The organism is Paenibacillus vietnamensis (assembly GCF_020169515.1).
Classification (GTDB): Bacteria; Bacillota; Bacilli; order Paenibacillales; family Paenibacillaceae; genus Pristimantibacillus; species Pristimantibacillus vietnamensis.
Genome location: NZ_JAHMHW010000011.1, coordinates 1 through 57,671, shown reverse-complemented (window position 1 = coordinate 57,671; position 57,671 = coordinate 1). Strand labels below are relative to the sequence as shown.

49 protein-coding genes (1 of these 49 running past the window's edge) are annotated in these 57,671 nt (G+C 50.2%); 18 read left to right on the top strand and 31 right to left on the bottom strand.

Annotated features, from left to right (window positions below):
- On the bottom strand, positions 1 to 306 hold the start of the coding sequence (locus KP806_RS18925; RefSeq protein ID WP_224725400.1) for an S-layer homology domain-containing protein. The gene continues 3,057 nt to the left of window position 1, outside the view; only the first 306 of its 3,363 coding nucleotides appear in the window; the start codon lies at positions 304 to 306; the stop codon falls past the left edge of the window.
- 399 nt (positions 307 to 705) lie between these two features.
- On the opposite strand from KP806_RS18925, the gene KP806_RS18920 reads away from it, so the two are divergent.
- From KP806_RS18920 to KP806_RS18910, 3 genes are all read left to right on the top strand, one after another.
- Entirely contained in the window at positions 706 to 1,881 is a 1,176-nt protein-coding gene (locus KP806_RS18920; protein ID WP_224725305.1) for a DUF3895 domain-containing protein, read from the top strand.
- 343 nt (positions 1,882 to 2,224) lie between these two features.
- Positions 2,225 to 2,386 carry a hypothetical protein gene (locus KP806_RS18915; RefSeq protein ID WP_224725304.1) on the top strand — a complete coding sequence of 54 codons (162 nt, stop codon included), beginning with the start codon at positions 2,225 to 2,227 and terminating at the stop codon, positions 2,384 to 2,386.
- A gap of 89 nt (positions 2,387 to 2,475) precedes the next feature.
- Positions 2,476 to 2,637 carry a hypothetical protein gene (locus KP806_RS18910; RefSeq protein ID WP_224725303.1) on the top strand — a complete coding sequence of 54 codons (162 nt, stop codon included), beginning with the start codon at positions 2,476 to 2,478 and terminating at the stop codon, positions 2,635 to 2,637.
- 570 nt (positions 2,638 to 3,207) lie between these two features.
- Here KP806_RS18910 and KP806_RS18905 read toward each other — a convergent pair.
- From KP806_RS18905 to KP806_RS18885, 5 genes are all read right to left on the bottom strand, one after another.
- Positions 3,208 to 4,053, bottom strand: a complete 846-nt coding sequence (locus KP806_RS18905; protein ID WP_224725302.1) for a DUF72 domain-containing protein — start codon at positions 4,051 to 4,053, stop codon at positions 3,208 to 3,210.
- Between the two features lie 415 nt (positions 4,054 to 4,468).
- Positions 4,469 to 5,350: a carbohydrate ABC transporter permease gene (locus tag KP806_RS18900; protein WP_224725301.1), complete on the bottom strand. Its 882-nt coding sequence runs from the start codon at positions 5,348 to 5,350 to the stop codon at positions 4,469 to 4,471.
- A gap of 21 nt (positions 5,351 to 5,371) precedes the next feature.
- Positions 5,372 to 6,325, bottom strand: a complete 954-nt coding sequence (locus KP806_RS18895) for an ABC transporter permease (RefSeq protein ID WP_224725300.1) — start codon at positions 6,323 to 6,325, stop codon at positions 5,372 to 5,374.
- Between the two features lie 95 nt (positions 6,326 to 6,420).
- Complete coding sequence (locus KP806_RS18890; RefSeq protein ID WP_224725299.1) at positions 6,421 to 7,956, bottom strand: extracellular solute-binding protein; 1,536 nt, start codon at positions 7,954 to 7,956, stop codon at positions 6,421 to 6,423.
- A 230-nt stretch (positions 7,957 to 8,186) separates the two neighbouring features.
- Entirely contained in the window at positions 8,187 to 9,707 is a 1,521-nt protein-coding gene (locus tag KP806_RS18885) for an extracellular solute-binding protein (RefSeq protein WP_224725298.1), read from the bottom strand.
- Between the two features lie 125 nt (positions 9,708 to 9,832).
- Between KP806_RS18885 and KP806_RS18880 the strand changes: the two genes are divergently transcribed.
- Entirely contained in the window at positions 9,833 to 12,142 is a 2,310-nt protein-coding gene (locus tag KP806_RS18880) for an AraC family transcriptional regulator (protein WP_224725297.1), read from the top strand.
- 358 nt (positions 12,143 to 12,500) lie between these two features.
- On the opposite strand, the gene KP806_RS18875 is transcribed toward KP806_RS18880, so the two are convergent.
- From KP806_RS18875 to KP806_RS18855, 5 genes are all read right to left on the bottom strand, one after another.
- Positions 12,501 to 13,469 (bottom strand): BadF/BadG/BcrA/BcrD ATPase family protein, encoded by a 969-nt coding sequence (locus KP806_RS18875; RefSeq protein WP_224725296.1) that lies wholly within the window; start codon positions 13,467 to 13,469, stop codon positions 12,501 to 12,503.
- A 372-nt stretch (positions 13,470 to 13,841) separates the two neighbouring features.
- Positions 13,842 to 14,525 carry a TenA family transcriptional regulator gene (locus KP806_RS18870; protein WP_224725295.1) on the bottom strand — a complete coding sequence of 228 codons (684 nt, stop codon included), beginning with the start codon at positions 14,523 to 14,525 and terminating at the stop codon, positions 13,842 to 13,844.
- 34 nt (positions 14,526 to 14,559) lie between these two features.
- Positions 14,560 to 15,567, bottom strand: a complete 1,008-nt coding sequence (locus tag KP806_RS18865; RefSeq protein WP_224725294.1) for a hypothetical protein — start codon at positions 15,565 to 15,567, stop codon at positions 14,560 to 14,562.
- Positions 15,564 to 16,637 carry a DUF3419 family protein gene (locus tag KP806_RS18860; protein WP_224725293.1) on the bottom strand — a complete coding sequence of 358 codons (1,074 nt, stop codon included), beginning with the start codon at positions 16,635 to 16,637 and terminating at the stop codon, positions 15,564 to 15,566. The genes KP806_RS18865 and KP806_RS18860 overlap by 4 nt, the downstream gene beginning before the upstream one ends.
- Positions 16,630 to 17,415, bottom strand: a complete 786-nt coding sequence (locus tag KP806_RS18855; RefSeq protein WP_224725292.1) for a hypothetical protein — start codon at positions 17,413 to 17,415, stop codon at positions 16,630 to 16,632. The genes KP806_RS18860 and KP806_RS18855 overlap by 8 nt, the downstream gene beginning before the upstream one ends.
- A 377-nt stretch (positions 17,416 to 17,792) precedes the next feature.
- Here KP806_RS18855 and KP806_RS18850 point away from each other — a divergent pair, with 377 nt between their 5' ends.
- The 3 genes from KP806_RS18850 to KP806_RS18840 are packed head-to-tail and all read left to right on the top strand — an operon-like array spanning position 17,793 to position 20,432.
- Positions 17,793 to 18,791, top strand: coding sequence for an ABC transporter ATP-binding protein (locus tag KP806_RS18850; protein ID WP_224725291.1), 999 nt, complete (start codon positions 17,793 to 17,795; stop codon positions 18,789 to 18,791).
- Positions 18,788 to 19,594, top strand: coding sequence for an ABC transporter permease (locus tag KP806_RS18845; protein ID WP_224725290.1), 807 nt, complete (start codon positions 18,788 to 18,790; stop codon positions 19,592 to 19,594). Before KP806_RS18850 ends, KP806_RS18845 begins: the two co-directional genes overlap by 4 nt.
- The gene (locus KP806_RS18840) at positions 19,578 to 20,432 is read left to right on the top strand and encodes an ABC transporter permease (protein WP_224725289.1); all 855 of its coding nucleotides are present in this window, start codon (positions 19,578 to 19,580) and stop codon (positions 20,430 to 20,432) included. The genes KP806_RS18845 and KP806_RS18840 overlap by 17 nt, the downstream gene beginning before the upstream one ends.
- A gap of 87 nt (positions 20,433 to 20,519) precedes the next feature.
- Here the strand turns inward: KP806_RS18840 and KP806_RS18835 are convergent, their stop codons facing one another.
- Positions 20,520 to 20,945 (bottom strand): disulfide oxidoreductase, encoded by a 426-nt coding sequence (locus tag KP806_RS18835; RefSeq protein ID WP_224725288.1) that lies wholly within the window; start codon positions 20,943 to 20,945, stop codon positions 20,520 to 20,522.
- A 123-nt stretch (positions 20,946 to 21,068) separates the two neighbouring features.
- Positions 21,069 to 21,548: a hypothetical protein gene (locus KP806_RS18830; RefSeq protein ID WP_224725287.1), complete on the bottom strand. Its 480-nt coding sequence runs from the start codon at positions 21,546 to 21,548 to the stop codon at positions 21,069 to 21,071.
- Positions 21,549 to 21,819: 271 nt separating this feature from the next.
- Here KP806_RS18830 and KP806_RS18825 point away from each other — a divergent pair, with 271 nt between their 5' ends.
- Entirely contained in the window at positions 21,820 to 22,626 is an 807-nt protein-coding gene (locus KP806_RS18825; protein WP_224725286.1) for a hypothetical protein, read from the top strand.
- A 677-nt stretch (positions 22,627 to 23,303) separates the two neighbouring features.
- On the opposite strand, the gene KP806_RS18820 is transcribed toward KP806_RS18825, so the two are convergent.
- Positions 23,304 to 24,083: a hypothetical protein gene (locus KP806_RS18820; protein ID WP_224725285.1), complete on the bottom strand. Its 780-nt coding sequence runs from the start codon at positions 24,081 to 24,083 to the stop codon at positions 23,304 to 23,306.
- 163 nt (positions 24,084 to 24,246) lie between these two features.
- On the opposite strand from KP806_RS18820, the gene KP806_RS18815 reads away from it, so the two are divergent.
- Positions 24,247 to 24,999 (top strand): DUF6843 domain-containing protein, encoded by a 753-nt coding sequence (locus KP806_RS18815; RefSeq protein WP_224725284.1) that lies wholly within the window; start codon positions 24,247 to 24,249, stop codon positions 24,997 to 24,999.
- Between the two features lie 124 nt (positions 25,000 to 25,123).
- Here the strand turns inward: KP806_RS18815 and KP806_RS18810 are convergent, their stop codons facing one another.
- Together KP806_RS18810 and KP806_RS18805 are read right to left on the bottom strand one after the other, a co-directional pair.
- The gene (locus KP806_RS18810; RefSeq protein WP_224725283.1) at positions 25,124 to 25,333 is read right to left on the bottom strand and encodes a hypothetical protein; all 210 of its coding nucleotides are present in this window, start codon (positions 25,331 to 25,333) and stop codon (positions 25,124 to 25,126) included.
- A 157-nt stretch (positions 25,334 to 25,490) separates the two neighbouring features.
- Positions 25,491 to 25,907: a VOC family protein gene (locus tag KP806_RS18805; RefSeq protein WP_224725282.1), complete on the bottom strand. Its 417-nt coding sequence runs from the start codon at positions 25,905 to 25,907 to the stop codon at positions 25,491 to 25,493.
- Positions 25,908 to 26,028: 121 nt separating this feature from the next.
- On the opposite strand from KP806_RS18805, the gene KP806_RS18800 reads away from it, so the two are divergent.
- Positions 26,029 to 27,111: a GIY-YIG nuclease family protein gene (locus tag KP806_RS18800; RefSeq protein ID WP_224725281.1), complete on the top strand. Its 1,083-nt coding sequence runs from the start codon at positions 26,029 to 26,031 to the stop codon at positions 27,109 to 27,111.
- Between the two features lie 141 nt (positions 27,112 to 27,252).
- Here the strand turns inward: KP806_RS18800 and KP806_RS18795 are convergent, their stop codons facing one another.
- Entirely contained in the window at positions 27,253 to 27,567 is a 315-nt protein-coding gene (locus KP806_RS18795; protein WP_224725280.1) for a WCX domain-containing protein, read from the bottom strand.
- Positions 27,568 to 27,691: 124 nt separating this feature from the next.
- Here KP806_RS18795 and csaA point away from each other — a divergent pair, with 124 nt between their 5' ends.
- The gene (gene csaA / locus KP806_RS18790; RefSeq protein ID WP_224725279.1) at positions 27,692 to 28,021 is read left to right on the top strand and encodes a chaperone CsaA; all 330 of its coding nucleotides are present in this window, start codon (positions 27,692 to 27,694) and stop codon (positions 28,019 to 28,021) included.
- Between the two features lie 321 nt (positions 28,022 to 28,342).
- Here the strand turns inward: csaA and KP806_RS18785 are convergent, their stop codons facing one another.
- Positions 28,343 to 29,818, bottom strand: coding sequence for a protein adenylyltransferase SelO (locus KP806_RS18785; protein WP_224725278.1), 1,476 nt, complete (start codon positions 29,816 to 29,818; stop codon positions 28,343 to 28,345).
- Between the two features lie 152 nt (positions 29,819 to 29,970).
- The gene (locus KP806_RS18780; RefSeq protein ID WP_224725277.1) at positions 29,971 to 31,368 is read right to left on the bottom strand and encodes a family 4 glycosyl hydrolase; all 1,398 of its coding nucleotides are present in this window, start codon (positions 31,366 to 31,368) and stop codon (positions 29,971 to 29,973) included.
- A gap of 167 nt (positions 31,369 to 31,535) precedes the next feature.
- On the opposite strand from KP806_RS18780, the gene KP806_RS18775 reads away from it, so the two are divergent.
- Positions 31,536 to 32,369 carry an AraC family transcriptional regulator gene (locus KP806_RS18775; protein ID WP_224725276.1) on the top strand — a complete coding sequence of 278 codons (834 nt, stop codon included), beginning with the start codon at positions 31,536 to 31,538 and terminating at the stop codon, positions 32,367 to 32,369.
- Between the two features lie 283 nt (positions 32,370 to 32,652).
- Here the strand turns inward: KP806_RS18775 and KP806_RS18770 are convergent, their stop codons facing one another.
- The 4 genes from KP806_RS18770 to trpS form a co-directional block, all read right to left on the bottom strand.
- Positions 32,653 to 33,450 carry a lipid II flippase Amj family protein gene (locus KP806_RS18770; protein WP_224725275.1) on the bottom strand — a complete coding sequence of 266 codons (798 nt, stop codon included), beginning with the start codon at positions 33,448 to 33,450 and terminating at the stop codon, positions 32,653 to 32,655.
- Positions 33,451 to 33,675: 225 nt separating this feature from the next.
- Positions 33,676 to 34,473, bottom strand: coding sequence for a class I SAM-dependent methyltransferase (locus KP806_RS18765; protein WP_224725274.1), 798 nt, complete (start codon positions 34,471 to 34,473; stop codon positions 33,676 to 33,678).
- Positions 34,474 to 34,526: 53 nt separating this feature from the next.
- Positions 34,527 to 35,393 (bottom strand): hypothetical protein, encoded by an 867-nt coding sequence (locus tag KP806_RS18760; protein ID WP_224725273.1) that lies wholly within the window; start codon positions 35,391 to 35,393, stop codon positions 34,527 to 34,529.
- A 41-nt stretch (positions 35,394 to 35,434) separates the two neighbouring features.
- Positions 35,435 to 36,418 carry a tryptophan--tRNA ligase gene (gene trpS, locus KP806_RS18755; protein ID WP_224725271.1) on the bottom strand — a complete coding sequence of 328 codons (984 nt, stop codon included), beginning with the start codon at positions 36,416 to 36,418 and terminating at the stop codon, positions 35,435 to 35,437.
- A 477-nt stretch (positions 36,419 to 36,895) separates the two neighbouring features.
- On the opposite strand from trpS, the gene KP806_RS18750 reads away from it, so the two are divergent.
- Positions 36,896 to 37,846, top strand: a complete 951-nt coding sequence (locus tag KP806_RS18750) for a helix-turn-helix transcriptional regulator (protein WP_224725269.1) — start codon at positions 36,896 to 36,898, stop codon at positions 37,844 to 37,846.
- Here the strand turns inward: KP806_RS18750 and KP806_RS18745 are convergent.
- The gene (locus KP806_RS18745; RefSeq protein WP_224725267.1) at positions 37,843 to 39,330 is read right to left on the bottom strand and encodes a GMC oxidoreductase; all 1,488 of its coding nucleotides are present in this window, start codon (positions 39,328 to 39,330) and stop codon (positions 37,843 to 37,845) included. The two genes, KP806_RS18750 and KP806_RS18745, sit on opposite strands and share 4 nt — an antisense overlap.
- A gap of 382 nt (positions 39,331 to 39,712) precedes the next feature.
- Here KP806_RS18745 and KP806_RS18740 point away from each other — a divergent pair, with 382 nt between their 5' ends.
- Positions 39,713 to 41,191 carry an Lsa family ABC-F type ribosomal protection protein gene (locus KP806_RS18740; RefSeq protein WP_224725265.1) on the top strand — a complete coding sequence of 493 codons (1,479 nt, stop codon included), beginning with the start codon at positions 39,713 to 39,715 and terminating at the stop codon, positions 41,189 to 41,191.
- 52 nt (positions 41,192 to 41,243) lie between these two features.
- Here KP806_RS18740 and KP806_RS18735 read toward each other — a convergent pair whose 3' ends face one another.
- Both KP806_RS18735 and KP806_RS18730 read right to left on the bottom strand, forming a co-directional pair.
- On the bottom strand, positions 41,244 to 43,796 hold the full coding sequence (locus tag KP806_RS18735) for a LamG-like jellyroll fold domain-containing protein (protein WP_397376415.1): 2,553 nt from the start codon (positions 43,794 to 43,796) through the stop codon (positions 41,244 to 41,246).
- Between the two features lie 335 nt (positions 43,797 to 44,131).
- Positions 44,132 to 46,177, bottom strand: coding sequence for a peptidoglycan D,D-transpeptidase FtsI family protein (locus KP806_RS18730; protein WP_224725264.1), 2,046 nt, complete (start codon positions 46,175 to 46,177; stop codon positions 44,132 to 44,134).
- 233 nt (positions 46,178 to 46,410) lie between these two features.
- On the opposite strand from KP806_RS18730, the gene KP806_RS18725 reads away from it, so the two are divergent.
- Positions 46,411 to 46,791, top strand: a complete 381-nt coding sequence (locus tag KP806_RS18725; RefSeq protein WP_224725263.1) for a hypothetical protein — start codon at positions 46,411 to 46,413, stop codon at positions 46,789 to 46,791.
- Positions 46,792 to 46,928: 137 nt separating this feature from the next.
- On the opposite strand, the gene KP806_RS18720 is transcribed toward KP806_RS18725, so the two are convergent.
- The gene (locus tag KP806_RS18720) at positions 46,929 to 48,065 is read right to left on the bottom strand and encodes a DUF2264 domain-containing protein (RefSeq protein ID WP_224725262.1); all 1,137 of its coding nucleotides are present in this window, start codon (positions 48,063 to 48,065) and stop codon (positions 46,929 to 46,931) included.
- A gap of 119 nt (positions 48,066 to 48,184) precedes the next feature.
- Here KP806_RS18720 and KP806_RS18715 point away from each other — a divergent pair, with 119 nt between their 5' ends.
- Together KP806_RS18715 and KP806_RS18710 are read left to right on the top strand one after the other, a co-directional pair.
- Complete coding sequence (locus tag KP806_RS18715; RefSeq protein WP_224725260.1) at positions 48,185 to 48,967, top strand: AraC family transcriptional regulator; 783 nt, start codon at positions 48,185 to 48,187, stop codon at positions 48,965 to 48,967.
- Between the two features lie 125 nt (positions 48,968 to 49,092).
- Positions 49,093 to 50,175 (top strand): alpha/beta fold hydrolase, encoded by a 1,083-nt coding sequence (locus KP806_RS18710; RefSeq protein WP_224725259.1) that lies wholly within the window; start codon positions 49,093 to 49,095, stop codon positions 50,173 to 50,175.
- Between the two features lie 178 nt (positions 50,176 to 50,353).
- Here the strand turns inward: KP806_RS18710 and KP806_RS18705 are convergent, their stop codons facing one another.
- The 3 genes from KP806_RS18705 to KP806_RS18695 all read right to left on the bottom strand — a co-directional run bounded on the left by KP806_RS18705 (position 50,354) and on the right by KP806_RS18695 (position 54,874).
- Positions 50,354 to 51,163, bottom strand: a complete 810-nt coding sequence (locus KP806_RS18705; protein ID WP_224725258.1) for a hypothetical protein — start codon at positions 51,161 to 51,163, stop codon at positions 50,354 to 50,356.
- Positions 51,164 to 51,804: 641 nt separating this feature from the next.
- Positions 51,805 to 52,143, bottom strand: coding sequence for a hypothetical protein (locus tag KP806_RS18700; RefSeq protein WP_224725257.1), 339 nt, complete (start codon positions 52,141 to 52,143; stop codon positions 51,805 to 51,807).
- Between the two features lie 88 nt (positions 52,144 to 52,231).
- The gene (locus KP806_RS18695) at positions 52,232 to 54,874 is read right to left on the bottom strand and encodes an alpha-L-rhamnosidase (protein WP_224725256.1); all 2,643 of its coding nucleotides are present in this window, start codon (positions 54,872 to 54,874) and stop codon (positions 52,232 to 52,234) included.
- 189 nt (positions 54,875 to 55,063) lie between these two features.
- Here KP806_RS18695 and KP806_RS18690 point away from each other — a divergent pair, with 189 nt between their 5' ends.
- Positions 55,064 to 56,062 carry an AraC family transcriptional regulator gene (locus KP806_RS18690; RefSeq protein ID WP_224725255.1) on the top strand — a complete coding sequence of 333 codons (999 nt, stop codon included), beginning with the start codon at positions 55,064 to 55,066 and terminating at the stop codon, positions 56,060 to 56,062.
- Here KP806_RS18690 and KP806_RS18685 read toward each other — a convergent pair whose 3' ends face one another.
- Positions 56,063 to 56,977, bottom strand: coding sequence for a DMT family transporter (locus tag KP806_RS18685; protein ID WP_224725254.1), 915 nt, complete (start codon positions 56,975 to 56,977; stop codon positions 56,063 to 56,065).
- Positions 56,978 to 57,671 lie beyond the last annotated feature (694 nt).

The following is a 57,671-nucleotide window of genomic DNA, read 5'->3' as shown; positions in this document are numbered from 1 at the left end:
GCTGACGCTCGCCGCGCTGGTCGCCGTTACCAGCCCCCATGCCTTCCCTGTCGCCGGATCGTCCGCATAGGCCTGCTCGGTCAGCGAAGCGTACAAGCCCAGCTTGTCTCCGGCTTCCGCCGTTGCCGGTGTAGAATCCCCTGCGTTAACGAAGTACAAAATGTAATCGTTAGCCTTCAGCTCCTGCTCCGTAAAATCGGCCTCGGCCGCTCCGCCTTCCTCCGCCGCAGCGTAGACCGGTGCGGCAGCGGTCAGGACGGATGCCGCGAGTGTGCAGCTCAGTGCTGTCGACATCCATTTTTTCATATTCAACAATCGTTTTCCTCCTCCAACATCGGTGATCGCCCATTTATGAATGCGTTTCCAAGGATGCTTGCGGAACGTCATCACGAATGATAATGGAGGTGGGATTATGTGGCAACTGAACAATATGAACATCGGTGAACTGGCCCGGATTACCCGCTTCCGCCACGGTTTCGGATCATAAATGTTCACTGTAGTTAAATTTTTGCATAGGCCCGGCGGTCCCGGATAACGGTATTTCCCGGTTGATACGGAAGCGGCCTTCTTTCGAAAGGGCATAAATCTTTAATGGTATTGATAATGACTTATCCTTTTCGCAGCTCTATAATGTGGTATAACGAAACTATGCGGACAATGGCGGGACCGAGACGGACGAGAATGAGATGGAGGTGCGGGTGCGCTATGCGGTACGAATTGACAATAGAGCAGCGGGACGAAATCATGGGACGGCTGACGGAGGAGCAGCGCCGCTTCATTCACCATGAGCTGGTGAGAGGCAGGCGGACGCTGTTCGCCCGCCAGCTGGCGCGCAAAAAATGCCAGTTCATCCCCGAGGAAGCGGAATTTGAGGACATTGAAGCTTTTATCGAGGAATGGGACTATATCGGCTTTACGGACAGCGGCGAGGTATCGCCCCTGACGAAATGCGAATGCGGGCGCTCGCTTCGCTACCAGCATCAGGTGATGCATATCCCGACGAATACGATGCGTTACTTCGGCATAGAGCATTTGCAGCTGCATACGGGCATCGACGCGAAGGCGATTTCGGCGATCATGAAGGGCTTTGACGTACTGGACGGGGAAATGAACGAAATATTGTACAAATACCGCGAAGGCTGGCAGCTCGGCCAGCATGTTTTCCTGCCGCTTCCGGACGGGCTGGATATCCCTGCGGACATTCAGGCCCATATCGACGCCGGTCTTCCGCTGCTCGACAGGCAGCTGCTCCGGCTGCGCGGCAGATTGCGGGAGCTAGACCAAGCGGACCGGCGCAGGCGTATCGCCGCTGCGATGTCCTTGAATGAGAGGAGCTCGGGCGATGAGACCGCCTTGTCCGGCAATGCTGCAGGTGCGGCGGATACCCATGACGATGAAGGCCAAGGGGCTTTCCTATTCAACAACGACGCTGACGGACAAGGCGCATTTGTGTTTGGCGATGAGGACAACGGACAAGGGGCATTCGACTTCGGTGACATGTCCGCTGCGAAACCCGCAAAAAGCGCGAAGACCAAACCGGCAGACAAGGATAGCGTTCCGTTTGCGGAGCTCGCTCACGGCCTGGATGCAGGTCGCGCAGGAGCCTCCGCCATATATGCGCCGAGGAGCTCCAACCCGTTCCACCTTCCCTCTTCCGCGCAAAAAGTAGCCGATAACGCGTTGAAATATGGCCGCATCAGCGCACTCGCCGTTTCGGAGTTTCTGATCGAGCAGAAGCTTGTGCAGGACGTGCGGATGACCACCGGCAAGCCGGACATTTATATAGCCGTCGCGGCTTATTTGGACAAGCTGGCTTCGGAAGGCAAATGCGAGCTCGTGGCCGCTGACTCGGAGGACCGTGTTTATTCCCCGCTTACTTAACGGCATTGATCCTTGCGGTTAGGAGATTCTGCCCTATATCTGCCTGGGGTTGGAAGCATAGGACATCCTACCCCGGCATAACATTTGCTTCGGCATCCTTTCAAGGAAGGCGGGCCTTTGCTGAGACGGGCGCCTGCCGGATGGGAGCCGATCCTGCTATGAAAGAGGTGTAGAGCTCTTGACTGGCCTGCTTATTTGCCGCATTCGACAAAACTGGTGTCCGTTATTATTTTGTGGAACAGGATATAAGCCCGAATCCGCTTGAAAGCGTAAAAATAAGCCTCGATTATTTGCGGTCCGCCGGTTTGGCTTGATCTCGCTCCTGATCGCGGCATCCTCCCGAATGTCCCGCTTTCGACAAAACGTCAACCTGACCTTCACCGAACGAAACCCTTTTGAAACGTACCCGCAGGAGCAAATTGAGAACACAAAACCTATAAGCCCTCACCAAGGCTGCGTGCTGTTCGACATGACGGAGCAAGCCGGCGAGCTCGTGAAGGAATGAGGGCTTTTTCGGCCGTTTCTTTATGGTAATTTATGGAATGACCTAATACATCTAAGCTAGCATTCACTATTGTTTCTGATGTTGATGGCATGTCCCCCTTTTTGTTTGTCGAGCTGCCTTTCCGGGAGTTTTCCGAGCTGAACCGCGATGGACTCGTTTCTGGACAACTGTCGCACCTGCAGGCCCATTTCAGCGTACTTGCGCCGAATCCGATCCAAATGTATTTGTCGAATAACCACATTATTTCCTAGGAAATGTATATTGCCGAAACCGACGAGAAAAAAAACAGCATCTATGACGAAAGCTTATTGACCTAAAAAGACAAATACCCCAACTTCCAAGGAGCATTCATGCACTTATGACGATTAACTGCAAGTTTTATGCGGGTTAGCTTGTTTGGACAAGCAGCTCATTATCAAACTACGCGCACATCCCGCTGCCCTTCCTGACGCAGCATATGGAAGACATCCATGTCACCGGTATACGCAGCTTTAACAGCAGCATTTGACGATGGGTGCAGAAGTCGCTATGAAACTCACACACAAAATTGTCAGGTGGATAGTCTACTGTAGTTTGTGCAGCAGAAGAGCGGGAACCCGGTGCTGGTTACCGTTCTGATGCAGGTTATGCAGCAGAACGGCGGGAGCCCGATGCTTCTTGCCAATCTGATGCAGTTTATGCAGCGAAATGGAGCTAAATCGGCTTAATGTGCATTAAGAGACGGATTTCTACTGCAATCATGCAGCACAGCACATTCAACCGCCGTTTATGTTAGGCTTCTGATGTAGAATGTACAGCAGAATAGCTTACCTTACCTTCCGTCAAAACAAATCCAGCTGCCGAGGAGGCAAAGGTCTTGTTTCCTGCCCAAGCAGCTCCATCAGCCGCCGCGCATTCGCGGCCGCATCGCCGCCCGAATTGTTGTTGAAGATGACGCAAATGTGACGGCTCCCTTCCTCCAGCTCCAGGAGCATGTCCCTCCACTCCCGCAATTCCTCGTCACTGTACCGGTAAAGGTAACGCACCTCCCGCCAATTGGGCGCTCCACTAGACATCCAGCCGGATGTGTTTCTGCCGTGGAAACGGACGATCGTCACCTCGTCATGCGTCGGCACAAGCACTGTCGGCACCGATCCGGGATGCACCTGCGGCTCGTCGCAGACGCTATGAATCCAGCCTTCCCTGCTCATGAACGCCAGCGTTTTATCCCGCAGTTCTTCGCTGAACCAGCTTTGATGGCGGAACTCCAGCGCAAGCGGAAGGTCCTCCATTCTTTCCTTGGCGACGCGCAGCAAATTGACGTTCTCCCGGGTGCAATCGAACCACGGCGGATATTGGAACAAAACCGCTTTGCACTTGCCCGCCTCCACGACAGGCTGGATCGATGCCTTAAATGCGCCGAACATGCTCTCCATGTCCTCATCCGAATATTTTTCGCGCGTATGTCCGGTCATGCCCTGATAGGCTTTGATCACAAACGCGAAGCTCTCTCCCGTATCCGCCGCCCAGCGCTCGAACAGCTCCGGCTTATGAATGGCGTAATAGGAGCTGTCGACTTCGACAACCGAAAAATATTTGCTGTACTGCTTGAGTCTATTCTGGGCCGTAACGCCCGTACCGTAAATGAGATCATGGTCGCCCCAGCCGGCGAGTCCGATTGATATCATAATTTTTCACCGCTTTTCTCGTTTTGAAGCTGTATGCTACTATTTTACCCGTTCAATTCCGGAGATGAAAGCGTGTGAAACGGCCAGTCAATTTACAGATGTGAAACTTAAATTTGTATCATTAACAAAAAGACCAAACCACCCCGGATGACAAAAAAGGGATGGTTTGACCTCTTCTTCTTACGGCCTCGACCACCTTCTTACGGACATAAACGCCGCTTAGAGGGATAATAGAAGCAAGCGCAGGCATCCAGCGGACAGGAAAGCAGCTTAGATCGCTTTGAAGCATCGGTTTCTTTTCATGACCTGCTGTAAAATCCCTAGATGACCATTAGGACGGAAACCAAGCACAATTTGCTGTCTAAGCTTCTGTTTTGTCCATTAGCCCATCAGAATCCCATGCCGTCTCCCGGAATCAGCCCTTAATGGAGCCGATCAATGCGCCTTTGGCAAAATGCTTCTGCAAAAACGGATACACCAGCAAAATCGGAACGGTTGCCACCACGATGACGGCCATCTTGATCGTCTGCTCCGGCGGCATCACATAATCGCTGCCAAATTCCGACGTATCGCCCGCCAGGCCGCTGGCCAGCACGACGATTTGCCGCAAAATAACCTGCACCGGCCACTTGGCCGAGTCGTCGAGATACAAGATCGCCGGCAGGTACGTATTCCAATACGTCACGGCATAGAACAGCGAAATGGTTGCGATCGCCGGCATCGACAGCGGAATGACAATTTTCGTAAAAATGCCCCAGTAGCCCGCTCCGTCGATTTTAGCCGATTCCTCGAGACCGTCCGGCAGGTTCTGAAAGAAATTGCGCATAATGACCAGATTAAACGCATTGATCGCCGACGGCATAATTAGCGCCGCATAGGAATCAATCAAGCCCAGCTCCTTGACGACGAGAAAGCTCGGAATGAGGCCCCCGCTGAACAGCATCGTAAAGACGACGAGGAACATGAGCTGCTTTCTTCCGTACAGATGAGGCTTGGACAACCCGTACGCCATCAGCGCGGTCAGCAGCATGCTGATCAGCGTGCCGAACAGGGTGACCCCCACCGATACTGCCAGCGCCTTGAAAACGACATTCGTTGAGAAAATAAACCGATACGCCTCGAGCGACCATACGGTCGGGATCAAGACGAACTGTTTCTGAGCAAGCTCGCCGACGGTCGTGAAGGAGCCCGCAATGACATGAATGAACGGCAGCATGGTCACCGCCGCAATCACGAACAGCAATGAATAATTTAAGACGTCAAATACCCGGCTTCCCGTCGATTTATCCTGCAGCATGGCTTAAACGTCCCCCTCTCTTTAGTAAACGCCTTCTTCTCCGGCTTTTTTGGCCAGCTTGTTCGCACCCATGATGAGCAGCAAGCCGACAAGCGATTTGAAAAATCCGACAGCCGTGCTGAAGCTGTACTGCCCCTGCTTTAAGCCCGCCGTGTACACATACGTATCGAAAATTTCCGCCACCTCACGGTTCATCGCGTTAAGCAGCAGGAAAATATGCTCGAAGCCAAGCTCCAGTACGTCCCCGATTTTCAGGATGAGCAAAATGATGATGACGCTGCGGATCGACGGAAGCGTAATATGCCAGATTTGACGCATGCGGCCTGCCCCGTCCATGCGCGCCGCCTCGTACAGCTGCGGATCGATGGCAGCCATTGCCGCCAAATAAATGATGGTGCCCCAGCCGGCTTCGCGCCAAATGATCTGCAGCACGTACATCGGCCTGAACCATTCGTTGCTCATCAGAAAGTTGATTTTTTCAAAGCCCATCCAGCTGAGCAGCTCGTTAATCATGCCGCGGTCCATCGACAGCATGATGAACGAAATCGACACAATGATGACCCATGACATGAAGTGAGGAATGTAAACAATCGTCTGCACGAAACGTTTAAAGAACGAATGTCTCACCTCGTTAAGCATTAACGCCAGCAAAATCGGCACCGGGAAAAAGAACACCAGATTCATCACAAACAAAATCAGCGTATTGCCGAGAATCATAAAAAACTCGGGATCCTGAAACAATCGTTCGAAATGGGCAAATCCCACCCACTCGCTGCCCGTTATTCCCTCGTAAGGCTTGTAATCCTGGAAGGCGATCAATAAGCCGCCCATCGGCACGTATTTGAAAATCAGGAAAAACAGGAGCCCCGGCAAAATCATCAGGTAGAGCGTCCTATCCTTCCAAATTTGCCCGGCTCTGCTTTTGCTCTTCTTCAAGGCGAACGCCGGGGCGGTCTTGGCCGTTGCTTCCTTCATATCTCATCCATCCTTTCTCTGCCGGGCGGGAGGGAGCGGCTTGCTGCCGCCCCCGCTTGCGCCGGCGCCTCGAGTCCCGCTGCCCGGCTTCTTTTTTAGCCTGCCGCGTTGAATTCGTCGATAATTTTTTGGCCGCCGTCCTTCAGCCATTTGTCGACTGCCTTCTGGAAGCCCGCTTCGTCAATGTCGCCCATCATATACTGATAAGTTGCGTTTTTGATCTGCTCCTGGAGACGTACGCCTTGCTCGATGAAAGTAACCGATTCAAGCGATGTCGTCGGGTCGTTGATCAGAATGCTTTCGTTGTCCAGAATCATCTCCTCGGACTTCGCTTTCACCGGCAGCTGGAACTCAGGGTCAAGCAGCTCCGGAATCGTGCTCTGGCCGCCGACCTGCAGCGACTGGTAAGGCTTCACTTCACGGTTCGTCAGCTTCGTATCCTCGTTTGGCACGACTTTTCCGTTATTGATCGTATGATGCTCCCCTTCAATGCCCCAATAGATCAGATTGGCGAGCTCCGGCGTCATCAGCTTGTCGAAGAAAGCAAGAATCTGCTTCAGCTCCTCCTCCGATTTCACGGCGCTCTTAGGGAACAGATATACCGTGCCGTAGCCGGCCGTCGACCAGATGCCCGTTCCTTTCGGCCCTTCGATCCGGTTCTGAAGGTCCAGCTCGCCTGCCGGGTTGACGTCCTTCACCTTATCCGACAAGCTTTGAACGTCGCCCAGCGCTCCGATGTACATACCGGCTTTGCCGCTTGCGAACAGGTTTTGCTGGTCGGTCTTGGAGGTAACCGGGAAATCCTGGTTGATCAGCCCCTCCTCGTGCAGCTTCTTGAAGAAGTTCATCGTATCGATATATTCCTGGAACATGAACTCCGGCAGCAGCTTGCCGTCCTTCTCGCCCCAGTTGTTCGGCGTTCCGAAATAGGAGCTTACCGTCTTGAAGGCGCCGAAGATCAAATCGCTGCGGTCGGTCAGGCCGATCGTGTCGTTTTTGCCGTTTTTGTCCGGATCGTTTTCCTTGAACGCTTTCAGCATCGCATAAAGCTCGTCGATGTTTTTGGGAGCGGAGAGTCCCAGATTATCCGCCCAGTCCTTGCGGAAAATAATGCCTTGACGCGATAACGCCACTTCCCTGTAGAGCGAATAGATTTTGCCTCCGACGGACGTGTTGTTCAGCACATCCTTATTGAGCTTGGCTAAATTCGGATATTGATCGATCAGATGGCCGACTTCCCAGAACTGTCCGTCCTTGATGGCGTCCCTGAACATTGTGAGCGAGGCCGCGTTTTTTAATTGAACGGCCTGCGGCAGCGAGCCGGTTGCGAACGAGGCGTTGATTTTATCGTCGTAGCTGCCGTCCGGCACCCATTGAATGCTGAGCTCCGTGTTCGTCTTTTGCTCGATCAGCTTTTCGATCTTATCCGAAGGAACCTCCGGCTCGTGCAGGTTGAGCATAAGAGACAGCTTGAACGGGGCTGCCGGCTTATCGGTCGCCGTACCGCTTCCTCCGTTAGCCGCCGGACTGGATGGATTGTTCGCGTTGCCTTCGTTGCCCGTACCGCACCCAGCCATTAAAACAATAGACAGCGCTGCCGCCATCATGACGCTTTTCTGTTTTTTTCTCATCGTTCGACCTCCGATTGGTTCGATGTTGGCCTTGCCCCATGAGCATAAGCCGCCGGCTGCCGTTTCGGAAATAATCCCTTGATTTGCCGCTGTTTTTCCTTGCTGCGGCGGGCTTAAATCCCGCTATCCAATCTGCGGATTATGCTGATTACATGGTAAGCAGGCAAAGCAAAAAGGCTTTGCAGTCCGCCTGATTACAGCGTCTGCAAAGCCTTTGCCGATATAGCCCGTTAGAGGGCCTTTCTCTGTTTGGATAAAGCCTCATTGAACTCCCGGATAATGCGATCGCCGCCTTCTTTTTTCCACCGCTCGACTTCGGCGCCGAATTCCTTCTCCGTCATCATCCCGATCATATAATGATAGGTCGCGTCCGTTATAATATCCTGCAGCCTTTCGCCGATATCGTTAAACGTCGCCGAATCGAGCGCGGCGGTCGGATCGTGGACAAGAATGCTTTCGTTATCCTTGACCAGCTTCTCCGACTTGAGCCGTACCGGCAGCGTCGAACCTGCCTCCAAAAAACCGGGAATGCTGCCTGGACCTCCCACTTGCATGGACAAATAAGGCCTGGACTCCTTGTTCAGCCGCTCGTAATCCGGCGATTGGACAACCTTTCCGTCTATCAGCTCGTAGTGCTCGCCGGGAATGCCCCAGTTAAGCATATTGGCCAGCTCCGGCTCCATCAGCTTATCGAAAAAAGCGAGCACTTCCATAAGCCGCTTATCGTCCGGAATCGCCGACTTCGGGAACAGCACGACCGCGCCGTAGCCCGGCGTCGACCAGACCCGCTCCCCTTCGGGGCCCGTTACCCGGTTATGCATGTCCAGCTTGGCATCCGGATTATTTTTCGTCAGCTTCGCGTGCAGGCTGACCACATCGCTAAGCGACCCGATGTAGACGCCGGCTTTTCCCTGAATGAACAGCTCCTGCTGGTCCGCTTTGCCCATGACGGGGAAATCCTCGTTAACCAGCCCCTCCTGATGAAGCTTCCGGACAAAATTCATCGCCGCAACATACTCGGGAAACATAAACTCGGGCTTCAGTTTGCCGCCCTCCTCTTCCCAGCCGTTGGGGACGCCAAAGTACGAGGCGATCGTCTTGAACGCTCCGTAGACGAGGTCGCTGCGGTCGGCAAGTCCGATCGTATCCTTGCGCCCGTTGCCGTCGGGATCGCCGTTCGTGAACCTCTCCAGCATCTCGTAGAGCTTGTCAAGCGAGCTCGGCGCGGACAGTCCGAGGCGTTCCGCCCAGTCGGCACGGTAAATAATGCCCTGACGCGATAACGGCCGCTCCTGGTATAACGAGTAAATGCGTCCGTCCACCGACGTATTGCGAAGCACCTCATCGCTGAGCCTGGCCAGATTGGGGAATTCGTCCAGGAGCGGCCCGATTTCCCAGAACTGCCCGTCGCGGATCGCTCCCCGAAACTGCATCAGCGAAGCGCTGTTCTTAAGAAATACCGCCTGCGGCAGCGTCTCGGTCGCCACTGCGGCGTTGACCCTCTCCTCATAGCTGCCGTCCGGCACCCACTGTATGTTAAGCTGCGTGCCCGTCGCTTCCTCCATTATTTTCTCGATCCGGTCGGAAGGCACTGTCGGGGTATGCAGGTTCGCGATGATCGAGATCGGAACGGTTTCCCCTTTGAGCTTCGTACGCGGAGCCGTACCGGTTTCCGGAGACGAGCAGGCGGCCGCCAGAAGCAGCATGGCGATAATCGGCACCAGCAGCGCGAACCGCTTTTTGTTTGTCATCGGCATATCCCTCCGCAAGCAATATTTGTAAGATACTTACAACTGCCCCTTAACCGTATTGTGCGCCCATCGTCTTTCCAGTAGAATGAAAGAATCATAAAGGGGAAAGGCTGATCCGTTTGAAAATGAATAGCCTTTACGCAAGGATGCTCTTGTTCGGCTGCCTCATCAGCATCGTTCCGCTTGCGGCGCTCGGTTATTTCTCGGCTGTGAAATCGTCGTCCTCCGTTCAAAGACATGTGAACGAGAGCAGCATCCAGATCATGAATCAGCTGAACGGCAATATGGAGCAGACGCTGCGAACCGTCGATTATACGCTGAATTACGTCATCAATACGAACCAGCTGCAGGAAGCGCTGTACCGCCCGATTACCTATAAGGATTTTCAGCTGTATAACCGCCTGAAAGAGGAGCTGAGCCTGCTTCAGTCTCCGGATACCCGCGTAACCGACGTTATCCTGGCCAATGCGGCTTCCGACTGGGTCATTAATAACCGGGGCCTGTACCGCTTTAATGAATACGCTTCCAAAGATGAGATTTTGACGTTAATGAACGAATCGGAAAAAAGCACGTTCTGGACCCTGCTCCCGTCGAATACGCTCGGCTCCAGCGATACGCAAAGCTACGGCTGCTCTTACACGGTTGCGCTGGTGAAAAAAATGCCTCTGCACACGTCCGAAAAACGCGGAGTAGCGATCGCTACGATGCCCAGCTGCAGCTTGTCCGCCATGCTGGAAGAGCCGAGCGCCGCTCGCGAGGTTATGCTGCTCGACGAGCAGTTCCGCATCATCGCCCATTCGGATCCGGGCAAAATCGGCACTTTCCTGAACGAGGGCGGTTATCTGGACGCCAAAGGATTGTCGCGCATGAACGGCCGGTCCGGCCAATTCAAGTACGAAGAAACCTCGATTACTTATGTGCGTTCGCCTTTTAACGGCTGGATTTACGCTTCGTTCACCGATCTGTCCGAATTTAACAAGGAAGCCAGGTCGATCGGCTGGTTCACTTTTTATATTTGCCTATTTATTATAGCAGTTACGATCGCGCTTGTCTGGCTTGGAAGCAGCAGGGTATATTCGCCAATCCGCTCGATCTTCCGGCAGATTGCCGGACGTCTGCCCGAAATTAACGCGCAGAACAAAACCGAGCTGCAAATTATCGACGAGCATATCCGCGGCCTGTTCGCTTCAAACGATAGCCTGAGACAGGAAATGAACCAGAACAGCCGGCAGGTGAGAACTTTTTTTCTGCATAAGCTGTTTCAGGGACAGCTCGGGGCTGGCGAGATCGAGGACAAAATGAAGCAGTTCGGCTATTCCGAGGCCGCGGCTTCTTGGGAGCGGATGGCGGTGCTGACGCTGCAGATCGATCAGCTCGGCGAAACGCGCTACGAACAGGAGGATCTCGACCTGCTTCTGTTCGCCGTTACGAATATTATTGAAGATATCGTTCCGCTGCCGAACCGGCTTCCCCCGGTCATTCTCGACCAGACGCAGGTCACACTGATCGGGAGCAGGCATGAGGAGGAAAGCGATTTTGTTAATGAGATCTACACGCTGACCGAAAGCATCCAAACCAGCATCAAGCAGTATCTGGATTTGCAGGCAAGCATCGGGATCAGCCTGCCCTTCCGCGGACTGAAGCATACGGGCCGGGCGTACCGCGAAGGGCTGGAGGCGCTAAAGCACCGGCTGAAGCTGGGCGAGGGGGTTATCATCCCCTACTCAAGCTTGAATGACGGGCATCATACGCGGGTGTATTTTTATCCGTCGCAGCTTCATAACGAGCTGATCGATGCGATCAAGCTGCCGGATGAGACCCGGGCGTTCGCCCTGCTTAAGGAATGGCTCAGCGAGGTATTGATGAAGGAACGTAGCCCGCGGGAGTACCAGATTTCCCTGGTCCGCCTGCTTAACGACCTGCTCACCGTGATGCAGGAAGCCGGCGTCCAGCTGGACAAGCTGAACGTGCGGGAAGCCTCCCCGTATGAGGAGCTGATGCAGCTGTACGTGGCCAAGGAAATCGAGGATTGGTTCAAAAACCGCATGATCAAACCTTTGATTAACGTGTTCAAAGAACGCCAGGAGTCGCAATACCATAACATTTCGGAGCAGATTATCGAAATTATCCACCGCGAGTTCGAGACGGCGGTTACGCTCGAGGATTGCGCGGCGCGGCTTCACTACAACGTCTTTTATCTGAGCAGCGTGTTTAAAAAGGAGACCGGCATGACCTTCAGCGACTACTTGTCGCAGTACCGGCTCAGCGTGGCGACCCGCTGGCTGACGGAAACCGATATGCCAATTAAGGAAATTGCGGAGCGGCTGGCTTTCACGAACTCCCAGAACTTCATCCGGGCTTTCCGCAAGCAGGAGGATATGACGCCTGGGCAATACCGGAGCAAGTACGCTCAGCAGAGCGATAAGCGGGAATAAGAATAGAAATGAATAAAACAGCGGCAGCCGTAGACGATAAAAAGGTCTACATTGCCGCTGTTTTATTGAAATAATGGGTCTGTTAGCGTTAATAAAATGTTTTAGCGTAGTTGGTTATTTTATCAGAGGTATTTATTACAATCGTTTTCTAAATCATTTATAATTTCCAACCAGGTCTTATAATCTTCCGACTCTTCCACTTCATTTTGAATGAACACCTGACCTTTCTATTATGAAAATAAAAAAAGCACTTGATCATTGATCAAATACTTTGCCCAGGCGTACGGCTATTATCTGTGTGCTCCCTCAACATGAAATGTCAGTTCTACAGCAAGCTGTTCCGCTAAACTCTGGTTAGTCAACGACTCATAAGATTAGTTATAATTTCGTTTGTAATTGGAATTTCAAGTTGCTCAAAAGCGTACAATATAGCTCCAATGACAGGTGGGAACTGTGAATCCATTATTTCAAAATATCTACCTGATTGTCCCTTTGAAAGCTTTTCTAGCCTAGATTGAAAGTATGGACTATTGACGACACTTCCAATGCAAGCTACCGATACCGGGGCCATAGAAAAGTTTCGACTAAGAATTTTTATGCCAACAATAATCTGATGAATGGCACGATTACAAACAAGTTGTGCCAACGCGCTTCCCTCCAAAGCCGCACTCGTGAGAGTAGGAGCAAATGAAGCGAATAATCGATTTCTTTCATGATCATCAGAGTGAAATCCAGTCAATCCCATTCGATTTAATTCATCCAGATCAGAAGTGCCCCAGTGCTTGAGCATAGCTTCTATAACCTTTTGGTCTGAATGATCAGTATGGCCCGCGAGAGTTTCATATACAGCGTCGTACGATAAAAAACGCGCAGCACTTGCCGCATAATGAAAGTAATCATAATTACGAATTGGTATGCCGGTTTCATCGATACCAAAAATGATTGAGCCTGTTCCCGAAATTACAACGATACCGGGCTTGGCCATAAGCGCGCCATAATGAGCTACGACTGCGTCGTTTACATGCCAACGAGGACACGAAAATTCCGTTAAGTCAGTGAGATCCTGAACCCAGTTTAAATCCTCGGCAGCATCAAAGCCTGCTATACCTGCTGCAACTCCACAAACATCAGTGAATGAACAACCAGCCTCTTCAAGTGCCAATTTTATAGCCATGTGAACATTATCTTTAGCCGCCTGATCTTTATAAAGTGAGGCAGCTTTTGGATATACATAATAAGCCAGAAGTTTCCCCATTGTGTTCGAAACTGCTACGCGAGTATTTGATCCGCCACCATCAATACCAATGACTAGGTTTTTGTTCCGCACCCTTTACTCCTCCCTTTCCTCAAAAAAATGTTCCTATTGATCAATGTGTTTAATATTTAATTTTAGCTTACAAAGGAGGGCCCAAATACCCCTAAAATTAGTAGAATAATCATATCTATTTTTGCAAAGGAATCACATTTCCGTTTCACCGAGCGAAGGCTGCCATATCTCCTTTATTTGTCCAAGTTATCGTCTCGGTCCCTCAGTTTCAGTTTTTGGATATGAGCCTCTAAGTTGGATTCAACAATAGACTGTAGCAGCTTTTATTAAGCTATCGTTATCCGTTTAACGGTCTGACCCTTATCCGATACAGATCTTACTAAAAAAGTTGTTTCGTTAAAATCAATCTGATAGGCATCATCATCCTGCTCGTCAAATTGTCTCGGCTGCTTCCAAAATATCGCTGTATAGCCGACGATGGTAATACATTCCAAACTGCAGCCCGCGTTCAATGTGGAGCCGGTTCGGCCCTTCGTAACATTTAGCGGCTAATTCATAAATTTCATTTGCATGAGTTATATCCAATGTTTCATGGTCTGTAAAATGGACAAGAGAATTTGGACTGCTGCTGAATTGTGCCGCTGCATAGCGTCCGACAATCGGAGAGACTCTCGCGACGATTTCTTCTATGATCCCCAAAGCGCTCAGCCCCTCGGGATAAGGATAATGCAGACACAAGTCGGTAACTGCACGATTATAGGCGATGACCGGGATGATTGGTTCCGAGGTTGTGATTTCCTCCTGTGCAATCCCTATTCCAAGCAGAAATTGTTTATACGTTTCCACATGAACGTAAGCCGGATTCATTTTCCCATGCTCTTCGAACAGATTTTCGACCAAGGGCATGCGCAGAGAGTAATCGGGAATATTGGTTAGGAGAGCAGAAATGAATCGAGGAAAATGGTCGACGACGTGATAAATCTGCAATGCCGCAAATTTGACCTGGGCAGAAGTGAACTTGTTTTCTTTAATTCTTAACATCAAAGGGTGAAGTTCAAACGGATGTTCTTGAAACATATGCTCAATAACCTTTTTTAGTTCGAGAAAAGTACTCATCTGTAACTATCAGCCTCCAAAGTTGTATTTCCATCTATACGAGGGTAAGCTCCCTATAATCAAAAGTTAAATCCGCCGGGTTTAGACCATAAGTATAAATCGTTGAAGAAAGCTGAAGTTTAAAGGGAGTCTTCCAAGCCGTGGCTTCCGATTCGGATAAACCCATAAAGACAAAGGTAAAGTTCAGTGGTGTATGGCGCGTAACGAAAGATAGAAAATCCCTCCGGTAATCGCCAGCCTTTGAAGCGTAATATGACAGATAACCGTGCCGAAAAATTTCACCTTTGGCCGGTAGCGGAGGGCAGCCTTTCCATGCACATAACGGATTCATAAGCAATCGATAGATCGGAAGCGTTTTGGCGGCAACCAGCTTGCGTGACTTCGTTTGATCGACAATCTTGCATACCGCGATTATCTCTCTTCCCTCTCGTATGCCTAGAAAATAGCCGTTAACCGCGCAAAAACGTTCGTAGTCAGCGGGGGCAAAATTGATGCCTCGCACCGTTTGGCTATATTCGTTCCATGCTTCGTCCGCCGTCAATCTTACCACTTGGCCTTGTGGAGAGTTTGGTCTTAAAGGGATAAACATCGGAATCCCGACATGCACCATTTTCCCCAACAGTGATACCGGAGGCAGCAGGCTCGTTTCTTTCGTCAATATCCTGGTGTTTCGGTTGCTGTCAAGTAACGTGACAAACACCCACTCCGTTTTCTCCCGGTAAATATGATAAACATGGTGCACTAGACGATAGTAGGCGATGGTGCTGAAATAATCCGGATGCAGCCTCAAATCATGCAAATAATAAACGTTTTGAGCAGAATCGCGAATAAATCTTGTTTGTCTGCTCACAGCTATGCAACCGATTAGCTTTTCTTCCCGCAGTAATCCGTAAGTTACAGTGTCCCCCATCTCCGAGGACAACGCAAAAAAGTCCGGCGCACGATCCACCCGAAATAAATCGCTGCCCGTACCCCCCGTATTTGTCAAGTTTAACAAATCCTGATTGTTTCTTTGATCCAAAACTTCAACAATATAACTCATTGTACTTCCCCCACGGTAATGTTCCGGTACATCATTGATCGTTCCTGCTCCAGGCAGCGGGCCGATAGAGCACCATCGATGTCATACCGGCTCATGATGAATTCCGGTAGAGGAGGGGCAGACAGCATATTTCGGTATAACAAGACCGCTTTCGGCGATTTGGCCTGCAGAACGCCCTTACATATCGCTTCACAGTCAGCGGCTCCCGCCCAGTCGAATACGTTGGAGAAATAAAAGGCGTCGATACGCTTCACATCCTGCAGGAAAGGTTGTAGGGGCTTGGCGACAATCACAAGTTTGTGTAAATTACGCTTCACCGTATCGTAACCTTCCCTGGTCAGGTAATAGGGCATTCCCTCAGGCCGGTCGTATATATAAGAAGAAAACAATAGCTGCGATAAAAAATAATTGCTGCCCATCGGCTTTGTGCGCACTTCTTTTTCAAATTGGCCTGCAAAAAAAGCGCCGAAATCGTTTTCTTCCGTATGTGTAAACATAAAAGCCGGAAAAAAAAGAAGATGAGTAGTCTTGCTCAGCAAAATATGAGCCGCTGTCTTCCATGCATCCGTCGTAAAATGCTTATCAAATAATGCATTCTGCTCATCTAAACTAGTGCAGGAAAACAAATCGTTCCAAACCTGATCCGGTACCGCATGATTGCGGATATTAGCGCCGACGAAGCGGTAAAACCGTTCCGTTACTCCGCATTGATTGATACCAGCATCGATCTCCTGTGGATGACGATCCCAGTAATCCTTGGCGTATGTCGGCAGTTGCCCGCGTATTTGCTTGAACATGAGCTGCCTGTCAGCATGTTGTTTTTCACCTATAAAGGCAAGATACTCTTCGCGGTTCAGCACCATCATAGCGGCCTTTTTTAACTCGACCAACGAGCATTGGGCAGGATTGAGATCTACGCTATACACAACGTCCACGGTATCATTCAGCAGGGAAAAAGAAGTGCAGCCGCCGGATGCGATTGATACAATTCTGAGTGGTTTCAATAAAGCAGATACCGTTCGTTCTACCGCATTGTCCTCCCGAATCTGGGAAAAATACAAATCAAGCATGAGCCGTCCTCTCCTTAAAACACTGCAGCATGATTCGCTTATATGTTTTCCACTGTTGAAGCTTCTTCAGCCCATCCTCAAAATCTTGAAGATGACGATGCCGATCTTCTTCATTTCCCAGCCAGCTAATTAACAGCATCTGGCTGTCGCCTTGTTCCAAATGAACTCCTCTCGAATGAAGCCAATTCATCACATCCTCGTAACCTTTGGAAACTTTGTATAACGTTTGATCGGAATGTGTGCTGAGAACCGTTTCATCGATACGCCCGATATGCGAAATGCGTTCAGCGTATATTTTCGCGATATAAACGGCCTTTTGCGGAATGTGGTCTTCCTTAACACGCGGAACAGTGATCCGCCAGAAAAGCGTTTTGAAAAAAAGAAATACTTCCGGGTTTTGGACTTCAGCCATAAGGTGAAAAACCCGGTTCCTGTATTTGGTGGTAAGACAGTTATAAAATTGAAGGAATAAGAACATAAATGCATACCCGCGCGAAAATAAAGGCCCGAGATAAATAAACGCATCACCGTTCACTTCAAATTGCTCGATAAATTGAAACGCCGCCAGGCCCTGACCGTCTTCGGCTAAAATGACAGAATGATACCTTTTTATTCGTGTATTTATATAATTCTTGGATGCCGGCTGAACTCGTTGTACCAGCATCAGCATTTCTTTTCGCCTCTGTTCAGACAGGTCAGGCAGTCGTTGCTCCATTACAAAGCGCAAATCTCTGCTGCCCTTCCACAGATCCAGCCCAGGTAGCTCGTTATTATTCAATGTCATCCCTCTCCCAGTTAATTATCAGCAAAGCTTCCTTATCAAAAATTTAAATCATTTGACTGAGTTAAACGAGTACTATCTTCTTCTAGTACCTGCTTTAATGCTTCAAAAATTTAGCGGGGCCATACCTTAAAAATATTGATTGCCTGAAACCGTTTCTCATGGTAGTATGTGTAAAATTAAAGGGAGGGCATCTAGGGATCCGATCCTGCGAGGGAGGCGAACCGATCGATGCCAGCTAAGGCACATAAGCCTGAGCCACACCGTAAGGAATAAAAGGCCAACGGACAAGTTCCGCCTGCTAGGGGCGAGACTGTCCGAGGTCTTTTTTGTATCCGCCCTAGCCGTACAAAAATAAAAAAGGGGGTTCGCATGTGTCATCCATCCGCGTCGAGCAATTAGGCAAAGCATTTCGCATTAAAAAAAAGCAGGAGGGCTTTGCCGGCAGCTTCAAATCGCTGCTGAAGCCTCTTTATGAAGACAAAACGGCCGTTGACGGCATTACGTTCTCGGCCCGGCAAGGCGAAACGGTCGCATTCCTTGGCCCGAACGGCGCTGGTAAATCGACGACGATCAAAATGCTCACCGGCATTCTCCATCCGACCATCGGCTTCGCCGAAGTGCTCGGCTGCTGCCCCTGGACGGAGCGGACGAAGCTGTCGTACCGGATCGGTTCCGTTTTCGGGCAAAAATCGCAGCTGTGGTACCATTTGCCGCCGATCGATACGTTCGAGCTGATGAGCCGTATTTACGAGCTGCGCCGCAGTGATTACTTGCAAAGGCGCGACGAAATGATTGAACGGTTCGAGCTCGCGCCCTATATGAACACGCCGGTGCGAAAGCTGTCTCTTGGCGAGCGCATGCGCTGCGAAATTGCGGCCTCCCTTCTGCATCGCCCCCAGGTGCTGTTTCTCGATGAGCCGACGATCGGATTGGATGTCGTCGTCAAGCAGCGTATCCGGCGGCTGATCCACGAGTTGAACGAACAGGAAGGCACGACGGTATTCCTTACCTCGCATGACGCCGGAGACATCGAGCAGTTGTGCGAGCGGGCCATCGTCATCAATTACGGGCGTATCGTATTCGACGACCGCGTCGAATTGATGAAGCTGCGGTATATGACACACAAGACGATCCGGCTTGTCGTTGCGGACGATCCCGGCGACATGGACATTCCCGGAGCGACGGTTGTCGAACGCAGCGAGACGAAAGTGGTGCTTTCCGTCGATACTTCGCTCACGACGATTGAAGCGGCGCTGACGAACGTGATGTCCAGCCGGCGGATCATAGACGTCACCATCGAAGATCCGCCGATGGAGGAAATCATTACGCGCATGTACGGCGATTTTGGAGAGGAGGACTGCTCGTCATGACCACCCTCGGAAAAATGGCAAAATACGCGTTTATCGGTAAAATAACGCTCAGAAACCAATTGGCCTATATCATTGATTTTCTTATCCGCTCCCTGTTCCTGCTGCTTATCCTGTATATATTTCTGCAGCTTTGGCAGGCGACGTTTCATGGCGAAGGGGACGCCTCCCTTATCGCCGGCTACAGTTTCAACCAAATAATGTGGTATCTGGTTATTACCGAAGCGATAACCCTTGCCTGTCCCAGCCTCTGCACCCGGATCGAGGAGGAAGTAAAAAACGGCGACGTCGGCTACCGTCTCGTTCGCCCGATTCATTTCGTCGTCTTTCATTACGTCGAGTATATGAGCGAGGCAGCCGTCCGTTTCGGCGTCAATGCCGTGCTGGGCGGTACGCTCGGGCTGCTGATCATCGGCCCGCCGGAGCTGAGCGCCGGCTTTCTGTGGCTGCCGCTTGCCGCGGCATTCGGCTTAACCGTCAATTTTATGTTGAACATGACGCTGGCGCTTTGCGCGTTCTGGGTAGAGGAGACGCGGGGAATCGAGTTCGTCTACAACAAGTTTTTGTTCACGATCGGCGGCATGCTGATGCCTCTGGAGCTGTTCCCCGATGCGCTGCAAGCGGTCGGTCGCTGGCTTCCGCTGCAGGCAGTCCTGTACATACCCGCCAAAACCGCAGTGGCGTTCGATGCATCCAGACTTGCCGGCATGCTGGCCGTGCAGGTGCTATGGATTGCCGTCATCGGATTGGCTGTTGCCTGGATCTACCGGAGAGGAGTGAAAAAACTGAATGTCAACGGAGGATAGAACAAACTCGGCAAGCTATTATTCCATCACTGAGCATGACCAGCCAGGCAAGCTGCGCCGTCAGCTGTCATTCGTTCTGCGCAGCTGGACGCTGAACCTTGCGGGAGCGATGGAGTTCCGGCTCAGCTTCCTGCTTACCGCCGGGATGATGATGATTAACAATATCGTCTGGATCGTATTCTGGGGGCTTTACTTCAACCGGTTCCAAGTGCTGAACGGCTGGGAGCTGCATGACGTCATGATGCTTTGGGCGGTGTCGGCAGGCGGCTTTGGCCTGATGGCAACCTTCTTCGGCAACGCGTCGCGAATCGCGAATATAATCGCAACGGGCCAGCTTGACGTGTACTTGGCCCAGCCAAAGCCGGTGCTTCTGCATGTGCTGATCAGCCGAATGTCCGTCAGCGCCATCGGCGATGTGCTGTTCGCGCTGCTCGTATTCGCCATATTCGGCGACAAATCGGCTGCGGGCATCGCCAAATTCGGACTGGCGATGGCCATTGCCGCCGTCATTTTCATCTTTTTTTCCGTTATCGTCAATTGCCTGGCGTTCTGGGTCGGGAACACGGAGGGCCTCAGCATACAGCTGTTCAATGCGCTCCTGACGTTTACGACGTATCCGACCAGCATATTCAAAAGCTGGGGCAAGCTTGTATTGTTCGCCGTCATCCCCGCGGGCTTCATCAGCTACTTGCCGATCGGACTTCTTCGCGAAATCAATCTTCCTTTTCTGATCGGTGCGCTGGCCGTTTCTGCGCTGTTCGTCGCCTGCGGAACGCTGCTGTTCTATAGAGGGCTGAAGCGATACACATCCGGCAATATGATGACACTGCGCCGATGATACAACTCTTTCAGTACGAATTCTGCTTCATTCAGGGGTAACGGAGGCCTATCGTAATCGGCTCGGCTGCTCCCCGCTCCTCCGCAGTCAGCTTGATTTCATACTGCGAACGCGGAGCAGCGCGATGAAAATGATTGCAAATGCAGCCAAAGCCAGCATCGGGATCGTGATAAAGCCGAACCAATTCAAATAGTCGCCCTGGCAAGGAACCGGCCCGCAGGCGGCGATCGCCGAGTCTTTGGGCAGCTTTTGCAAAATTGTGTGGTACAGCGAAAAGCAGCCTCCAACGACGACAAGCGGCAGCACATATACCGTGATTCCCGTGTCTACCTTCGCATAAGCTATGCCGAGCAGCAGCGCAAGCGGGTACATAAATATCCTCTGAAACCAGCATAAGCTGCAAGGGATAAAATGCATCACCTCGCTCAAATACAAGCTTCCTGCCGTAGCCATAACCGCTGTCGCCCAAGCGGCGAACAGCCAGAACGAACGTTTTTTCTCCAGCGTATCCAAACGACTCTCTCCTTTTTCACCGTTTCCTCCTATTGTCACCCGTATTGCCAGGTCTGGCATGACTCGAAAGGGCTATCGGCTGTGAAAAAAGTGAGATTAGTACTATTGCAGCTGCAAGCCGCGTCAGAAGGAGCCGCCGCAGGCCAGCCGGTTCCAGCCTTCGATTTCGGGGACGGAGCCGTCTTCCTGGCCGGACGGCGTAATGATGCAAATATACCCGGGCTTTGCTCCATAGGCGAAGGAGAGAATGGCCTCGACCTCCAGCGGCTTCCCGTCCACCTCGATCGTCAGGTCCGCATGGCCTGTGCAGTAACAGCCATCGTCGAATTCGGCCTTGACATGATCATAGGATAGCAGCTTAAAGCCCTTTTCCTCATGCAGCTTACGCATATCCGAGGTCCAGACCTCCTCTTCGATCGATCCGCCATAGAGCTTGGCCGCCCGCTCATAACCCTGCTGCTGGACGGCATTAAGGAAGGCCTCCGTTTTGCGCTCGGCAGCGCCTCCATTCCACATCAAAGTAACGCGGTAAATGATAAATACGGCTAACCATAAACCAACGAAAGCACACACTATATTAAGTGAAAGCCTCCTTCTTCGCATCTCGGTGACCGCCCTTTCCGCTCACGGCAATTAGTCCGGTGCTGCTGCTGACAAAGCAGACCTTCGTTCAACAGGCTGCGTCTCTTATATCCGCAACATTAATTGACCATAATATTCCATATAGCAGTTATGACGTTAGTCTTGTCCATCATGTTGCAAACCACTCCCTTGGAAGCGAAAAAATGTTAAAATAACAATGGTCCATACCATTAACAGTTAAAACATTGCTCTTATGAAATAATCTTTATCCAATGAGAAAGGCGGACAAGCGATGATACATGCGTTTGCGATCAAGCCCGTTGCGTATACGGCGTTCGGCAACGAGGCGGAGCAGCTTGAGAAATGCAAGGAATGGGGGCTTCTTTCCGAGAAAGCTGTCAAAACCAAAACCTTCTACTACAAAGGCAACGGCATGAATGTGCCCTGCGCCATCATAGGATTTGCCGATAAAATGACGGCCGTCATCCAGTTCGATAACGGGGAACTGCACTGCATCCATCCCTCATTTCTAAAGGAAATGCAGGCGGCCAGCTACGGTGCGAAGGCTGCCGCTGCAGCGGTAGCGGAGGAGACTGCTGCTCCCGAATCTACGGTCGAATCTGCTGAAGCTCAGGTGAAAGAAACGGTTGAAAAGTTGCAGGTGGAGCCGGGTTCGGCGGAGGAAGTTAAGTCGGAAGACAGTACTGCTGAAGAGGCTGCATCGAAGACGCCGGCAGCTCTGGAGGAAGCATCGGTTGAAGCGCCGGCTGAGAAGCCGAAGAAAGGCAAGGGCAAGAAGGAGAAGCTGCAGCTGCCGGAGGAGAAGGTCAAAATGACGGCAACGGTTCAGGAATTTACGACCGTGCCGAACAACTTCTCCGACAACGACGACGAGGTTATCATCTATGAGGCCGTGTCTATTCTTGAACCTGCGCTTGAGCTCGGCGTTGCCTGGTCCAGCCACAGCGCCACCCTCAAGAAGCTGGAGCTTGCGATCGGAGATACGATTACGTTCGACGCGAAGGTTGTGGCCAAAAAGCTGACGAAGCACCCTGTCCCGTACAAAATCAACAATCCGGCCAAAATTCAAAAGGGCTGATCGCCGCGCGGTTTGTACGGCGGCATAGTGAAACTCGACGCTGCTCGGCTCTCTGCTGCAGATTATGCAGCAGATTGGCTGAACCTCGATGCTGATTACCGTTCTACTGCATTTTATGCAGCAGGTTAGCTCATTCTCGATGAAAATTGCCGTTCTGCCGCACTTTGTGCAGCAAGTTAACTAATTCCCGACGCCGAGCTCGATTCCGCTGCAGTATCTGCACCAGAATCGAGCCAAACTAACTAGTTTCGAAGGCGGGAGGCGGCTTCTACTGCAAAAGTGCAGCACAGCTCGGCCGCCTCCCGCTCATGTCAGGTTTCTGATGCAGTTTCTGCCGCAGACGCAGACGCCGCAGACGCCACATGCCGGGAGAAGCGCAGGCGCTGTAGAGTAGCTACTTCTCGTAGCTGATTGCTGTTCTGTGCTGCAGCTGCTTCTCGATGATGATTGCCATTCTGCTGCACTTTGTGCAGCAGGTTAACTAATTCCCGACGCCGAGCTCGATTCCGCTGCAGTATCTGCACCAGAATCGAGCCAAACTAACTAGTTTCGAAGATGGGAGGCTGCTTCTGCTGCAAAAGTGCAGCACAGCTCAGCCTCCTCCCGTTCATGTCAGGTTTCTGATGCAGTTTCTGCAGCAGACGCCGTATCCGCCACATTTGTAGACGAGAATAAGCTTATATTCCGTCCTCTCCCAGCAGCTCCCTAAGCCGATTGGCCTCCTCCACCGGAATCTCGTAGCCTTGCGTCGTATCAAATAGCGGTACAAGCAAGCCTGATTGATTCCTGTCTGTCCCTAACGAAAGATGGAAATCCCGTTTGGTTAAATCATGAAAAGTTACCGTCATCAAATACTCCGCTACGTAATTGAGCATACCGGGCATTTTTTCCGCCCGATGAACCGCCTGCCGAAACCGCTCAACCGCTGAGGAATCCGCAAACTTGCGATTTTCGCATGGCTTTTTCCCGAAATTCGGCTGGCAGGTCAAAGTAATCGACTCAATCTCCTTCGTCAGCCACTCTTCCTGCTTCTCCATACTCATCCGCAAGCCTTCCACCGCACGCGCCACACGTTCGTCCCTATCGGAGACATCGGTAACATAGAAATGCAATATATTCGCGACGAAATAAAGGTCGTACGAAGTAACATCCGCCGCTGCCGTCTGCCGCTCAAAATCCTTGATTCCCTTCGCTGGCCCCCTGCTGCTTTCGTAAACATAAATGCTGAGCAGCTGACTCCCGCCTACTAAATAGGTGTCCGGCTTGACTCCGTTCAACTCTTTTTTGAATACACTGTCCGGATGCAACTCTTTCGCCTCCGACAGCTCGAAGCCGGATCGGCTGAACGCATCCAGCACCTGTGCCGCCGTAAGTGTCTTACCGGCTCCTCCGACAGAGCATCCCGCGACCATCGCGATAAAACAAATGAATGCCAGCACTATATTTAATCGCCTCAAACCGCTACCCCCTTTCCCTAACTGACGAGCAGCGACGGCATTAGGTTACGGCTTGCCGGCTGCAGGTTCTACAAAAGATAGAACTACTGCGACATGCCAAACCAGGGGTATGATGAAGAACAGATACGCAAGCTGACTTGAACCGGAAAAAGGGGAGCTGGATATGAATAGGATGCTGTTTTACGGGGCGGTTGCGGTGAGCAGCTATTTTGCGGGATTGCTGGCTTATTTGGGTTATTTGTCCCTCGTCTACAACCAAGGGATCGGCAGCGAAGGGACAAAGCTTCTAATATGGACGGTACCTCCGTACCTGTTCATCATTTTGCCTGTCTACACGCTGCTGTTCCGCCGAGAGCGTACGGCCTTATGGCTGCGGGTCTTGCTGCTCTTCGGACTGAGCGCCGCGGCGGCGGCGTCCGTTCCTTTTATGATGGGATTCGGATGGTGGCGACTGCAGGATCTCTTCTCGCCCGAGCTCGGGCTGTTCATGCTGCTGTTCGCCAGCTCGGCTCTCGTATTCTCCATTGGGGCTTTCATCGCTGCGAAAAAGCGCGGCTATTTGGCATTCCTGCTATGCTCGGCCCTCATCGCATTCGCTGCTGTTCAGATGCTGGCGGCCGAAGCGGAGAAAAGCAGACCCGTCCTTCACCTGATTCCGCAGAGCTTTCACGGTACGGTGCAAATCCATTACGGCATGCCGGGTTTACCGCCGATTCCCAAGGAAAATGGCTATGAAGTCATCCGGATTCCGGCCAGCGGCATTTATAAAACCTCAAGCGACAGGCCTGAAAGAGGCATCCGCCATATTTTGACGGACGGGCAAGGCAAGCAGGTTCTCGTCATTCAGATCCCCGGCGAGACAGGAAAGCTGGGCAGCGAACCGGGCGTGACGATTAGCGAATACGAGGTTCCTTGAGCTCAAGGCATCATAGACACATCATTCACCAGCTTAATCCACAGCCAAAAAAATACGAACGGAATGCAGCAAGCCAGCACGATCACTACTACGGCCGCTTTCGTTTTCAGGTTCTTCTTCATGTCTAATGCCCCCAGGAATGGGATCGCTCGCCGATAAACTGCACGATTCCCACAGCGATTAACAGCACGGTCATACAAATCAATCCGTATCCCGCCCATCTTAATAATTGATGATCCCGCACACCGGGATTTGCCTTCGAACGCTTAACGAGCCGCCAACCTGCTACAATCATCATTATGACTATAAACGCGAACGGTACGTATTCGGCCATAAACGATCTCCTCTCCGGTTCCGTTACCTTATTAGACGCCGGCGGGAGGAAACTAGTTGCGGGATTGGCGGGAAAATGGAAAAAGACCGCCTCCCGGCGGCTCAAAAGCCACCGAAAAACAGCCTATTCCCGAAGCCCGCCAAGCGGACTTGCTCTTTTATTCCTGCGGAACCGCGTTAGCATCCATGTGCATGACTTCCCAAAGGTGACCGTCCGGATCCTGGAAGCTTGCGACATACATGAAGCCGTGGTCGACCGGATCGTTCGACGGCGAGCCGCCTGCCGCCAAAGCTTTGCCGACAATCTCTTCCACCTGCTCCCTGCTATCAGCGGAAATGGCCAGAATGACTTCGGTCGATCTCGTGGCATCTGCAATTTCCTTCTTAATAAACGTCGTAAAATAACTCTCCACCAGCAGCATCGCGTAAATATTGTCCCCGATGACCAAGCAAGCCGCGTTATCGTCCGTGAAGTTAGAATTGAACTCAAATCCGACTTGAGTGAAAAATTCCATCGTTCTTTTCAAATCTTTGACCGGCAAATTCACAAAAATATTCCCAGCTTTAAACGCCATAACCTAGGATCACCTCATCGTTTATTTATGGTTTCTATTAACTTAACCGTATAGTATCATGAACATACTAGAGAGATTTCTTTTTATTTGCTAGATCTGCCAATCGGGAGGATGGCGGCGCATGCCCTTTTCATTCGTCTCCGGGGATTACCCGGAAGGTCCCGGCTGCTATTTGATGAAAGCGGCGTCCGGGCGCATCTTATACATCGGCAAAGCGAAAAACCTGCGGAACAGGCTCCGCTCCTATTTTACGCAAAATCATGCCCACAGCAGAATCCGGGAGCTCGTAGCGGAAATAGCGGCCATCGAGGTCGTCCTTGTCAACAATGAACCGGAAAGCCTCCTGCTCGAGAACAATCTGATCAAAATCCACAAACCGCCCTATAACCGCGCTCTCAAAAGAGACAACAGCGGATATGCCTACCTGCAGCTTACTTCGGAGCGTTACCCCCGTCTGGACGTCTGCTACCGGAATCGCAGCCGCAAAGCCGCGGGCGCCGAACGTGACAGCCTGCAGCGGCTGGGGCCATTCAAAAGTGCGGGTTTTCGCGACGCCCTGCTGGAATTCGTCAACGCACATTACGGGTTGCGAACATGCGCGACGATGCCGAAGCAGGTTTGCTTGCTGTACCATATCGGAAGATGCAGCGGCATCTGCGAAGGCAAAATTTCGGAGGCCGAGTATTCGGAGCGTGTCCGGCAGGCTGCCGAGCTCCTCGCCGGCGGAGGGCATGGACTGATCGAAACGCTGTACGCGAAAATGGAGGAATACGCCTCCCGCCTGCAGTTCGAGAAAGCGCAGCAGATGCTGCACAGCATCCGGAATTTGGAGCGAATCTCCGACAAACAGATCGTAGACCGGGAATCCGTCACCGATCAGGACGTGCTTTATTTCGGTCCGTCCCATGTGCTAGTCGCCAAAGTGCAGGAGGGCATGCTGACGAATTTGGAGTGGTTGGAGCTCGAAGAGCAGAAGGACGGCAGCTCCAGCGACCGGTTTCTGTTACGCCGTTATGCCGGGGATCGGCCGGACGAGCTGATAGTGAATACGATAGGCGACTTAAAGCAGGTGCGTTCGGCCTTGAGCCGACGGGGAAGCACGCCGCTCAAAATCACGTTGCCCAAACGCGGGCTCAAATACGATTTACTTCAGCTCTGCAAAAGCAATTATGAGTACCGGATCGGGCAATTGGTCAAATTGTAATCATATTGACATATTAGCTTCATCATTCTTTAATATTGGCGGTCTATACTAAGCCTTGACCCCCTTTTTAATTATATAAATACCTTTAGGCCTGCAGCCCGTTGCTGCGGGTCTCTTTTTTTGCGAGAGAAAAATCCGGCTTTACGAACCGCCTTCCCTACGCGCCTCATCGCCCGCTTCCGTATACATCGCCGCTATTTCCAGAGCGGTCTCCCTGACGGCCGCCGCAAGCCGCGCCGGTTCAAGAACGAGCATGCCGGTATGGAACCTGAGCAAAAAGCCGATCAGCCATGTCCCGTCCGGGAAAACGGCTTTGATCATGAGTGTGCCGTCCGCCAGCCGTTCCATCTCTTCCCGGTCAAAATGCTCGGCCGCCGCCTGCTCCGCTTCCTTCGCAAAGCGCAGCACAAGCCGGACCGTGTTCTCCTCTTCGGACTTCCCCCCTGGCTCCTCCATTCCCGACGCCCCCCCATCCGATAGTTCCTGTTATGTCTTCATCATAAGCGGCGTTCGCTGACAACAGTGTGTCAGTGTCGGTTGGGCTTTAATGTGTTATCCTTTTACGTGAGGTGAACTATACATGGCTACAATTGAAGACTTTTCAAAGCTGGATATACGTGTTGGGACGATTAGGAAAGCGGAGTTTTTTGCAAAAGCAAGAGTTCCCGCTATTAAGCTTGAAATTGATTTCGGGGAGATCGGAATAAAGAAATCGAGTGCACAAATTACCCGAAGATACGAAGCGGAAGAGCTTTTAGGCAAACAAATTATTGCCATCGTTAACTTTCCCCCGAGACGCGTTGCGGGGTTTGATTCGGAAGTTTTGATACTTGGAGGAGTGCCCGGGGAGGGAGATGTCGTTCTTCTAAAGCCGGATATGGATCTGCCTAATGGAACCCCGATCAAATAAGCAGGTTAACGGGACAAACTGTCTTAAGCTAACGAACCTCGGAATCTCTATTTCGGCGATTTGGCTAACTTTTCAATTCTAACGAACTGTGTTGTCGTTATTCGGGCGTAAATCCGCCGATGAGCCCTGATTTTCGAGCAATAGCGTTTCCCCGGTTCGTAAAAAATCAAATTCGTTCGATTTGAGACAAATAACGATTATGAAGTTCGTTACCTCTAAATCCGAGTTCGTTACCTCTAGACTCACAACCGAGTGAGCTTAATCAACCAAACCGCCGCTGCTCCAAATAAAAAAGGGCATGCCCCCATGCCCTTTCCAAGATCACGTCCCGCAAAACGTCCGGTAAGGTACGTTCGACGACTCGGGAGGAGCGGCATATTCCGCCTGCTCCGGGGAGTGCGCGTACGGATTCGCCAGCGCGGCTAGCAGCCTCTGCATGACGCTGTAGTCTCCGTCATTCACCGCGGCAGCCAGCGCCTCCTCGACCCGGTGATTGCGCGGAATAATAGCAGGATTGCTGTCCCGCATCAGCTGCTGCGAGGCGGATTTGGACTCCTCCTGCCGCTCCAGCCTCGCCTGCCACCGTTCACGCCACTCCGCAAATTCCTTGCTGCAGGATAACCCCGAATCCTCCATCCGGACAAAGGTTAGCGCGACGAAGGTATTGGTGAAGTCCGCACCGTTTTGCTGCATGATGTCCAGCAAATCCTTTACAAGGGCTTCATCCTCCGACTCCTCGTTAAAAATGCCCAGCTTGGCCCTCATTCCGGCCATCCAATATTCGTGAAACAAACCGGTAAAATCCGAAAGAGCCTCCTCGGCCAATACGACAGACTGCTCCTCGTCCTCGTGCAGCAGCGGAAGAAGGGTTTCCGCAAACCTCGCGAGATTCCACACGGCGATCCGCGGCTGGTTGCCATAGGCGTAACGGCCGTGAGTATCGATGGAGCTGAACACCGTAGCCGGGTCAAAAGCATCCATAAAGGCGCAAGGTCCGTAATCGATCGTTTCCCCGCTAATCGCCATATTGTCGGTATTCATGACTCCATGAATGAAACCGACCAGCTGCCACTTCGCAATCAGCGAAGCCTGGCGCTTGATAACCGCCTGCAGGAAGGATAAATAACGGTTTCCATCCCCGTCGATTTCCGGATAATGCCGCTGCAGCGTATAATCGGCCAATTCCCGAAGCTCCTCTATAGAGCCCCGGCCGGCGGCGTATTGAAAGGTGCCGACGCGCACATGGCTGGCAGCTACGCGTGTCAGAACCGCACCCGGCTGCATCGCTTCACGGATGATGGACTCGCCGGTCGCGGTCACAGCCAGGCTGCGGGTAGTCGGTATGCCAAGCCCATTCATGGCTTCACTTATAATGTATTCACGCAGCATCGGCCCAACCGCCGCACGGCCGTCGCCTCCGCGGGAGTACGGCGTTCTGCCCGAGCCCTTCAGCTGAATATCGAACCGCTCGCCCTGAGGAGTAATTTGTTCCCCCAGAAGCAAAGCCCGGCCGTCTCCCAGCATATTAAGATGTCCGAACTGATGCCCCGCATAAGCCTGCGCCAGCGGCAAAGCCCCTTCCGGAATCCTGTTGCCCGCAAACACGGCCTCGCCTTCTTCGCTTTGCAGCGCTTCGGCTTTCAATCCTAAAGCAGCCGCGAGCGGCTCATTAAACATGATCAGCTTCGGCGAGCGGACAGGTGCCGGAGCCTGTCTTGTAAAAAACATTTCCGGCAGCCGGGCATAGCTGTTGTCGAAGCTCCATCCCGCTTCTATTTTGGCGTTATGTTCTGTCATTGTATCTCCTTATAATAGGCAAAATCCAGTTTTTGGCCTTGTTATTGTTTACTTCTTCCAATTTATTATACACCTTTCGCAAAGGAATGACGCAAACAAAAAGGCAAAAAGGCACAGTCCCCTATCCAAGGGAAACTGTACCTTCATTAATTTTACACTAGACTTTTCGTATACCAATGACCGGGAATGACATCCTTCTCAAGCTCCAGAAGCTCGTCAATAATTTGATCGGCATCGGCGATCGACTGAACGAGAGGGTCCGTCAGCATGGCCCTTCTTAGCTTCTCGCGGCTGCCCTCTACAACGGCTTCGGCCGTCAGTTCATGGGTATCCAGCACGAGCTCCTGCATGCCCCGGATTCCGCGAGGCATCTCGCCAACCGGGAACGGCTTCACCCCGTCCATCGTGACTTCGCACAGCAGCTCCAGGAAGGCATCGTCGTTCATATTCGTAACGGCGCCTTCGTTCAAGGTATTAATGTAAAACGGCTTGCCTAAGCCCGCAACCATATTCTCAATAATATCCGTCGCATGATCCGGACCGAAGGAAGTCATATAGGACTCGATCGGCGTTTCGCCGCTCAGGAAGCTGTCGACCTGCCGCCACATTTCGTCATGGCGTTTATACCGCTCTTCCGTCTCCCAGATGGACAGCGGCGGAATCGAATCCTTCAGCTTGCCGAGCCCCTGCCAGTAAGGGACATACTCCTTCGTATGAGCAGTACAGGTTGGGACATATCCGAAAATATCGTACAATTGATAGCTGATCGCATCGTTAAAGAGGGCTTTGGCTCCCGTGTCGCCCCCTACCGTCTCCGTCTCCGCCGCCCGCTTCATCGACTCGGCAATCGAAGGCAGTACATCCTTTCCTTCATACTCCGCCTTTAGCAGCCAGGTAAAATGATTGACTCCGGCAATGCGGATATCGAATTTGCGGTCGATCTCCTCGGTATATTCCCGTTTATTCTTAATGATCCCCGCCCGCTCGGCGTAGATGATTTTTTTATGCGGCATATGATGCGAATCGCACAGAGCGAAGCTCTTGAGCTGAGGAGCGAAACGCTTTAAAGCAATCCCGTGCACGGACGACGGGTTAATATAGTTAATGACCCACGCATCCGGACAAAGCTCTTCGATATCCTTGGCGCATTCCATAATGACAGGCAGCTCCCGCATCGCGCGGAAGATCCCGCCCGGCCCGATCGTATCGCCGGAGCACATTCTGATCCCGTATTTCTCGGAAACCGCGCAGTCGATTCCTCTGTATTTGACCGTATTATCGGCAAAGCTCAGGACGACGAAGTCCGCACCTTGAAGCACCTGCTTCCGGTCTACCGATCCCTCGATTTTCAAATCCACTTTAGCCGATTCGGCGACCATTTTGGCAAGCCTCACCAGCTTGTTCAAGCGCGCCTCATCGGTATCCACCAAAGCCAGCGTGCCTTTGTTCAAATGCTCGGAATGAACCATTTGCCAGATGGCCTGACGGCCAAAAAATAAGCTTCCCGCTCCCAATACGACTACCTTCGGCTTTTGACTCACTATGTTCATCTCCTCCAATCGCTGCTTTCGTTATTCATTATAGGACAATGGCAGGAAAGCGAAATGGCAGAGAGTAATCATCACATGTCATTTAGTAAGGTGTCCGGAACGCAGCCGGATCCTTATGCTATAATGGGCGTGTAAACCGATGTCGAAAAGTATGGAGTTGACTCCTCTTGCCTAATTTAACGATTTTCAACGAGCTTTCCGAACATGTCAGCCTGCGCATCAATTCCTGCAGAGTGATCGCCCATCCCGGCGGCTATGCGGAGAGCAAGCAGCATAAGGATTACGACTTGTGGTACCTATACGAAGGACAGATTGCTATACGCATTCAAGATCAGGTGCACATCGCTTCCGCAGGGGACCTGGTCCTTTTTAGCCCGAAGGTGGCCTATACCGCTGCAACCCTGGGTGCCGGCTGCAAATTTATTTACATCCACTTTGATTTTGGACTTGGGAATCATCTTAGAATTTTGGACAATTATCCGTTGTCGGGCGTTATTCCAAACCCGCTTGTCCGGGAGGAAATCGGCCTTTTCCTGGAAGCCTATGACCAATATGAGGACGGCGCACGGATGTCGGGCATCCGGTTTAAGGGAGGGCTCATGATCCTGATCGCCAAGATCGTGGAATGTTACGGGCAAGGGGACTATCGCGGGGGATTTACACCCAATGAGTCTGAGACGAAGCAGACCGGAAATCTGCAGACGCTGCAGCCGGTGTTCGATTTTATCCACGATCGCCTGCATCAGCCTCTCCGCATTGGAGAGCTTGCCGCGTTAGTCGGGATGTCGGAAAAATATTTTATCTATTATTTTAAAAAATCCTTAGGCGTCACTCCGGGCGTGTACATTTATCAGCTGAAAATGAACCGGGCCCGGGAACTGTTGTACAGCGGGCAGCACACGATTCAGCAAATCGCGGGCATGCTCGGATACCCCGATCCGTACAGCTTCTCGAAGGCGTTCAAAAAATATTACAAGGTTCCGCCTTCCCAGTTCGTCTAGCCACCTCGGAGCTTAAGGGACGGGAAGTCTCATTTTGGAGAGATGATACCTGGCTTTGGATAGCAAATACGATTTATACTCTTCGCACAGACATGAGTCATACATATTCAAATAGTAATTCACCCAGCATTCGTGCCATACATTTCGAATAGTTGTCATCGCTATCACGCTTCCCTTCCCAAGAGTAAAGATCTCCGGCTGGTTACGCTTTCACATGTACCTATATGATTCGAATGTATTTGCAAATTTAAGTCAGTTATTGCAGACCGGCTTGCAATTCGGCTTACAATAAGATTACGATCCGCAAAATCAAATATGCCGCGGGAACAAGCAAAAGCTGCGCCGCGACCGTTCCCAGCAGTCTGGACGCCATGAGCAGGCCGAACACTTTATTAAGAGCTGCCTTATCCTTTTCGCCCCTGAGCACCTTGTCCGTCAGCAGGCCGATCCGGGGATCGATGAGCAGCGCCAGCAGAATCGTCGCCATGCCGTTGATAAGCCCGGAGGATTGCGAGGCCGTAATCGCATGTGTCTCGGTTAACGAGGCAGCAAGCAAGGCCGCAAGTACGCCGATCGTGTAGATTGCCGTCACGAGCACATTGAGAAGCACAAGACGTTTCGGAATGCCCCCGATTCTCAGCCTCTTCAGCATATGGATCCGGGGAAGGCGGAGATGCGTACGTGAATGCCTGATTTTTTTGAATGTGACCGACGTTCGGAACATCTCGGGAATCGAGCCCGCTTCCTCCAGATGGGCGATCACTCTACCGGCAAGCTGCACCGCGGACGGCAATACCAGCATCGCGGCCATCGTCCCCAAAGTCGCGGAGAAAATAATAAGACGAAGCTGATCGACAAGCGCAAACTCCATAGAGCTTTTGGCCGTATCGATCAGCTTGCCCGCGAGCGGCGCCTGCACCATATTCGCTGTCCGCGATACAAGAAGGATCATGCCGGTCAACGACAGGGCGACCGCCAGCCTCCCTGCCCGCACGCCCGCGATCCGCAGGGAGTAAGTGATCGTCTCGGCAAAATGAATCACAAACGTCAGGCAGCAAGCCAGCATAATCTTCTCCAGCATAGCGTCACCTCTTCTTTAATGGGATAAGCGGTTCTTAACTCCATTAAATAGGAAAAAACGCTGCGCAAAAAGAGAAGGTTTAGTCAAGGCTTTTTCTTATTTTTGGCGTCTGGTCATCCGACGCGTTAGTCCCTGGTAGTGATTTCCCCGCTCGTATGGACCGTGAGTACGCTAATTGTCCGATTTGGAGTAAAATCCGAATATAAATAAAATTGTATCCTCCGGTTACATCCTCTGCTGCTTTTTCCCGACCATTTTCATCCACTTTTGCTTAAACATCGTTTCACCCTGGTCTATAAACGGAAAAAGTCCGGTAACCGGTTGACCTGTCAGCAGCTCCCGTTCGATGTCCTTTATGATTTGTGCGGCTGTCAGCCCATCCGTCCGGGCCAGCTCCAGCCATCTATCGACGTAAACGGGAACTTCCATTGTTTCTACAGACAGAACAAACAAATCTGCTTCGCAGAACAGCGAAATCAATTCCGATTCTTTTAGAGCATAAGTGTGCGAGGGATCTCGAAGCATTTCGTAATGGTTGTAAAGACGGCAAAGCATGTCATCCTCCGGGGAAATCATATCTACGACACAAACCTCGCCTGCAAAAGTGCTTACTCTGCTCATTTCCCGCAAAACGTCAGCCGGATGTGCAAAATGATGAAATGCCAGCCTGCTGATCACGAGGTCAAATGTATCATTCCCGTAAAGAATTCGTTCCCCGTTGGCAAGCCTGTACTCGATGTTCGGCAAGCCGGCGGCTTGATTCTGACGCATACCTTCTTCAATCATGTCTTCCGAGATATCGATGGACACTACCCGCTTCACGCCAGGGGCAACGGCCCGGCTTAAAATGCCCGTACCCGCAGCCACGTCCAGCACTTCCATGCAGGAATGAATGCCAAGGCCTTTCAGGATCCACTCCAGCAATGTTCTGTTGTTTAATGTCAGACGTTTGTCCGAAAAACCTTTTGCCTGCTTTTTGAATTCCTCTCTCACTGCCTCCTCATTGCTCCGGTGTAAACTCATCTCTTCTCAGCTCCTCTATGCTCGTCTCATTTGACTATAGCGTTGCAATTTGTTTACGCATCAAGCTTGATCCCAGTAATCTTCCAACCCTGGTTGTCATCAAATTTTAGCCACACTTGGTTCGTTTCCGTTCTTTGCACCCCTTGAGAGTCCTTAACTATCATCTGCACTTCCGCTTCTGCTTCGTCGTTCTGCTGACTGTTATCCTGCATAGCAATATCTAAACTCTCTATCGATGTTACCCCGTGACGCCGATGCAGCTCACTGATATAAGTATATAAATCAATGATGTCAATACCTTGCGAGTCACAGTCAATTCGTTTCATGGCACTATTCGACTTCCCGGATAAAAAATATTGATAAAACTGAAAAATGCTATCCTCTGCGCTTATAACTGCCTTGCTTTTTCCAGCCGCAATCATGCCCTTATCCAAATCTGCATCATTCCTATACTCGGCAGCAGTCCACTTATAATGTTCCAGTCCGATTAAATCAGCTACTATATAGGCAGGAGGCTCTTCCAGCCTTCCCGTTCCCGTAAAGCTGAATAATTGATCAAGCCGCTCGGCGGAATTTCCGTATTCCAACACGAGCTCTTCGATGACGTCAAGATCATAAAGATTTTTATCGATTTGCAATTCATCCGTCCATTCACACCTGTAATCAAATAACAGATCATCTTTGAAAAATACCTGCAGCTCCCACCCATGATCTTCGGCATAAGCATAATGAACAAGTAATCCAGGATTGCAAGAAAGAAGATCATCCAAGATTTTATCCCCGCTATCCTCCAGCAAAAAGGTAACCCAGCCGTTACCCTCTTTATATACATACCCCTCACAGCCTGCTTTCTCAAGAAATGCGGCAGCCGATTCCTGACTATGGTTTTTCAAGTGAAAGCTTTCGCTAAACTCGCTCATTTTTGCCCCCTTATCAGACTTGTATTCCTTTCATATCCCTGCTAAAAAGTAACAAACCCCATCGCCCGTTTCGCCCGCACCAGCGTTTGTTCCGCTGCTTCGGCCGCTTTACGGGCCCCATTCTTCAGAATGCGGACAAGCTCCTCGGAATCGACGATTTCTTTGTAGCGCTCCTGAATCGGAACGAGCTTGCCGACGACCGCCTCGGCCAGTTCCTTCTTGAATACACCGTAGCCTTGCCTTTCATAACGGCGCTCGATCGCCTCGATCGACTCCCCTGAAAACACCGCATAAATTTCAATCAGGTTGCTCACCTCAGGCTTCCGGTCCCAGTCGTAACGGACGGTCATCTCCGAATCGGTGACGGCTCTCGCAAGCTTTTTCCTGATATCGTCCGGAGAATCCTGAAGCAAAATGTAGCTGTTCCGGTTCGGATTGCTTTTGCTCATTTTTTTGGACGGATCGTCCAGTCCCATAATCCGGGAGCCTATGCCTTGTATGATCGGCTCAGGCACGGTGAACGTTTCCCCGAACCGGCTGTTGAACCGGACCGCCAAATCGCGCGTCAGCTCCAAATGCTGCTTCTGATCGTCCCCGACCGGAACATGAGTGGCCTGATACAGCAATATATCCGCCGCCATTAAGGAAGGGTAAGTGAATAATGCGGCGCTGACGGAATCCCTGCCTTCGGACTTCTCCTTGAACTGCGTCATCCGGCCAAGTTCCCCGAAATGAGACTGCGTCTCCATCATCCATCCTAACTCCGCATGGGCAGGCACATGGGATTGAAAGAAAATCACCGCTTTGTCCGGATCGACCCCGGCTGCGATATAATAGGCGGCAATGTCCATGGAGCGCCGCAGCAGCTCTTTCGGATCCTGCGGCACGGTAACCGCATGCAAATCCGGGATGAACAGGAAGCACTCATATTCCTCCTGCATCCGGACAAACTGGCTGAGCGCCCCGCCGTAACCCCCGATATTCAACTCCCCGCTTGGCTTAATTCCCGATAATACGCGTTTCATAAGTCATCCTCCCTTATTTCGAAAAATAAAAAAACACCTCGCCCCCTGCTAAGGGACGAAGTGTCTGCTCCGCGATACCACCCGAATTCGGCCGCCGGCCGCTCTCTTGCCCGTCAAAACGACTAACGGGAGTTCCAAGATAACGGGGGAACAGTCCGTCAACGCCTACTGGCCGCACGGAGCGGCGTTCGGATTGAAGCGAAAGGACCCATTCACCTGAACGAAATGTACCGGACCTTTCACCAACCGCCGGCTCGCTTGGACAATTCAATCGGGCTACTCTTCCTTTCATTGCCTTGTGCATATAAAATGGATGTGATTAACAATAAAGGATAACGGCATTCGGCGTCAACCCTATTTTGAAATACGCACATCACGCCAAACCTTGACACAATGCTGTCAGGGTTTATTCTGTATAATGGGCATATAACAGGAAGGCCTGCATCGCCCGCCTTCAGCCAAAGGGGGAACGTCCGTTTGAAGCTCGACCGATTGCTGGCCATTACGATGGCACTCCTGAATCAGAAAAGAATAAGCGCCGCCGAGCTGTCCGAGCGTTTCGAGGTATCCCTGCGCACCGTCTACCGCGACATGGAGACGATCAGCCAGGCCGGCATTCCGATCGTTTCGTTTCCCGGCGCGGACGGCGGCTACGAGATTATGGCCGGCTACCGGATCGAGAAGCAGCTGCTGTCCCTCGACGATTTCTCCTCAATCTGCGCGGCACTTCGCGGGTACCGGGCGATGACCGACAACGAGGACATTGAAGGCCTGATCGAGAAAATCGGCGCCTTGAACCCGGGCTCGCCCTCGAATACCGAGCGCTCCAGCATGGAGATTAGCTATACGGTCTCCAGCCGAGACAAAGAAAAAATCCGTTTGCTAAATGCCGCGATCCGCGACTTGCGTCTCGTCGCCTTTGAATACATCGACCGGAACGGAGCGGAAACATCGCGGCTCATCGAACCGCACGGCATCTTCCTGAAAGGCTATTCCTGGTATATGTTCGGCTACTGCCGCACCCGGCTCGACGCGCGCGTCTTCAAGCTGTCGCGTATGATCAAGCTCGACACAAGGCTCGAATCGTTCGTGCAGCGCCCGATTACGCTGAAGGACATGGAACGGCAATTCACGGATAAAGTCAGCTTTACCGCCTTCGAAACCAAGCTGCGCTTCGATCCTTCGGTCAAAACGAGAGTCCGGGACGAATTCCCGATCGAGGACATTTCGGCGCCGCCCGAAGGCCCGATCGATGTGACCGGCCGTTATCCCACGCTCGCTTCCGCGGTGCGGCATGTGCTGAGCTTTGGGGCCTGCGTTCAGGCGGTTGCTCCCCCGGAGCTTGTTTCCGAGGTGACACGCCAGATCGAAGCGATGGCGGAGCTATATCGCCGTGCCGATGAAAAGGAGCCGACCTCACGTTTCTAAGTCAATGTTCTCATTACATGATCCGCAGTTCGTATGGCTAGCGCAATCGTCGAAAGGGTCGGACTAGCCGCCCCTGTATTAGGCAGTACACTGTTGTCGGCAACATAGAGACCATCAACGCCGTGAATTTGCCCGAATCGGTTTGTTGCCGACATGTCCGGATCGATACCCATGCTGCAGGTGCCGGATTCATGAAAAGATTGTCCAGGCGGGTATAAGCAAATATCCGGGCGCCCTTCGTATGACACGAATGTTGCTCCAATCACCTCTGCCAGTCTAATAAAATCTTGACGCATCATTTCGATAACTGCCAAATCGCGTTCACTGTACGAAAATTGGGCCTGGACCAACGGAACTCCGAACGCATCTCTTCTGTCGTCACTCAGGAATACCCTGTTTCTAAAGTTACTCTCCACCTTACCTATTCCGACCAGGGTGAGCATTTTCCGCTCCGGCCGGTTCGCCTCGAAGATCTGGATTTGGAATGGGCGATTCTCCGTCTGCGGGATTATTAATCCGTACGGGAACACGAACGGCTGCACCTCTTTTGCCGGGCCGGTAACGGATATATCCGCCCAAAGCATACTATGCGTCCACAAATTGCGGCCGATTGCCCTTCCCGGTATACCGGAATGAAGCAGAATCCGCGGCGTTTCAAACGTACTTGCCGACAGCACGATCGTTTTCGCTTTCAGCACATGCTTCTTCCCGTTATGCGTAACGACTTCGACACCCGCAGCCTTTCCCTGATCAGTAAGCACTTTAATGGCCCTTGCAAAAACAGCTACATCATAAGCCCGTTTATCAAGAGAGGCTCCAAGAAAATTCATGGAGCTGAACATAACGTTTGAGTTGATTTTACCGTTATATTTTAACGGATTGAAATCGATGGCCCTTGGCGCGTATATGGTTTGAGGGTAATCGTTCAATAAAGTCTGCAATAATGATTCGCCAAGCGGATATTTCCATTCGTAATCTTTCTGTACGGTCATAAATTGTTCGGCGATCTGATAATAGGCTTCCATTTCCGGATAAGGCACCGGCCAATGGACGAGTTCAGCAGGAAAGACGCGTGGCGATACTCCTGTCCAGAATAGCGTCCTCCCTCCCAGTGCAAACACGCTCCTGGCTCCACGGAATTCCGGTAGAAGCTGTCCGATCGGATAGGAATTTCGAGGGTTTAAAAAATAATTGAACGGCTCTTTCAATGTTGCAAGATTATACATATTCGTCGGTAACAGCAAACCGCCCGCATCGATGAGGCCGATCTTTATGGAAGGGTCCCCCATCTGGCATAACCGCCACAATAACGCCGCTCCCCCCGCCCCCGATCCTGCGATGAGCACATCATAATCCTTACCGGCCATCTCCTCAACTGACGTTAAGGGTATCCAATGATCCGCCTGCAGCCATGCTTCAAATGGCGGACATGGTCCAAAGCTTGGACCTTCCACTGTATTTGATGCGTCGAGACTGGTATACACCTTGTGTCGTCTCCTTTCCTCAACCAACACTATGTATATGTCGCCGGCCGTTAATGAATCCCACAAAACTCCTGTCATTGTCATACAAAAAAGAATATGTTAAGATGGTTTCAAATTAACGACAGGGGTTGAGCGGGAACATGGATATGTAATTTTCTTGCAGACTGGTAAATGAATAAAACGTGCATCGGCGGTCTTATCCGCTTGTTTTCGCTTGTTTTATTCTTTATTAAGCAAGAAAGTTACATCTTCCTTTCCTTCAGCCCAAATATCCTTATCCAGGCACCCCGCAAGGGGCTGGATTTGCTGTATCTATTTGAGCTGCAAGAAGGTAACTTTCTTGCAGCTTTTTCTATTTTTTTCATACAGGAGGATACATGTTATGTCGTTAATTCAAGTTTCAAACTTAACCTTCGCTTATGACGGAAGCTACGATCCGATCTTTGAGGACGTAAGCTTCCAGATCGATACCGATTGGAAATTGGGATTTACGGGCAGGAACGGCAGAGGCAAAACCACCTTTCTTCAGCTGCTGCTCGGAAAACATGAATACAGCGGAACGATTTCGGCCCGCGTCGGCTTTGAATATTTCCCTTTCCAGGTCGACAATAAGGAAGACAATACTCTCGATGTCATCGCCGGCATTTTTCCGGATTACGTTCATTGGGAGCTGCTGCGCGAGTTTTCTCTGCTAAAGGTTTCCGAGGATGCTTTGTACCGCCCCTTTCATTCCCTGTCCAATGGAGAGCAGACGAAGATGCTGCTTGCAGCGTTATTTTTGAAGGAAAACAGCTTCCTGCTGATCGATGAACCGACGAATCATCTGGACCGGAACGCAAGAAAGCTGGTCAGCGATTATCTCAAATCGAAAAGCGGATTTATTCTGGTATCGCATGACAGAGCTTTTCTGGATAACTGCGTGGACCATATCCTCTCCATCAACAGGACGAACATCGAAATTCAGAAAGGGAACTTCTCCGACTGGCGGGAAAATAAACAGAAGCAGGACCAATTCGAGCTTGCCGAGAACGACAAACTGAAAAAGGATATTAAACGTCTGTCGGATGCCGCGAAACGAACGAGCAGCTGGTCGCACGAAGTGGAAAAAACGAAAAACGGCACCCGGAATTCCGGCTCCAAGGTCGACAAAGGGTATGTCGGGCACAAAGCCGCCAAAATGATGAAACGCTCCAAATCGATCGAGCAAAGACAGCAGTCCGCCATCGACGAGAAGTCCCAGCTCCTTAAAAACATCGAAAGCTCGGACAGCTTGAAAATTTCGCAGCTGGTTTACCACAAAAGCAGGCTGGCCGAGCTGGACCACGTGTCGATTTTTTACGGCGGGAAGAAGGTGTGCTCCGATATCAGCTTTACAATCGAGCAAGGCGATCGCATCGCCCTTTCCGGCCAGAACGGCTCCGGCAAAACGAGTATTCTTAAGCTGATCTGCGGCGAAGCCATCGATTACACGGGTGTGTTCAGAAAGGGCAGCCAGCTGAAAATTTCCTACGTTTCGCAGGATACGTCCCGGCTTCAAGGCAATTTATCCGACTATGCCGCCGCTCATGAGATCGACGAGAGCCTGTTTAAATCGATCTTAAGAAAACTCGATTTTGCCAGAGTGCAGTTCGAAAAGGACATCTCGTCGTTCAGCGGCGGCCAGAAGAAGAAAGTGCTGATCGCCAAAAGTCTTTGTGAAAAAGCCCATCTCCATATTTGGGATGAGCCGCTGAATTTTATCGATGTCATTTCGCGGATGCAGATCGAAGAGCTGCTGCTTGAATATTCGCCGACCTTGCTTTTTGTAGAGCATGACAGCGAGTTTTGCAAAAATATCGCTACTAAAATCGTCGAGCTCTGAAATTAAATCAGCGGCCCCTTGGACCGGAAATAGTCTAAGGGGCCGCTATATTTTATTTCGCCAAGCTTGCAACTTCCGCCGGTGAAAGCGCGCCTTCGTAAATGCGCAATTCATCCATCCGTCCCTTGAATGGCTTATCCCACCAGTTAACGCCCAAGCTGAAGCTAGCACCCGCAGTCGTGAAGACGTTCGGGAATTTCGTGCCTGTAAACTTCTCTTCGCCGTTCACATAAACATGGATCGTTCCGTTATCGACGGTTAACGCCAAATGGCTCCATGCCCCGACAGGGATCGTCATGCCTGTAACCGCATCGTACCATGAGGTGCCGGACCAAACCATCGTATTCCCGCCGACCGGACCGTTCGGAACAAGGCTTATCCAATTGCTGCTGTCTCTTGCGCCAAAGAAAGTCGTCGTAAACGTTGTTAACTGCTCCGGTTTTAACCAAACCGAGACAGAGTACGTATGGCTGGCGATAAGCCCGTCGGGCAAGCGTACGCCGGATGCTCCGTCGAACGCTGCGGCTTTTCCGCTCACGCCCTCGCCATACGTCATACTGCCGCCGGAAGTATTGATGCGATTACCGGTTAACGTACCTGCGCCAAAATGACCCGTCGTATCGCTCAAGTTGTCTTCGAACGCGTAATGAGCGGCCAAACCGGCTGCCTGGTAAGGCAATACCGTGATTGTAAAGCTTTTGGTAGCGATGACATCACCTTTCGAGATGGTTGCGGTTAGCTCAGCCGTCACGCTGTCCGAACCGGCCTCCGGCCGGCTGATGACGCCTGTTTCCGTTACAACGCCGGAATCCGAAGTCTGCCAGCTAATTTGTGCGTGCCTGGTCCCTTCTGCCGGAAGCGTCAAATTGGAAATGACGTTCGCGGTATCGCCGAGGTCCAAATCGTTCACAACATCCGTGACGATTTCCTGATCCGTTTTACCGGGAAGCTTGCTTCCCCAGACCGAAATTCCTTCATTCGACATCGCGGTGAACGTCATGACATAACGTTCCGAAACCGGATCCCAAAGACGCACGAATACGCCTTTATAAGTGACTCCGTTCACGGTGATTTTCGCTTGATTGTGGCTTGTCCTCGCCCAAGTGCCGTTCACATCGCCGGAAATGGAATAGTCTTCATTCAACCGAATGAGAACCGAGCTCGTAATCGCTCCGGAATAGTTTTTCCCATGATTAATGAATTTGTACTCCCCGATCAAATCCTGAATGTTTACTTTATCAAGGGTCTCACCTGTGTAACGGTATGGAGCAACTACCGGCCAGCCGTCTTTATTCATAAACATCTGGTGAACCCGAAGCTCGTGGAATTCGCCGGTTTGCGGGAATCTTGCATGGAAAACCAGGAATTGCTTGCCGGTTTTCTCGTCGTAATAGACGGAATTATGGCCCGGAGAAACGTATCCTACGCCGATGCCCGTTCCGGCATCCCCGATTTTTCGATCAAACAGATAGTTGCCTATCAGCTTGTTGCCATAAGGAGCATTGTCCGTTGCCCCCGGTAAAACGGCATTTTTGCCTTGGGCGTCAACATAAGGGCCCTCGGGATTTCTTGAACGGAACTGTCTCATATTGTAACCGCCGTCTGCCCCTAACCACCCGTAAGTTACGTACAAGTAGTAATAGTCCATGCTCTTGTCATACACAATATACGGACCTTCGCCCGATTTATAATAGCCGCCTGCAATTTTCGTCCCGAAATACCGGTCGATCAGTCTGCCGTCGGACGTCGTGCCGTCCTCCCCCGGATAGATGGCTTTACCCGTCGATTTATCCATTTCAAGCAGAAAAATGCCGCCGGACCATGAACCGTATGTCATCCACAGCTTCCCGCTCTCGTCATAAAACAGAGTCGAGTCGATCGCATTCGGATAAATATAGTTGTTATAAGTTCCGTTTGCATTGAACCACTCCGGCCTGGTTCCCGTTAACGTGCCGTTATCGATTAACGCCTGAATATTCGTATTTGTCCATTTCTTGTTGATTACGCTGTTGTTATCGTACGCTTCATCCCGGGTAAACCCGGAATAGATGACGGTATCCCCGTACGTATACGGTCCTTCTATATTCTGCGCTACCGCAAAACCGATGGCCGAACGAATATACGTGGATGATGCGCTGTAATACATCATATAGGCGCCGGTTGTTCCGTCCTTATTGATATAGTCTTTGTTCCAGAAAACATCGGGAGCCCAAACGGAAAACCCGCCTTTGCTATCGGAATCGTTTTCTCCGGCCCATGCAAAGGAACCTGCCAGATTTGCGGATAGATCTCCATACAGAGCATTGCCAGGTGTCTTGTATCCATTCGTAAAACGAGTCCAATTCTGCAAATCCGTCGACTTCGCAGCGTCGATATGAGAACCGAACACGTAATACGTGTCGCCGTCTTTTACGATTGAAGGGTCGTGAACGGAAACGTTTGTAAATGCCGGAGCTTCTCCCTGCTCGTCAAGATAAGGTTTATTGCTATTATCGCTTGGCAAGCTATCCGTTGCGGCAGTGCCCTCCGCAAGTACGACATTCGACATCATTAATATAAATATTAATAATAGAAGAACGAATCTAATAGATGAACGTTTACTCATCAAATACTTCTCCTCCCGTTATCCGTTAATATGCAAGCGTATTCATTTTACTGTTTATAATACTTATGCTTTCCCTCACCTCCCACGGTTCCAATAGAATTGAAGTTGATAAAACTTTTGCATTTCAGAGAAATATTAACTCATTTATAAACAAGTTAATAATATTATAAACTTCAGAAGATCTCAAGCAAAACTTATTTGGGATGAGCCGCTGATCCGGCAAACGATAAACATGAAGAAGGCAACCGTCATGGAGGACGGCTGCCTTCTTTTTCAGGAGTCTGTTTAAAGAGGAAACATAATATAACGATCACATATCCAATCTGCCTGACACTTCATTCCATGTCAGTTATCGCTGCAACCAACTTTTTCTTAGGCACGCCTGTCAAACCAATTTCCTCGTTGTAAGCATCAAAAATTTTACGGGCTATCGGCGATGCACCATAACCCCCAAAGCCGCCATCCGGTACAACAACCGCTACGGCAAGCTTAGGTTTTTCCGCAGGGGCGTAAGCGATGAAGACGGCGTTTTCCGCTGTGCGTTTCGCGACATCCTGCTCCGATGTGCCCGTCTTCCTCCTGTAGGTATAATCCACGCCTTCAAAGCCTTCTGATTTCACCAACGACATGCCCTTTTCAATTTCGTTCCAATATTCAACAGGTAAATCTACGGTGTTCAAAATCTCCGGCTTAAACCGCCCGATAACATTCCCGTCCGAATCTTTAATCTCATTTACAAATTGCGGCTTCAACCGTTTGCCATGATTGGCCAGCATTGCTGTGTATTGAGCAAGCTGCAGCGTCGTGTAACGTCCTTGCTGGCCATAGGAAGCCAAAATTAGTGCAGCCTGCGGACTGAATCTCTCAGCCGAATCAAAATAATCGATAATTCCTTTAGATTCTCCAAACAAACCGCTTTCAGTTAACACACCTAGTCCAAATTGCTTCATATAGGAATCCCAAATCTCAACACTGCTTTTGCCGTTCCTGTCGCCTCTTTTAAAAAGCTTGTTGCCAACCATAGCTGCCATAAATGGGTTCGATGAATACTGAATCGCTTCCGCACCATCTATGCTCCCGTACACATGTCCCTGGGAATTTGTAACATAAGTCTCGTAGCCTGTTTTACCGTAACTGAATCTGCCGGTATCCGTGTAGTACTCCGAAGTGCTAAACAATTTTTCATTTAACCCGATTAATACGGATAATGGCTTCATTGTAGATCCAGGAGGTACAATAGACGAGGGATGTTTCCTCCTTTCTTCCTCCGACTCATACTTGCCATAGACGCTGCGAATCGTGCCGTTTTCCAATACATTCGAGAAGTTCTCGTAGTCCTCAGCACTAATCCGACCGCCAGCCCAAATATTAGGATCGTAATCCGGCATGCTGGCCATTGCTACCACTTTACCGGTATCCACCTCCATGGCTACGGCAAAGCCGGTTTTGGCATAGTCGGCACGTTCATATCTATTGGACGAAGTCGATATCTGTTTGAGATGATCTATGATAGCTTGCTCTGTTTTCAACTGTATGTTTTTATTGATGGTGAGATAAATGTCTGAGCCCTTTTCGGGATTTGTAATTTGCATCGGTCCGATAATACGCTCTGCATTATTAACCGGGTACGTTTTTACACCGTTCTTTCCCCGTAGAACGTCCTGATACATGTACTCCAAGCCGTCCATGCCGACGTCCTCTTCCTCTAAATACTCAAGTGTAGGATCTTCTTCGCTGCTTTTTTCCTTGTAAAAATCTACGGTTTCCCGAACTCCCTTATACTTTTTTAAATAGCCTACCAGCTGAACCGCAATGGAACCGGTGTCGTAGTTACGCACGCTTTCCTCCATGATGTCGACGCCTGGGAACGACGTGCGGTTTTCCATAAGATAAGCAAGCTCTTTATTGGTTAAGCCGGATTTGATGCGCCGTGGTGTCGAGATGATATTCCTGCTGAACTCAAGGTCCATCTGGCGTATAATATCGTCTTTGCTCATTGCTTTCGCCGGATTTCCGTACTCCATAAACACTTCGTGCAGCTTTCCAGCCATGTCTCTTGCATTCGCCCTTGCAGCTTCCAGTTTTAGCCCCGGCTGTATACTGTAATATAACGATTGGGTGGATGTGGAATACGCGATTGGATAGCCTGTAGAATCGTAAATATCTCCCCGGATCGGCGGAAGCTTTACGCTTCGTGTTGCTTTATCGGCGCCCGCCGCTGTAAGCGTAGGTCCTTCCACAAACTGCAAAATGGCCAGCCGAACGATTAAGACGCTAAACAATACGAACGTGATAAAGAAAAATACATTCAATCGAAATGAAAAATGACGACGATTTATGATTTCCCGCTTTTGCGGATCTTCCTGCACTTTAATCACCACATATCCATAAATTCTCTTATCTTACTTAAGACGAGCAACGTCTGGATTTGTTGCATAATTCACCCATTTATTTCAATAAAATAGGAAACATCCGCAGCAGCGGTCATTTGTCTGGAAACCTGCTCATCCGCATGATGGTAAACCTTGGATTAGAATTTTTTAACTAAGCGCAAGCGATATTCCAGAATATTGTAAAATGACGTAAGGTGTTCCGAATGGAAGGGGGTGAAATAATGAACAAGCTTAAAAAACTAATTTTGCCGGTGACCTGCGCTTTTGCCCTGTCTGCTGCCGTACCATCTGCATCAGCAGGGGCCGGAACATGGGATTATATTGGCGAAGAAACGGTTTATTCGACCGGAAGCAGCTGGGATTCCGGCGGGGGCAGCTGGAAAGTAACAAGTGACCCGTACAATACAGTGTGCGTAAGCTATGAGCTGTGGGAATATGATCCTTATGATCCGGATGACTATATAGGAAAGCGCTCTGTATGCCCTGGCGAGAATGATGTATTTGATGTTAGCGGATTTACTGATGGAGGTGGACAAGCCGAACTTTATGTAAAAAAAACAAATTATAAAGGTACACCTACAAGATTAATTTATCACGATTGACAAGCATAAACGACTGTCGTCGTCCTTCGGAGGCAGAGCATACGTTTCGCGATGAAATATAAGTCCAGTATTAAGTGAAATTTATACCTTATATTTTCAAAACGGCAAGCCGGCACTTAGCCGGCTTGTTTTTTTCGTTATCCCGATATGGCCTTATCGATAGGGAAGTCGCCGCCGGACCATGCCTTCTTTGCCGTCCACTCGGCCTCCCCTTGCCAGAATGCAGCGTCAGGAGATAGCCCCAGCGCCAAAAATACCGTCGTGCACAGGTACAAGCTGCCCGTCGAAATATAGCCTTCGCCGGCCTCCGGCTGGCTGCCGGCAAAGCCGATTCGAAGCCAGCCGCCTTCGTCGAACGTACCCGGCATCTCGATCTGCCGCTTTATTACAGCCGTCAGCGCGCAGCGAACCTGAGACGGTTCGATTTCCTCCGGAAGCTGTTCCTTTAATGCGATCAAGGATAAATGCTGAAATGCACCAAAACGATAGGCAAGCGATCGGCCGATCGGCGGGAAGGTCCCTTCCGGCGAGATCAACCGCTCCTGAACAGCTGCGTAACGCACAGCCCTCTTCAGCACCTTGTCACGAAGCTCTGACCAGTCGCCGAATTGATCGCCCACCGCATCCAATATGTCAACCAGCATCGGTTGAATGACAAAGCTGTTATAATAATCCCAATGAAAAGCCGGGCCATCTCCGTAAGCTCCGTCGCCCGCATACCATTGCTCATGCTGCCGGAGCGCATAATCAATGCGCATGCGGTCCCATTGAGCGCCCATCCGGCACAGAGCGGCTTCGATCATGGCGCTGAACAGCAGCCAATTGCTGAATACGGGGCGAATAATCCGCGTAGCTGCCAGAGCTGCGATCAAATTTGCTTTTACATTCGGCTCGAGCTGCTCATACAGCTCGTTTGGAGCGCGAAGCACCGCATTAGCCAGAAAAGCCGCGTCGACCACCGGCTGGCCGCCCCTCTCGAAATTCATGAAGTCAGGTGAAGCCGGATCCGTCGCCGCGTCGATTGCCCTCCTCGCCAAATCTGCAATACGGGATCGAATGTCCCCTTCTTCTCCCGAACGCGGTCCGTATTCAAGCCATGGTGCAATACCGGCCAGTGTTCGCCCCAGCGCTTCCAAGTGCGTGTAGTCGGGCCGGTCGTCCCAACGCGCTTCTACAGGCATTTCGATTCGAAGCCTCCGTTCCGATAAGGCATTTAGAACAGGATGCACAATTCGAACCAACGTATCAATCCAATACTTTCTATCCGCTATCATAACCTTACTCCCCCTTTGCCCAAGTCTGCAGCTTGAACAAAGTATAGATGGTTGTTCACTGGCATTCAATAAACTATAATGATGAAAAACTGACCTATTGTGCTTTAGGAGTGTGTTCGATGCTTAGATTGATTTCTTGCGGGTATCATCTCGTTCACAAAGACGGAATCGTTAGGAACCGGCCGAACGGCTCGGGAAACTACACCTTCGTTTTCTTTAAAAGCAATGCGGAAGTGAAGCTGCACGACAGCACATTAACCGTTGAAAATAATACGTTTATCTTATTTCAACCTGCAACTCCCCATTATTACCGCGAGCTTGAAAGCCCGTTTATCAACGACTGGTTTCATTGTAATGGCGACGATTTACAGGCATTCCTGCTGAATTTGAATTTTCCGTCGGACACTCCCGTTAAAGCCTCGGATCCGCTCCTGATATCCAGATGCATCATGGATCTGCAGAACACCTTTCGCCTGGGCGGACCGCTGCGTGACCAGATTATCGATTGCGATCTTCGGTCATTTTTTATGAAGCTGGGTGACTTGCGGGAACGAACCGCCCCGGATAAACTCCACCGGTATTACATTCCATTCTCAGAACTGCGCAACGAGCTTTACAGATCTCCTCATCAAAACGTTTCCGTACAGGAGCTGGCCTCTCGTTTAAATATGAGCAAATCGTATTTCCAGCATATCTATAAAGATTTATTCCATTGCTCCGTCATGATGGATATCATTAACGCCAGGCTTGAACATGCGAAGTATCTTTTGGATCACAGCGAGTTATCCGTTACCCATATTTCAAACTTGTGCGGTTACGAGAACGACACCCATTTTATGCGCCAGTTTAAAAAGTTCGTCGGCGTCTCGCCTAGGCAATATAAATACAGAAGCGATGCTTGAAAAGCATGCCCGTTAACGTAACGTCTGCTCCGGCTTCATCAAAGTGGAATAAGAAGTGCACTTTAGATGGAATATAACGGAGGGGTATCCATAAAAAACTCCCGAATGGAGCGTTATTACAACTTATGAGCAGCAGATACTGGTTTCGTTTGGCAATAACTTTGATCCTGTCCCTGGGGTTGACGGTCTGCGGCACTAATGCAAATGCTACTGGCGGGTATCCGCATGCAAATCCCCCAAAATCCAAAGCCATTCGTCCGTTTCATGTGAATGTTCCGGAAGCGGGGCTTACTGAATTGCGCAATCGCATAGCTTTGCCGCTCATCATCACGCACGGATGGCCAGGCTCGATCATCGAGCTGCTGAAAATCATAGAGCCGTTGACCAATCCCACGGCATACGGCGGAAAGGCATCGGACGCCTTCGATCTGGTGATCCCATCGATGCCTGGCTACGGATTTTCGGGCAAGCCAACCACAACCGGCTGGGATCCCGACCATATAGCACGTGCCTGGGCAGAGCTGATGAAGCGCCTTGGATATACAAAATATGTGGCGCAGGGCGGCGACTGGGGTGCGATTGTTACGGATTTGATGGCTGTGCAGAAAGCTCCGGGACTGGTTGGCATTCACTCCAACATGCCTGGTACGGTTCCGGCCTACATTGATAAGGCGCTCAGGTGCGGCAACCCGCCGCCCTCCGGTCTCTCAGATGACGAACAGCGTGCGTACAAGCAGTTGGACTACGTGTACAACCACATCGGCAACGCCCAAATCATGGGGACGCGCCCGCAGACGCTGACCGGACTGGCTGATTCGCCCGTCGGTTTGGCAGCTTTTATGATTGACCATGACGCGCGTAGTCTGGAGCTGATCTCGAAGGCTTTTGCCGGACACCCCGGAGGCCTTACGCGGGACGATGTCCTCGATAACATCACGCTCTACTGGCTAACTAACACGGCGATTTCTTCGGCTCGACTCTACTGGGAGAACAAGTACCCCTTTTTCACCGTCAAGGGCGTCTCCATCCCGGCTGCCGTGAGCGTCTTTCCGGACGAGCTCTATCAAGCGCCGAAAAGTTGGGCGGAACGGGCGTATCCCAAACTGATGTATTACAACAAGCTCGACAAAGGCGGACACTTCGCGGCGTGGGAGCAGCCAGAGCTTTTCACTGCCGAACTCCGCGCCGCATTCAAGTCGCTGCGCTAAATGATCAGATGAAAGAAAACGGCTGGAATCGAGCGATTTCGGCCGTTTTCATCTACTTCCCTTGAAATTCACTTATCCCCTATCAAACCAATCAGGCAGCGCTTCCCCTTTTAGCATACTGATCTCGTTTCAACACCAAGAGCATGGCCTTTAGATCAGCATCTCCTAATCTGTTTGGTCATTCATTTAGTTGAATTTGTTCCATAATATTTATACAATTTTCAATCGTACCGTTCAAAGAAGAAGTAGAAGCGGTGAAAAAATGGTCTTTACTAATAAAATGGACAACTTTTCTACCCTCTCCATCCACATATGCGGCAGTATGTCCGTTAATTAGTGTTAGTTCAACAGTTTCTCGATCATATCTGTCCTGCACAAACTGAATGGTACCATCCTCATCCATAAATGCTGGAGCTTGAGTGAACATAATTTCAGTACCATTAAGCTCCGTATATCTTGTACGAAGGATTAATCCCTCTTCATCGGTTTTAGTTGCTCGAATTTCAGTTTCCTTCAAAACAGAATTTGGGTCAATGGAACTTTCAATGGATCTTGGAACAAGATTCTCCTCTGCCGGCACTTCTGATATATCTATAGTCCCACGCGGTAAAGTACCTTGACCGGGTTGTACAGGAATTTCTGTTGGAGCTGGAATCTTTCCTCCTTGCGTGACATACACCTGGTCTTGAGTTTTTTCACCCTCGATTGCATCAATGGTGTTGGTTTGATGAATAGAATCTTCTACCGAAAAAATGTTATCAGCATTTAGCGGTAATTTAAGAAAATTCCCATCACGAATTATCAAAGCTACTCCAATGCTTAGAATCGCAATGCTCACGAATGAAATGCGAAGCATTTTTTTACTTCGTTGTGTAACCGGTCGTTTAGTCTCAGTCATGATTGATCGTGCCAGCTTTTCGGTAAATGTTTTCTCTTTTAAAGGGTCAGCTTGCAGTGACTTGTACCAATCAGGATTTAAATGGCTCATAACTATAATCCTCCCTTAAAAATGCCGAGTTTCGATAGTTATAACTAATATTTCTGGTTATTTTCAACAACCATGTTTTTACGGAAGACTCCCTCTAAATGAAATCACGTTCCAACATCTTGCCCATATTCCTTCATCAGGTTCTCTAACGTTAATGAGTCCATTTCCGTTAGATATCTCAATGAATTTTGACTCAATTCTTATCACCTCAATATATAGACAAGCCATAACTTGGTTTCGTTCAAAAAAAGAGTGTATTCATAAATAACAAAAGCCCAACGTTTATTCGCGGGCTTCCTATTGTTTATTAGACTAATATTTTGTCACTATACTTACCCGTTAAGCAGCAACCACGTGGTTAACGGTTTATCATCCCAAACTTGTACTTCAATGTACCTCTCCGGTCCATGATTACCGTCACTGTTCCATTTTTGCGGCATACCAAATTCATTTATGACCTGAATGATTTCGTTTGACGTATAAACCTGACCTCGATAGCTCCTGCCATCCTGATATCTCATCGTCGGAAACAAATCCCCGCAAGCGTAAACGGCTATCGCCGTCCTTTGGCGGCAATAGCTTTCGTTTCGCGGTGAGATATAGGCGTCAGTATAGGAGTAAAACTTATACTTTCCTATATCTTAAGTAAAACTTATTGTATCCGGGTCAAAATCTGAAAAGGGGATATGGAGTTCTTTACCATGCTCGAACCATTCCAGGAGCCAGGGGCATTTTCCTACAGTCATGTAATGAGGGTACATTCGGCTAGGCTTTCCGCCCTTTAAAATGAACAACTCTCGTGCCTTTAATTCAAGTTTTCTTCGAATGGAAAGATAATCACTGGATCTTTTGCTTGCAAATCCTTTCCCCTTAACACGAATTTCGTTTAAAACTCGTTCCGCTTCTTCTTGTTCCAAGTCCGATAAGTTGCGAAAAGGTCCAATTGATTCGTCGAAATAGTGACATAGAAAATGAATCATCTATTCCCTCCATTGTCCGATTATTTTAGAGATATTGTATCACGTTGAAAAATGCGGAACACGAAAGTGCCCGGCATTTTCACCAAATCTATATCCAATAAGAAAAGCTATATTTCCCTGATCCAACCTTCGTGCTAAGCCCTTTCTCATTCCGCGCAAATTCATTCTCCATGCCGGAGGCCACTGATTTTGCCTGTTCGAGTACAATGGTAGCGGAGGTGTTAGGAGGAATGGCAACCTCAAGATGAACCTTATTCCCTGCAACGTTCCATGACACTGAAATATCTCCATACACACTGGAATAGCTAGCTTTTACATACTCCAAGCCACCGCCTACATGAGGTTGGATGATCGTATGTTTATAACCTGCTTCACATTCATCCGCTTCGATCCCCGCTGCCGCCCGATACAGCCATTCTCCAATGGCGCCGTAAGCATAATGGTTAAAGGAGTTCATATCGGGACTCCACATCGTTCCATCCGGCTTGATCCCGTCCCAATGCTCCCATATGGTTGTTGCGCCAGCCTTCACCTGATACAGCCATGACGGAAAATCATCTTTTAACAGCAGCTCATATGCTTCCTTTAAACGGCCATTTTGGCTCAGGGCATGGCAAAAATACGGCGTACCTACAAACCCGGTGACAAGATGTCCATCGTTCTCCTCCAGCAATTCAATCAGCGTATGAATCGTTCTCTGCCTGAATGCATCCGGCACCAGATTAAAATACAAGGCAACAATATGCGCAGTCTGAGTCCTGGCCGCCATTCTTCCGGTAGGGGTGAAAAATTCGTTTTGGAAGGTTTTAACGATCTCGAGATGCAATGTCGAATACTTGTGGTAGTCCTCTTCTTTACCTAATTTCTTTGCTATTTTCGAAAATAACTCGGTCGAATACGCATAATACGCAGTAGCCACCAAATCATTGGGAGTAGCTCCAAAATAACTGCCTTCCTTCGCATCCAGAGCAACCCAGTCGCCGAATTGAAGCTTGTAATTCCAAATCCCGTTAACCGCATGCTCTTGCATGAAATCGATCCATGCTTTCATACTGCCGTATTGTTCTTCCAATATTCGAGTATCGCCGTATTGAAGATATAATGTCCAAGGCATAATGACCGCAACGTCCGCCCAGGCTGCCGCCGAATGGCTCCCCTGCCCCAAAAGCCAGTCATCGTCCGCTTTGCCCGACACGATATCCGGAACAACATGAGGCACGCCGCCTTCAGCTGTCTGGTCCGCTTTCACATCTTTAAGCCACTTGCTGAAAAAGGTATATGTGTCCATAAGGTAACTTGCCGTCCTGCAGAAAATCTGAGCATCGCCGGTCCAGCCCAAGCGCTCATTCCTTTGAGGGCAGTCGGTTGGAACATCTACAAAATTGCCTTTCATACCCCAGAGAATATTATGGTGCAATTGATTAATGTCCTTATTGGAGCATTCGAACGTTCCTGTAGGCGTCATTTCCGAATGAACGGAAACGGCCTCAAAATTTTTTAAATCGATTTCTCCCGGATATTTAGCTACCTTAATATACTGGAATCCCTGAAAGGTGAAATGAGGATGAAAGCTTTCCTCTTCCCCGCCTTTCAGCGTGTAACTGACCGTTTGTTTCGCTTGTCTGAGGTTATCCAGGTATACATTTCCTGCTGCATCCAGAACCTCAAAATGATTCAGCTCAACGCATTCTCCCGCTTGCCCTTTCACTTTAAAATGAACCCAGCCGGTCAGATTTTGTCCGAAGTTGATGACCGTATCTCCCTGCGGCGTAATGATCAGTTCTTTTGCCGGGATTCGGTCGATTTCTTTCCCCTTGCATCCTGTCTGTGAGGTCAGCACCGAGGTATCGTAGTCAACAAGCTCCACCGGCTTCCAGGCTTCATCGTCATAATGCGGGCAATGCCATCCATCTTCCTCAAGCCTTGCGTCATAGACTTCACCATCATAAATTTCAGAAAATAATACGGGAGAATCCGCACCTTTCCAGCTTTTATCCGTGACGACAACATTCTTGGAGCCATCGGTATAAGTAATCTCCAGCTGGCACAATAAAGCGGTTTGCTCCCCATAATGGTTCCTCAAGCCTGCGAATCCCATTAATCCCTTATACCAGCCTGCCCCGAGCATCGCTCCGATGGCATTTTCTCCGCTTTGTACGAGCTCCGTGACGTCATACGTCTGGTAAAGCAGATGTTTTCTGTAAGAGGTCCAGCCGGGAGCGAGCTCATCTTCGCCGACTCTTTTACCGTTGATATAAAGCTTATACAGTCCCAATGCAGTAGAATAAACTACGGCGGAAGCGATACCGGACTGCGCATCAAACCGGCGGCGGAGACGGGTCACCTTGGAATTCGCGGCATCTGCTTTTGTTTCCGCAGAAACGAATTCGCCCCTCCACTCCTCATGACTTAATAAAGCCGTAGTGAAAAATGCCGTCTGACTCCAATCACTTTCCTCCGAGCCGTCTGTCATTTTAACCTTCAAATAATATCTCGTTGATGAAGAAAGCTCCAAGCCTTCGGCTTCCACATGAACGGATTGTTCACTTTCCACGATGCCGCTGTCAAAAACAAGCTTTTGGAAGTCCCGATCGTAAGCAATTTGCAGGCGATACGTTGTTTGCATGACATTAGATTTATCGCTTTCAATCTTCCATCCGAATTGCGGCGGTTTAGTTATACCGACAGGATTGACCAAATAATCTACCGTTACTTGCCCTATGCGTAACATTAAATCCCTCATTTTCTGTAATTAGTTTGCCCTTATTAAGCAACTTTACAGGTTTTCGGGACAATGATAAATGACGATAGAAGCTTAAAAACATGACCATTTGTGACTAGCACGAAGCTCTACATTAAGTTCGACATCCGGTATAATAGGAAATATACATGGTAAAAGGCATGTGAGGGGTGTCTGAATATGACAGATGCGGAGCTTGACTCCTTTTTACGAAAATATACCGTCATAGAGACATTATTAGAGGCTTGCGAAACTCTGGAGGAAAAGAAGGCTGTCAAACAGGAATATGCCGAGCTCCACTCCGATACCTTAGATGAAGCCATATTCATCCCCCCGGGGCAAGATATCACCTTCTCGGCACACACTCGTTTTGATCCTGTTGACAGTCATCGTCATTCCTTCATTGAATTGATTTATATCTACTCCGGTGAATGCCACCAGACGATAAACAACAAAAAAGTGTCGATGAAGCAGGGTGAGCTTTGTATCCTCGACACCAACACCTATCATTCCATCGAGAATACAGGCAAAGATGACATCATCATAAACTGCCTCATGCGAAAAAGTTATTTTGACTGGGCTTTCCTGAGCAGGCTTTCCGGGAATGACATCTTTTCGAGCTTTCTCACCCATGCCATCTACGAAAACAAGCAGTCCAACGAATATATCCTGATCCATTCCGGCGAAAACGAGAAAATTAGCCGCATCATGAACACTATTCTTTGCGAGTTCTTTGATAAACAGCCCTGCTCCGACGAAATTATCAACTCGTATATGGTCATTCTGTTCGCAGAGATGCTCCGTATGTATAAGGGAGATGTGAATGAGCGAAATTATTCTGCTTTGAAAAATACACAAATCACAGATATCATCCATTATCTTCAAGTCAACTTTAAGACCGTAACGCTGGAGTCTCTGGCCCGGCATTTCAACTTTAACCCTAACTACCTGGGCAAGATCCTTAAAATGATCACAGGGAGCAGTTTCATCGATCTGGTTCACCAGATCCGAATTAGCCAGGCTTGCCTCCTCCTTAAAAATACGGATGTTAGCGTACAGACGGTTGCCAATGAAGTAGGTTATGAAAACATAAACTTTTTTTATCGGATCTTTAAACGCAAGTTCAACTGCTCGCCTGCCGAATACAGGAAAAGTCTCGGAGATACAGCCCGCAAGTAATTAAACACCCTTGACGCCCAATCCGGCCTTCGGCTCTGGCGGCAGCCGCCTCTTGAGGTTCGTGATCGCGACGCCGGCCAAAATCAGCACCCCGCCGCCGATCTGCGCGAGCAGGATCGGATCGCCCAGCACGAAATGGCTGACGATGATCGCAATGAACGGTGGAATATTCATGAACATGGCGCTCATGGACGCTCCGGCTACCGCTATCCCTGAGTTCCACCAGAAGCCCGCCAGCCCCTGGCCGATGACGGCGACACAGACGAGCAGCGCCCACATAAACACCTGATGGCTCGCGTGAAGATCGCCGTTTACCGCTTCAACCGCGACGGCCGGCGACATGAGGATCGTGCCGATCACCGTGGAGTATATCGTCACCTCGTACGAGGACATTCCCGTCGTCAGCTTGCGGATGAACAGCAGGCTCACCGACATGCCGAGCATGGCTACCAGCAGATACACGTCACCGTGGGAGATGCCCAGCTCCTTACCGCCGTACAGGACGATGCAGACGACGCCAATGAGCGCCATTACGGCGCCGGCCAGCTTTTGCCCGGTGATGGTCTCCTTCAGGAAGATACGCGAAAGCAGCGTGGTCGCGATCGGAGAGAGCGCGATAATCAGCGCGGCGTTGCCCGCGGTCGATTCCTGTAAGCCGGTAAAATAAAACAGCTGATTGATCAGCGTGCCGGTTATGCCTGCCATAAGCAAGAGGCCCCATTCGCGTTTCGTCGGCCGCCGCATCGATTTGTTGATGATAGCCACCGAGATCAGGAAAAGCGACATGACGACCAATCGCGCAAAAGACAGAAAAATCGGCGAGAAATCGCGTAACATGTACGCGCTCGCCACGTAATTGCCTCCCCACAGCAGGGAGACGCCCCATAATTTAAGAAATACCGTACGTTCTCGCATAAAATTTTGATCTCCTATAAATCTCTACTAATTTTTATACTCATTTTAATTCCTAGAATAACATATCTTCCCTCTGCTTTTTTGATTTTTCTAACTCGAGGTTGTCCAAAATATCACTAACAGAGTCCGGTGAGTGAAGCGAATCACCCGCACTCTGTTTTTTGTGTCAGTAAAGGGTAGGAATCGGAGGACACGATACGGCGTCGATGAGTCGCGGATCGATACCATAGAAGTACCAGAATGATCCGCTCCATCTATATCCCGCAACACCGTTCATATCGACATATGTCGGGTAAAACCAGAAGTTCTCGCCGGATATGAGCCAAACATAGGTGTACTGGTAAACGCAGTCGACGATATAAGAAACAGGAGGCCGCGGCGGTATGAATGAGGGAGGAGGAGACTGCGGCACTTGTCTCATGGGTCCTTTATTTCCCATATGGGTCATAACATCACTCCTAACGGAAGATACTCATGATTTTGCATGCATGTGTATCTTATACTACGTAGGTAAATAACCACTTGACTGTATGCATGCCTACTGCAGCCGTTTTGCACGATCAATCGCTGCAATTCTGTCCTGAATCCTAAAAATATAACAAACCCTTTATCCAAATTGGATAAAGGGTTTGTTATATTATCGGGATGACACGATTTGAACATGCGACCCCCTGGTCCCAAACCAGGTGCTCTA

Excerpts from the sequence above, each read along its gene's own strand:
- KP806_RS18920 (WP_224725305.1), top strand. The coding sequence starts at position 706 with ATGCGGTACGAATTGACAATAGAGCAGCGGGACGAAATCATGGGACGG.
- KP806_RS18915 (WP_224725304.1), top strand. The coding sequence starts at position 2,225 with ATGTCCCGCTTTCGACAAAACGTCAACCTGACCTTCACCGAACGAAAC.
- KP806_RS18910 (WP_224725303.1), top strand. The coding sequence starts at position 2,476 with ATGTCCCCCTTTTTGTTTGTCGAGCTGCCTTTCCGGGAGTTTTCCGAG.
- KP806_RS18905 (WP_224725302.1), bottom strand. The coding sequence starts at position 4,053 with ATGATATCAATCGGACTCGCCGGCTGGGGCGACCATGATCTCATTTAC.
- KP806_RS18900 (WP_224725301.1), bottom strand. The coding sequence starts at position 5,350 with ATGCTGCAGGATAAATCGACGGGAAGCCGGGTATTTGACGTCTTAAAT.
- KP806_RS18895 (WP_224725300.1), bottom strand. The coding sequence starts at position 6,325 with ATGAAGGAAGCAACGGCCAAGACCGCCCCGGCGTTCGCCTTGAAGAAG.
- KP806_RS18890 (WP_224725299.1), bottom strand. The coding sequence starts at position 7,956 with ATGAGAAAAAAACAGAAAAGCGTCATGATGGCGGCAGCGCTGTCTATT.
- KP806_RS18885 (WP_224725298.1), bottom strand. The coding sequence starts at position 9,707 with ATGACAAACAAAAAGCGGTTCGCGCTGCTGGTGCCGATTATCGCCATG.
- KP806_RS18880 (WP_224725297.1), top strand. The coding sequence starts at position 9,833 with ATGAATAGCCTTTACGCAAGGATGCTCTTGTTCGGCTGCCTCATCAGC.
- KP806_RS18870 (WP_224725295.1), bottom strand. The coding sequence starts at position 14,525 with ATGAGTACTTTTCTCGAACTAAAAAAGGTTATTGAGCATATGTTTCAA.
- KP806_RS18865 (WP_224725294.1), bottom strand. The coding sequence starts at position 15,567 with ATGAGTTATATTGTTGAAGTTTTGGATCAAAGAAACAATCAGGATTTG.
- KP806_RS18860 (WP_224725293.1), bottom strand. The coding sequence starts at position 16,637 with ATGCTTGATTTGTATTTTTCCCAGATTCGGGAGGACAATGCGGTAGAA.
- KP806_RS18845 (WP_224725290.1), top strand. The coding sequence starts at position 18,788 with ATGACCACCCTCGGAAAAATGGCAAAATACGCGTTTATCGGTAAAATA.
- KP806_RS18840 (WP_224725289.1), top strand. The coding sequence starts at position 19,578 with ATGTCAACGGAGGATAGAACAAACTCGGCAAGCTATTATTCCATCACT.
- KP806_RS18830 (WP_224725287.1), bottom strand. The coding sequence starts at position 21,548 with ATGCGAAGAAGGAGGCTTTCACTTAATATAGTGTGTGCTTTCGTTGGT.
- KP806_RS18825 (WP_224725286.1), top strand. The coding sequence starts at position 21,820 with ATGATACATGCGTTTGCGATCAAGCCCGTTGCGTATACGGCGTTCGGC.
- KP806_RS18815 (WP_224725284.1), top strand. The coding sequence starts at position 24,247 with ATGAATAGGATGCTGTTTTACGGGGCGGTTGCGGTGAGCAGCTATTTT.
- KP806_RS18810 (WP_224725283.1), bottom strand. The coding sequence starts at position 25,333 with ATGGCCGAATACGTACCGTTCGCGTTTATAGTCATAATGATGATTGTA.
- KP806_RS18805 (WP_224725282.1), bottom strand. The coding sequence starts at position 25,907 with ATGGCGTTTAAAGCTGGGAATATTTTTGTGAATTTGCCGGTCAAAGAT.
- KP806_RS18800 (WP_224725281.1), top strand. The coding sequence starts at position 26,029 with ATGCCCTTTTCATTCGTCTCCGGGGATTACCCGGAAGGTCCCGGCTGC.
- KP806_RS18795 (WP_224725280.1), bottom strand. The coding sequence starts at position 27,567 with ATGGAGGAGCCAGGGGGGAAGTCCGAAGAGGAGAACACGGTCCGGCTT.
- csaA (WP_224725279.1), top strand. The coding sequence starts at position 27,692 with ATGGCTACAATTGAAGACTTTTCAAAGCTGGATATACGTGTTGGGACG.
- KP806_RS18785 (WP_224725278.1), bottom strand. The coding sequence starts at position 29,818 with ATGACAGAACATAACGCCAAAATAGAAGCGGGATGGAGCTTCGACAAC.
- KP806_RS18780 (WP_224725277.1), bottom strand. The coding sequence starts at position 31,368 with ATGAACATAGTGAGTCAAAAGCCGAAGGTAGTCGTATTGGGAGCGGGA.
- KP806_RS18770 (WP_224725275.1), bottom strand. The coding sequence starts at position 33,450 with ATGCTGGAGAAGATTATGCTGGCTTGCTGCCTGACGTTTGTGATTCAT.
- KP806_RS18765 (WP_224725274.1), bottom strand. The coding sequence starts at position 34,473 with ATGAGTTTACACCGGAGCAATGAGGAGGCAGTGAGAGAGGAATTCAAA.
- KP806_RS18760 (WP_224725273.1), bottom strand. The coding sequence starts at position 35,393 with ATGAGCGAGTTTAGCGAAAGCTTTCACTTGAAAAACCATAGTCAGGAA.
- trpS (WP_224725271.1), bottom strand. The coding sequence starts at position 36,418 with ATGAAACGCGTATTATCGGGAATTAAGCCAAGCGGGGAGTTGAATATC.
- KP806_RS18740 (WP_224725265.1), top strand. The coding sequence starts at position 39,713 with ATGTCGTTAATTCAAGTTTCAAACTTAACCTTCGCTTATGACGGAAGC.
- KP806_RS18735 (WP_397376415.1), bottom strand. The coding sequence starts at position 43,796 with ATGAGTAAACGTTCATCTATTAGATTCGTTCTTCTATTATTAATATTT.
- KP806_RS18725 (WP_224725263.1), top strand. The coding sequence starts at position 46,411 with ATGAACAAGCTTAAAAAACTAATTTTGCCGGTGACCTGCGCTTTTGCC.
- KP806_RS18720 (WP_224725262.1), bottom strand. The coding sequence starts at position 48,065 with ATGATAGCGGATAGAAAGTATTGGATTGATACGTTGGTTCGAATTGTG.
- KP806_RS18715 (WP_224725260.1), top strand. The coding sequence starts at position 48,185 with ATGCTTAGATTGATTTCTTGCGGGTATCATCTCGTTCACAAAGACGGA.
- KP806_RS18710 (WP_224725259.1), top strand. The coding sequence starts at position 49,093 with ATGAGCAGCAGATACTGGTTTCGTTTGGCAATAACTTTGATCCTGTCC.
- KP806_RS18705 (WP_224725258.1), bottom strand. The coding sequence starts at position 51,163 with ATGAGCCATTTAAATCCTGATTGGTACAAGTCACTGCAAGCTGACCCT.
- KP806_RS18700 (WP_224725257.1), bottom strand. The coding sequence starts at position 52,143 with ATGATTCATTTTCTATGTCACTATTTCGACGAATCAATTGGACCTTTT.
- KP806_RS18695 (WP_224725256.1), bottom strand. The coding sequence starts at position 54,874 with ATGTTACGCATAGGGCAAGTAACGGTAGATTATTTGGTCAATCCTGTC.
- KP806_RS18690 (WP_224725255.1), top strand. The coding sequence starts at position 55,064 with ATGACAGATGCGGAGCTTGACTCCTTTTTACGAAAATATACCGTCATA.
- KP806_RS18685 (WP_224725254.1), bottom strand. The coding sequence starts at position 56,977 with ATGCGAGAACGTACGGTATTTCTTAAATTATGGGGCGTCTCCCTGCTG.